A 57,671-nucleotide genomic window follows, 5' to 3' on the forward strand; every position below is an offset into this window, starting at 1 on the left:
GACCCCGGATTCCCCGTCACGGTCGGCGAGCGGGTCTCGGTCGGGCACAACGCCGCCCTTCCGCTCCTCACACGACCGGACGGGACCACCTGTGTACGGGGCATGTACGGATCAACGTGCCTCTCGAACATCGTCGCGGTTCCGGATAGCCTCCAGCCATGTCCCATGGTCAGTGGTACCCGCCGGAATGGCCCGACCGGATCCGGGCACTCGCCGCAGGCGAGCTGACGGCCGCGACCCCGAAGAGGGCCGCCACCGTGATGCTGCTCCGGGACCCTGCCGAGGGCACCGGAGCCGGCCCTGCCGTCCACATGCTGCGTCGCCGCGCCTCCATGGCTTTTGCCGGCGGGGCGTACGCCTATCCGGGTGGCGGAGTCGACCCGCGCGACGACGACCGGCTCGTCGGCTGGTCCGGGCCCGCGCTGGAGAGCTGGGCCGAGCGGCTCGGAGTCGATACGCCGGCCGAGGCGCAGGCCATCGTCTGCGCGGCGGTCCGTGAGACGTACGAGGAGGCTGGTGTCCTCCTGGCCGGGCCGACCGCCGACACGGTCGTCAGCGACACCACGGGCGCCGACTGGGAGGCCGAGCGCGAGGCGCTCGTCGCCAGGGAGCTGTCCTTCGCGGAGTTCCTGGACCGGCGCGGCCTGGTGCTGCGTTCCGATCTGCTGGGCGCCTGGGCGCGCTGGATCACCCCCGAGTTCGAACCGCGCCGCTACGACACCTGGTTCTTCGTCGCCGCGCTCCCCGAGGGACAGCGCACCCGCAACGCCTCCACGGAGGCCGACCGCACGGTGTGGATCGGGCCCGCAGAGGCCGTCGAGGGGTACGACAGAGGCGAGCTGCTCATGATGCCGCCGACCGTGTCGACGCTGCGGAGCCTGAACCCGTACGGCACCGCGGCCGAGGTCCTGAAGGCGGCGGACTCCCAGGACCTCACCCCGGTACTTGCACAGGCGCGGCTGGAGGGCGACGCGTTGGTGCTGAGCTGGCCGGGACACGACGAGTTCACCCAGCACATCCCGAACGGGCCGGCCGGCACCGGCGATGCGGGAGACGGTGCCCCATGAGCGAGGCGACCGCACTGCCAGGGCAGCCCCGCGGCGGAGTGCTGTCCGGTCCGGCCACCGCCCGGACCGTCAACGTCCTCGCGCCCAACGCCTCGCCGATGACGCTGGACGGCACCAACACCTGGATCGTCGCCGAGCCCGACTCCGATCTCGCGGTGGTCATCGATCCCGGCCCGCTGGACGACACGCATCTGCGGGCCGTCATCGACACCGCCGAGCGGGCGGGCCGCCGGATCGCGCTCACCCTGCTCACCCACGGGCACCCGGACCACGCGGAGGGCGCGGCGCGCTTCGCCGAGCTGACCCGTACGAAGGTGCGCGCCCTGGACCCGGCGCTGCGCCTCGGTGACGAGGGGCTGACCACGGGCGACGTGATCACCACGGGAGGCCTGGAGCTGCACGTCGTGCCGACTCCCGGGCACACCGCGGACTCGCTCTCCTTCCATCTGCCTGCCGACCATGCGGTGCTGACGGGGGACACGGTCCTGGGGCGCGGCACGACGGTCGTTGCGCACCCGGACGGGCGGCTCGGCGACTATCTCGATTCGCTGCGCAGGCTGCGTTCGCTGACCGTCGACGACGGCGTGCACACGGTGCTGCCGGGTCACGGTCCGGTGCTGGACGACGCGCAGGGCGCGGTCGAGTTCTACCTCGCGCACCGTGCGCACCGGCTGGCACAGGTGGAGACGGCGGTCGAGGCGGGGTACCGGACGGCGGCCGAGGTGGTGGCTCAGGTGTACGCGGATGTGGACCGGTCCCTGTGGCCGGCGGCGGAACTCTCGGTGCTGGCGCAACTGGAGTACCTGAGCGAGCACGGACTGATCCAGGAGGGTCCGGGACGGAATTCCTGAGGGTCGCTTGCGAGCCAGGAGGGTCAGGGAGCGGCCGTGCAGTCGTCGCGAGCCCGGCAGGATCCACAGGAGGCTCCTGGGGCGGGCCGGTGCCGGAGAGCCAGGTCCAGGAGGAGTGGTTCCGGGCGGGCACGCGTGAGGCCCTGCTGCGCAGCAGGGCCTCGGATGCGTATGGAGACGGTGTCCGATCGGGGCGGACCGGCGTCAGCGGGACCGCTTCGCCAGGCGCTCCACGTCCAGCAGGATCACGGCGCGCGCCTCCAGGCGCAGCCAGCCGCGTCCGGCGAAGTCGGCGAGTGCCTTGTTGACCGTCTCGCGGGAGGCGCCGACCAGCTGGGCCAGCTCTTCCTGGGTCAGGTCGTGGACGACGTGGATGCCTTCCTCGGACTGGACGCCGAAACGACGCGACAGGTCGAGGAGGGCGCGGGCGACGCGGCCCGGTACGTCCGAGAAGACCAGGTCGGACATCTGGTCGTTGGTCTTGCGCAGTCGGCGGGCGACGGCGCGCAGCAGGGCCGTGGCCACCTCGGGGCGGGCGTTCAGCCAGGGCTGGAGGTCGCTGTGGCCGAGGCCGAGGAGCTTGACCTCGGTCAACGCGGTCGCGGTGGCGGTGCGCGGTCCCGGGTCGAAGAGCGACAGCTCACCGATCAGCTCGCCGGGGCCGAGGACGGCCAGCATGTTCTCGCGGCCGTCGGGGGAGGTGCGGTGGAGCTTCACCTTGCCCTCGGTGACCACGTAGAGGCGGTCGCCCGGTTCGCCCTCGTGGAAGAGCGCGTCGCCGCGCGCGAGGGTCACCTCACTCATCGAGGCGCGGAGCTCCGCGGCCTGCTCGTCATCGAGCGCCGCGAAAAGCGGGGCGCGCCGCAGAACGTCGTCCACGAAATCTCTCCTTGTCGGCCTGTTCAGGGAACCGTGGTCCCCATCATGCCGGACGGTAAAACAGTGCGATCAATCACAAACCAGTTTGACGCACGGACGTGCCGAACCGTGAGGCAGGGGGGCCGATCGGGGGTGCGGGCGCGGTGACTGGGGCGAATGTCAGTGCGTGGCCCTAGGCTGGGCGGGTGTCCAATTCGCCGGTGAGAGCGCAGGCCAGAGGGGCTGATGGGGTGTCGGAAGGCCGTGATTCCGCTGTGGGCGAACAAGGTGCGCGTCGCCCGAAAAAGGCGACAAATCGACCCACTGGTGAGAAGCTTCCGGGGACCGGAGAGGCGGGAGAGAAGAGCTCGACGGGGCCGGCGGCCAAGCCTGCTGTGAAGCCCGCGGCCAAGCCTGCTGGGCGGTCCGCGGCCAAGCCTCCCAAGCGGTCTGCGGCCAAGCCTGCCGCGAAGCCCGCCGCACGGACCGCGTCGAAGTCCGCCGCACGGACGGAGTCGAAGTCCACCGCCGCATCGGGCGGGAAGGCCGGCACCCCACGGGAATCCCGCCTGGCGATGGTCCGCCGGGCCCGCAGGATCAATCGCGAGCTGGCCGAGCTCTATCCGTACGCCCACCCCGAGCTGGACTTCAGGAACCCCTTCGAACTGCTCGTCGCCACGGTTCTCTCCGCCCAGACCACCGATCTGAGGGTCAACCAGACCACTCCCGCGCTCTTCGCCGCCTATCCCACCCCCGAGGACATGGCCGCGGCTGTTCCGGAGGAACTGGAAGAGCTGATTCGGCCCACCGGCTTCTTCCGTGCCAAGGCCAGGTCGCTGATAGGCCTCTCCGTGGCTCTGCGGGACAGGTTCGGCGGAGAGGTGCCGGGCCGGCTCGCCGATCTCGTCACGCTCCCGGGAGTCGGTCGCAAGACCGCCAATGTCGTGCTCGGGAACGCCTTCGGCGTGCCGGGGATCACGGTGGACACCCATTTCGCACGTCTGGTCCGCCGCTGGAAGTGGACGGATCAGGAGGACCCCGAGAAGATCGAGGCCGAGATCGCCGCGATCTTCCCGAAGAGCGAGTGGACGATGCTCTCGCACCGTGTCATCTTCCACGGCCGTCGCATCTGCCACGCCCGCAGACCCGCCTGCGGCGCCTGTCCCATCGCCCCGCTCTGCCCGTCGTACGGAGAGGGCGAGACGGACCCGGACAAGGCCAGGAAGCTGCTGAAGTACGAGATGGGTGGTCAGCCCGGTCAGCGGCTGAACCCTCCGCCGGACTACCCGGGCAGACCCGCACCAGCCCGGGGAGCCGGCTGACATACGACGCCCGCGCCGGAACGAAATGCGTGGCGACAGGCGTTGTGAGACGAGGGGTGCCGATGAAGACACACGATCAGAGCACGCACGAACAGGCCGCTCGCGCGGCCACCGCAGGCCACGAGGCCGCCGTCACCGTCACGACCCAGGGGCTGCCCGACTGGCTCGACCCCGTCGCCCGCGCCGCGCGGACGATCCGGCCGAGGCAGCTCAGTGCCTTCCTGCCGCCCGAGAGCGGCACAGGGCGGCAGTCCGCCGTGCTCGTCCTCTTCGGAGAGGGCGAGCGCGGTCCTGAGCTGCTCCTCATGGAGCGGTCCGGAAGCCTGCGTTCCCATGCCGGGCAGCCGTCCTTTCCCGGCGGCGCCCTGGACCCGGGGGACGGCGACCAGGCCACCACGGGGCCGCTCAGGGCCGCTCTGCGGGAGGCCCAGGAGGAGACCGGCCTCGATCCCAGCGGTGTCCAGCTTTTCGGGGTGCTACCCCGGCTCTACATCCCGGTGAGCGGTTTCGTCGTGACTCCGGTACTCGGCTGGTGGCGGTCGCCCAGCCCGGTGGGCGTCGTCGATCCGGGTGAGACGGCCCGGGTCTTCACCGTTCCCGTGGCGGATCTCACGGATCCGGCCAACCGTGCGACCGCGGTCCACCCGAGGGGGCACCGAGGTCCGGCATTTCTGGTCGAATCCGCCCTGGTCTGGGGTTTCACGGCCGGCGTGATCGACCGGATCCTGCACTTCGCGGGCTGGGAGCTTCCGTGGGACACCTCCAGGCAGGTGCCGCTCGACTGGCGCGCATGACAGGCTGACTCCCGTGCTGCGCTGTCCGGTCCTGCCCGGACCCAGTCGAAAAACGGGCCCGGTGACGAATCTGCGAGGCTATTGACGGTGAACGTGCTGGACATCCTGCTGCTGGCCGGCGCCGTGTGGTTCGCGGTCATCGGCTATCGCCAGGGGTTCGTCGTCGGCATCCTGTCGGTGATCGGGTTCCTGGGCGGTGGCCTCGTCGCCATCTATCTGCTGCCGGTCCTGTGGGACCAGATGACGAACGGCTCCGAGGTCTCCTCGACAGCGGCCATCGTCGCCGTCGTCATCGTGATCGTCTGCGCCTCGGTGGGGCAGGCCTTCACCACCCACCTCGGGAACAAGCTCCGCCGGTACATCACGTGGTCGCCCGCGCGTGCCCTCGACGCCACCGGTGGTGCCCTGGTCAATGTGGTCGCGATGCTGCTGGTCTCCTGGCTGATCGGCTCCGCGCTGGCCGGTACCTCACTGCCCACCCTGGGCAAGGAGGTGCGCAATTCCTCCGTTCTGCTCGGCATCTCCCGGGTGATGCCCGCTCAGGCATCCACCTGGTTCACGGACTTCTCCTCGGTCCTCGCCCAGAACGGCTTCCCGCAGGTGTTCAGCCCCTTCGCCAACGAGCCGATCACCGAGGTCCAGGCCCCGGACCCGGCGCTGGCCGGCAGTCCCGTGGCGGCGAGTGCCAAGAACTCCATCGTCAAGGTCGTCGGTACGGCGCCGAGTTGCGGCAAGGTCCTCGAAGGCACCGGCTTCGTCTTCGCGGACCGCCGTGTGATGACCAATGCCCATGTCGTCGGCGGTGTCGACGAGCCGACCATCCAGATCGGCGGCCAGGGGCGGCTGTACGACGCGAAGGTCGTCCTCTACGACTGGCAGCGGGACATCGCCGTACTCGACGTACCGGAACTCGACGCGAAGCCGTTGCAGTTCACCGACACCGATCACGACGCCGTCACGGGGAACAGCGCCATCGTCGCGGGCTTCCCGGAGAACGGCTCGTACGACGTACGGGCCGCACGCGTCCGGGGGCGCATCGACGCCAGCGGTCCGGACATCTACCACCGGGGCACCGTCCGCCGCGATGTGTACTCGCTCTTCGCGACCGTCCGTCAGGGCAACTCCGGTGGACCGTTGCTGACCCCTGACGGCAAGGTGTACGGAGTCGTCTTCGCGAAGTCGCTCGACGACGCCCATACCGGCTACGCGCTGACCGCCGACGAGATCCGCCAGGACATCGCCCATGGCCGATCCGCCACCCAGGAGGTCGACAGCCAGGGGTGCGCGCTCTGAGCCCCACCCCGGCAGGCACGGGAATCCGTCCGGCGCCACTCCGCCGGACGAGGGCCCGGACAGCACGGCACTGCCGCGTGGCAGTCCGGGAAGGAACGGAAGCCCCGCCCGGCCGGTGAACGCTCATCGACCGGGCGGGAGCGGACATCAACCGCGTGGATGGCGCAGCCGTGCCGAGACCCAGCGGGCCCTTCGGCGCAGAATGCACGGAATGCCCAGCTGGGGATCATGCAGGACATGCGTGGCGTGTACCTGGCCCTGGGGAGTGCCCCCCTCATGAGTGCTCGGACTCGCCGAAGCGGTCGAGCGACGGTTGCGTGTTGCGTCACCGAAGTCGTACGTCCAGCCCATACCTCGACGTCTGCCCGTGCCCCATGGTCGGTAACCGCCCGTCCGTCAGCCAATTGGCCTATGCGCCGGGCAAGTGGCTGTTCGGTGGACAACCGGGTCCGCACAGCTACCGATCGGGCTCGGAATCCTTGAGCCAGTTGATGAGTTCGGTCGAGAACGCGTCCGGATCCTCCTCATGGGGGAAGTGCCCCAGACCGTCGAAAAGTCGCCAACGGTACGGCGCTTCGACATACTCGCCGGACCCCGCCGCGCTCCGTGTGCGGACCGCCGGATCGAGTGAACCGTGCAGATGCAGTGTCGGTACCCGCACCGGTCGCTTCATGCGCCGGTTGAACTGGATTCCGTCCGGGCGGGCCAGCGAGCGCACCATCCAGCGGTACGGCTCGATCGAGCAGTGGGCCGTCGACGGGATGCACATCGCGCGCCGGTAGATGCTGACCGTCGCGTCGTCGGGGAACTCAGGGGTCCGGGGGCCCGCCCAGTCGCGGATCAGCCGACCCACCAATGCTCCGTCGTCCGCGACGAGCTGACGCTCCGGCACCCACGGGCGCTGGAAGCCCCAGATGTACGAGCCTGCGCGGGACTGGGCGAAGTCGGAGAGCATCGAGGAGCGCCAGCGACGCGGATGAGGCATCGACGAGACCACGAGGCGGCGTACCAGCTTCGGTCGCATCACCGCGGCGGTCCAGGCAAGGTAGCCACCCATGTCATGACCCACCAGGGCGGCGTCCGGTTCACCGAGCGAGCGGATCACACCGGTGATGTCGAGTGCCAGGTTGGCGGGGTCGTAGCCACGGGGCGTGCGGTCACTGCCGCCGACCCCGCGCAGATCCATGGCCACGGCACGGAAGCCGGCCTCGGCCAGCGCGGTGAGCTGATGACGCCAGGTCCACCAGAACTGCGGGAAGCCGTGCAGCAGCAGCACCAGAGGGCCTTCGCCGAGTTCGGCGATGTGGAACCGGGCGCCGTTGGCCGCCACGTCCCGATGGGTCCACGGCCCGTCGATCCGCACCGGCTCGCCGGAACCGGCCGGCCCGGGGGAATCCGGCAAGCCGGAAGGGGGCGTGGGAGCCGCCGGGTCCGGGCGGCCAGTGCGGTCCGAGCCGTCCGGGTCGGCCCGGTCGGCCGGGCAGGTCAGGCTCTCCTTGCCCGCTCGGTCTTCCGGGTGTGCCCGGTCTTCTGCCCGGTGTTCCGGTTGCGCCCGGTCCTCCGGGCCTGTCCGGCCTTCCGGGCCTACCGGGTCGGATGCGCTGGAATCGGGGACCGTCATGCGGACGAGCGTGCCACAGCGGACGCCTTGTCCTTGACCGGTGCCTGCTCCAGAGCCTTGCCCGTCCGGGTGCCGCCCGTGACAGCCGGATGGCTCTCCCCGGCCGCCACAGCGGGCCTCGGGTGCGGCTTGACGCCCTGCAGCACGGACGCCGTCTGCTTGGCCGAAGCGATGGACTTGGCCGGCGGTTTCACCTTCTTGAACTTGGCGAGGGCGAACAGGCCGAGCAACGCCCCCAGCACGATGAACGCGACGCCCACGATCAGGAACGACCAGGCCAGGCCGAGCCCCAGGTTGTGGATTCCGTACGCCGCCGCGAAGCTCAGCACCGGGATCGAGAACAGAAGCAGGACGCCCGCGATGATGGACACCACGCTCCCGGTGACGCCGCGCTTGACGTCCAGCCGCACTTCGGCCTTGGCCAGGGCGATCTCGTCGTGCACCAGTGCGGACATCTCAGCCGTCGCCGCGGCGACCAACTGCCCGAGACTGCGGTCGGTGCTGCCCGCGTTGTTGCCGGGGTCACTCATCCCTGACTCCCTCTCCTGTTTCTGCGCTCCTGCGCTACACATCTGGTGTCAGATCATGCCGGACTGTCCGGCTTGCTGCGCGCTGCCCCCGCCAGTCGGGCAAGGCGGCGGTGCTCGGCAGCCTTCTTCTCGTAGATCGCGGCCATCCGCAGGTGGTACTCCGGGTCGTCCTGCTCGTAGACGTCGGGTACGCCGTCCTGGTCCTCGTCGAGCTCCTCCGCCTCGTGCAGTGCCTGGTACTTGCGTACCCGGATCTTGAGCAGCACACCGGAGAAGAGGGCGGCGATCAGGGAGCCGAGCAGCACGGAGGCCTTGGCCGCGTCGATCATGGCTTCGTCACCGGCGAAGGCCAGCTCCCCGATGAGCAGCGAGACGGTGAAGCCGATCCCGGCAAGGGCGGCCACCGCGAAGACGTCGGCCCAGGCCAGGTCCTTGCTCAGCTCCGCCTTCGTGAACCGGGTGACCAGCCACGTACCGCCGAAGACGCCTATGGTCTTGCCGACGACGAGGCCGAGGACGATACCGAGCGTCTCGGGCCGGGTGAAGACGCCCGCCAGTGCGTGGCCGGAGAGGGAGACACCGGCTGAGAAGAGAGCGAACAGCGGCACGGCGACACCGGCCGACAGCGGGCGGATCAGGTGCTCGATGCGCTCGCCGGGGGAACGGGTCTCGTCGTCCCGTGGGGTGCACCGGAGCATCAGCCCCATGGCGACACCGGCGATGGTGGCGTGGACGCCGCTGTTGTACATCAGGCCCCAGATGACCAGTGCCAGCGGTACGTAGACGTACCAGCCGCGCACATTCCAGCGCAGCAGGAGGTAGAAGACGGCGAGGCCGACGAAAGCGCCGATCAGCGCCATGAAGTTGATCTGCTCGGTGAAGAAGACCGCGATGATCAGGATCGCGCAGAGGTCGTCGACGACCGCAAGGGTCAGCAGGAAGGCGCGCAGCGCGTTGGGCAGCGAGGTGCCGATGACGGCGAGTACGGCGAGGGCGAAGGCGATGTCGGTGGCGGTGGGCACGGCCCAGCCGCTCGTGGAACCCCCGCCGGTCAGCGTCACGAGTGTGTAGACGACAGCCGGGACCGCCATACCGCACAGTGCGGCGGCGATCGGGAGGACGGCAGCCTTGGGGTCGCGCAGTTCGCCCGCGACCAGTTCCCGTTTGAGTTCGACGCCCGTGACGAAGAAGAACACCGCGAGCAGTCCGTCCGCGGCCCAGTGCTCCACGGAGAGGTTGAGGCCGAGCTGCCCGGGCCCGAAGTGGAACTCGCTGACGGCCGAGTAACTGGATCCGAACGCATTCGCCCACAGCAGGGCCGCTATCGCGGCGACCAGCAGGATGACGCCGCCGACGGTCTCGGTGCGCAGGGCGTCCGCGAGAAAGTTCCGCTCAGGGAGGGGCAGGCGCCCGAGAAAGGTGCGGCGGGAGGGAGACGGGGTGGGGGCGGGCGCGGCCACGAGTGAGGACCTCCGGGTCGGTACGGCAGCGATGGCATGGCTGATGCACTTGCCGACCAGACTTCCCGGCACACCCTGTGAAGATCTCTTATTGCCTTGTTGATACGACTGCCACTGTACCGGTGGTGCGCGGGGAACCGTCCGTTGATCTTCGCCCTGGATGCCCGGGGGCACCCGGCTCGTTGCCGGATGCCCCCGGTGGACGTACTCGCTGCGGTGGGACCGTTGGGTTCCGTCCGCTGTGGCGGGCCCGTTGGGTTCCGTCCGCTGTGGCGGGTCCTGCTGCGGTCAGTCCTCGGAGGAGGACGACGGCAGCTGGGTCTGGATGAGGTCCATCACCGAGGAGTCGGTGAGCGTCGTGACGTCACCCAGCTCACGGTTCTCGGCGACGTCACGCAACAGTCGCCGCATGATCTTGCCCGAGCGGGTCTTCGGCAGTTCGGCGACAGGGAGGATCCGCTTCGGCTTGGCGATCGGGCCGAGCGTGGCGCCCACGTGGTTGCGCAGCTCCGCGACGAGCTCGTCGGAGGCGGAAGCGCTGCCGCGCAGTATCACGAAGGCGACGATGGCCTGGCCGGTCGTCTCATCCGCGGCGCCGACCACGGCGGCCTCGGCGACCGAGGGGTGGGACACGAGCGCGGACTCGACCTCGGTGGTCGAGATGTTGTGCCCGGACACGAGCATCACGTCGTCGACCCGGCCCAGCAGCCAGATGTCGCCGTCCTCGTCCTTCTTGGCGCCGTCGCCCGCGAAGTACTTGCCCTCGAAGCGCGACCAGTAGGTGTCGATGAAGCGCTGGTCGTCGCCCCAGATGGTGCGGAGCATCGACGGCCACGGCTCGGTGAGGACGAGGTAGCCGCCCCCGCCGTTCGGAACCTCGTTGGCCTCGTCGTCGACGACCGTGGCGGAGATACCGGGCAGGGCGCGCTGGGCGCTTCCCGGCTTGGTCTCCGCGACGCCCGGCAGCGGCGCGATCATCATCGCGCCGGTCTCGGTCTGCCACCAGGTGTCCACGATCGGGCACTTGTCGGCGCCGATGTGCTTGCGGTACCACATCCAGGCCTCGGGGTTGATCGGCTCACCGACCGAGCCCAGGACCCGGAGGCTGCTCAGGTCGAACTTGGCGGGGATGTCGTCACCCCACTTCATGAACGTACGGATCGCGGTCGGCGCGGTGTAGAGAATCGTGACGCCGTACTTCTGCACGATCTCCCAGAAGCGTCCCTGGTGGGGGGAGTCGGGCGTGCCCTCGTACATGACCTGCGTCGCGCCGTTGGCCAGCGGGCCGTAGACGATGTACGAGTGACCGGTCACCCAGCCGATGTCGGCGGTGCACCAGAAGACATCGGTCTCCGGCTTCAGGTCGAAGACCGCGTGGTGCGTGTACGCAGCCTGCGTGAGGTAGCCACCGGAGGTGTGCAGGATGCCCTTCGGCTTACCCGTGGTGCCGGAGGTGTAGAGGATGAAGAGCGGCTGCTCCGCGTCGAAAGCCTCGGGGGTGTGCTCGGCGGACTGCCGACCGGTGATCTCGTGCCACCAGACGTCGCGGCCCTCGGTCCAGGCGGTGTCCTGGCCGGTGCGCCGCACCACGAGGACATGCTCGACGTTGTCGATACGGGAGACGGCATCGTCCACCGCGGGCTTGAGCGCGGACGGCTTGCCGCGGCGGTAGCCACCGTCGGCGGTGATGACGACCTTCGCGTCGGCGTCCTGGATGCGAGCGGCGATGGCGTCGGCGGAGAAGCCTCCGAAGACCACCGAGTGCGCGGCGCCGATGCGGGCGCAGGCCAGCATCGCGATGGCGGCCTCGGGGATCATCGGGAGATAGACGGCGACCCGGTCGCCCTTGCGGACACCGAGCTCGGTGAGGGCGTTCGCGGCGCGGGAGACCTCGTCCTTCAGATCGGCGTAGGTGATGGCGCGGCTGTCGCCGGGCTCGCCCTCGAAGTGGATGGCGACCCGGTCGCCATGGCCGGCCTCGACATGGCGGTCCACGCAGTTGTACGCGACGTTGAGCTGGCCGTCCGCGAACCATTTCGCGAAGGGCGGGTTGCTCCAGTCGAGCGTCTCGGTCGGCTCCGTGGCCCAGGTCAGGCGACGGGCCTGCTCGGCCCAGAAGCCCAGCCGGTCCGCCTCGGCCTGCTCGTATGCCTCCGCTTTGACGTTGGCATGGGCGGCCAGATCGGCAGGCGGTGCGAACCGCCGCTCCTCCTTGAGCAGATTGGCCAGGCTTTCGTTGCTCACGACATCTCCCATTCCCAGGGTGTCCGTTGTGTCCCGAGGCATAGCTCATCAGGCCGTGGGCCGGGTGACAAGTGTCTGCTCGAAATTGGTTTAGACCTGTGTTTCGTGTATAGGGGCACGATTCCGCCTCCACGGGGGAACCGGCTCGGCTCGGCGCAGTGCGCTGCGCCGAAGGGCGAAGCGGCGCGAGACGAGGCGGTGCGGAGAGAGGTGTGGAGGCGGGACCACAAGGTCTCACGGCCCGGGGACGATTCCGGTTCAGACGCGAGTACGTTCCCACTGCCGTGCCGGATGGAACACCCGGCACGGCAGTGGGCCTGCGCGTGCGTGTACGTGCATCGGTCGGGGGCAGGGTCGGTCAGGGTGCGGTGGTCGTCGGTGTGGTGCCGGTCAGGGCGTGGGGATCGGTTACGGCGTTGGAATCACCAGGGTCCACGCGGTCGAACACCTCGCCGGGTGCGGGCCCGGCGCCGGCTCCCTCGGCCAGCAGATAAGCCTGCGCCTCGCCGACATGGAAGTACATTCCGTGCAACTGGAGCGTGCCCTCGCCGAGCCTCCGCGCCACCGATTCGTAAGCCCGCAGATGGTCCAACTGCTGGACCACATTGGTGAGGCAGAGCTGTTCCAGTGTGTCTGCCGACGGCCGGTCGGAGATCCGGACCGAGGCGCGATGCCGGGAGGACACACGCTCCACGCTCGGCAGTCCATGTCTCAGCCAGCGCCACAAGGATGTCGGGGGAGTGTCCGGGGAGGGCCTGGTGTCGAGCAGCGCCTGCATTGCTCCGCAACCGGAGTGTCCGCAGACGGTGATGGACTCCACCTTCAGCACTTCCACCGCGTACTCGATCGCGGCGCCCACCGAGTAGTCACTCGAATCGTCGTGCGGCAGAGGAATCAGGTTGCCGACGTTCCGCACGGTGAAGAGGTCTCCCGGACCGCTCGCCGTGATCATGCTGGTGACCAGACGGGAGTCGGCGCAGGTGATGAAGAGCTGAGAGGGGCGTTGGCCCTCGCGGGCCAGCCGGGCCAGCTCCTGCCGTACCAGCGGAGCGGTGTTCCGCTGGAAGGAACTCAGGCCGCTGAAAAGGCGAGTACCGGCCGGTCGGGGCGGGGTGGCAGTGGGCGAGCTGCTCGGTTCGGCAGCGGCGCGGGATCCGGGAGTGGGGGCTTCGCGCGAGCGGTTCTCGGCGCGGCCGTGGCCGGAGCTGTGGTCGAGGGCCGGGCTCTCGCCGGTGTCCGAGGCCGGTTTCCTGTTGAGGTCCGCGGTTGCGTCTGTGCTGAGGTTGATGGCGGGGGCCTTGGCGAGACGCGTGACGAGGTGGGTGCCGTGGGCTTCAAGCGCCTGTTCGGGCTGGTCGTGACAGTGGTGGTTGCGCCATGGCGTCCAGGGACGGCAGCAGGAATGCGTCGCCGACGCCGGCTCGGCGATCCGCCCTCCGAACCGGCCGGTGAAGACGACCTGACCGCCGTGGGCCCTCTGGGCGGTGCTCCAGCCCTGGATCGCCTCGTATGCGGCATGGTCCATGAAGAAGCCGTCGAGTTCGACGACGGTATCCCCGTCCTGAGGCAACTGGCCGAGTGCCCGACTGAGCCGGGGCACGGCGAGGAAAGTCAACTGTCCCCGTACGACCACCAGATACTGACCATTCTGATCGGTCACGGTGATCCTTGTCCGGGTCAGCCGGTGAAGAGCAACGGCCACCGCGACCGCGATGCCGATCACCACACCCTTGAGTACACCGAAGAGGACAACGCCGCTGATCGTCGCCCCGTAGACCGGGAACTCCCGGTGCTTGTGAACATTGCGGATGTGGGCGAAGCTCACCATCTGGATGCCGACCATCATGACCAGTGCAGCGAGTGCGGCCAGTGGGATCCACTCCAGAACGGCAACCAGCAGCACGGAGGCAAGTACCACCCATACGCCGTGCATCACGGTGGAGGCGCGGCTTGTCGCACCGGCCCGCACATTCGCCGAACTGCGCACCGCACCGCCGGACACCGCCAGCCCGCCCACCAATCCGGACAGCGTGTTGGCGATGCCCTGGGCGCGCAGCTCACGGTCGAGATCGGCACGTCTGACCGGTGGGTCCGATGGGGGCGGTGAGCCCGACCTGAAGGCGGCCGCAGGCGCAGAGGCGGCGGGTGCAGAGGCGGAGGGAGACGCAGGGCCTGAAGCCGATACCGAACTCGAACCCGAACTCGAACCCGAACTCGAACCCGAACTCGAACCCGAACTCGAACTCGAACTCGAACCGGAGGCGGCAGGCGCCCCGTTCTCTCGGGTGACCGGTGAGTCCACGGAGGAGCCCGATACGTGTGTCGACGCCGATCCGGCCCTCGACCGGGCGGCGTTGAGCTCGCCGGCGCGGTCGGCCGACAGCTTGTCCACCGCGACCGCAGAGAGCAGCGACTCCAGACTGGCCACCAGCATCACCGTGAGCACAGCAGTGATCATGGCGAGTGCAGGGCCGTGTGGGGTATCCGGCAGGACGTGTGTGCGCCAGGACGGCAGGTCGACCCGGGCGATCCCAGGAGCCGTGATCGCAGCCGCTGTTGTCGCGGTCACCACCGCGGCGAGGGCAGCCGGAATTCGCCGCAGTGCTTGACCGGCCCGCCCTGGAACCCGTGGCCACAGGAGCAGGACGGCAATGGTCAGCGCGCCGATCAACAGGGAAGCCGGACTTACCTGGTCCAACTGGCTTGGTAGAGCGAGGACATTGGCGACGGCCGAGCTCCTGGGGGAGCCGCCGAGCACGATGTGCAGCTGGGCGAGTGCGATGGCCACGCCGATGCCGGCGAGGGTGCCGTGCACGATGGCCGGGCTGACAGCGAGGGCGGTGCGCGCCGCCCGCAGCGAGCCAAGCAGGATCTGTAGAAGGCCGGCGCCGATGGTGATTGCACAGGTGGTACGCCAGCCGTAGATCTGGATCAACTCGGCTGTGACCACGGTCAGTCCGGCGGACGGGCCGCTGACCTGGAGAGGTGTGCCGCCGAGCAGACCGGCGACAATGCCGCCGATCGCGGCGGAGATGAGACCGGCCGTCAACGGAGCACCCATGGCCACGGCGAGGCCGAGAGACATCGGAACGGCAAGCAGAAAGACGGTGATCGATGCGGACAGGTCCGAGCCCGCGATGCGGAACCTTCCGCCACGTGGCGATGTCGGCGGGCCGTGTGGACGCTTGATTCCCGAGGCACCGGGTGGGTGCGCACCGGGAGGTGTGTGGTCATGACGAGTGGGGGCGCAGGTGGACATGTTCCCGTCTCCTCCGGGGCAGCGCGGTCGCGGAACGTGGGGACGCGGCCGTGGGTCACGGCGTGCAGCGGCGGGATATCTCAACTCTCAGTAAATAGATCGTAATGGAGAGTAAAGAGGGGTGTCTATGTTTGAGGCTGAATGGGCAGCTCAATCACCCATTCAAGCGATTGAGGTTCTTTTCCTACGAAATACTGTCGTGATTTTGATGCTGCTGTGTGTGATCTCGCGGGGGCTGAATCGGTACGTCCGTGCATATGTCCGCATGGGAGGGCTTGAGTTGATGCCTCTCCGGTACGGATTCCCGAACGCGGCCCACTGGGCCTCTGCCGCGTAGTCAGGCGTCGGAGAAGGGGAGGGGGCGCGTGTAGGGGATCCCGGTCACCACGCATTCGGGTGTGTCGCCGCCACGGGTGCGAGGGGGGTCATGGAAACGCGCGATGGCCTGACCCAGGCCTTTGTTCGCGCCGCTCCGTCCGGCAACTGGCCGACTGGCCGGATGCGCAGGGCCCGGAGGTGCCGGTGAGGCTCGGCGCGCTCGCCGCCACCCAGGATCCGGCCGAGCGGGCGATTTCCTCGACGGAGTCTGGACCCCGGAGGTGGGACGCACATGTGCCGAGCGCCGGGCGGGGCAGGGCTCATGCCGTATCCGGCGCGGATCGGGCCGGCCGCCGACCTGATGGCGGAGTGTCGTCCCGGAGCGCGCGGCAACATTCGGCGATCGCGTTCGGTGGCCATGCGCGGCCACCGAACCGCATGCCCTTGCACTTACCGCATGGCCGGCGAGGCAGGCGCCCCGGAAGGTGTCGCAGCGCCCGGAAACCGCAGCGCCCGGAAGGGAAGCGCCGTTGCCGCGGGGGCGGCAACGGCGCTTCCTGCCGGAGCGATGCCGTCTCCCGACCGGTGGTCGACGCGTCAGGCCGGCTGGGGGGCGCCGACCTGCACGTACCGCTCATCGAGCACGAAGGCGGGGTCGACCTGGGCGGCCAGGTCTGCACCCGTCTTCGCATTGCCCCAGCTCTCCGCGTTCTTCAGGTGGAAGTGCACCATCTGTCGCGTGTAGCGCTCCCAGTCGCGCTGCCCGTACGAATCCTCCGCGGCATTCTGCAGCGTCTGGAGGGCCATTCGGTTGTCCGCCTCCAGCAGCTCGAAGCGGGAGGGGCGGCCCTTCTCCATCGCCCGCACCCAGTCGGAGTGCCCGACACTCACCAACAGGTCATCGCCCACCTCGGCACGCAGGAAGTCGAGATCGTCCGGGCCCTGGACCTTGTTGCCGACGACCCGCAATGCGACCCCGAAGTCCCTTGCGTACTCCTTGTACTGGCGGTAGACCGACACGCCTCTACGGGTCGGTTCGGCTACCAGGAACGTGATGTCGAAGCGGGTGAACATCCCGGAAGCGAAGGAGTCCGAACCTGCCGTCATGTCCACGACGACATAGTCGTCGGGGCCGTCGACAAGGTGGTTGAGGTACAGCTCGACCGCCCCGACCTTGGAGTGGTAGCAGGCCACGCCCAGATCCGACTCGGTGAACGTTCCGGTGGTCATCAGCCGGATCTCCCCGTCGTCGAGCCGGATTCTTTGGGCGCAGGTGTCGTAGATCGGGTTGTCCTCGCGCACCCGCAGGAGCCGTGATCCCTCGCCGGGCGGAGTCGTCTTGATCATCGTCTCGGCGGAAGTGATCCGGGGATTGCTGCCCCGCAGGTACTTCTTGATCAGGGGCAGCTGGGCGCTCATGTCGGGCAGTGCCGCAGCCTCGTGGTCGTCCAGGCCGAGAGCGGTTCCGAGGTGCTGGTTGATGTCGGCGTCCACTGCGACGACATGGGCTTCATTGGCGGCGAGATGGCGGATGAAGAGCGAGGACAGCGTCGTCTTGCCGCTGCCGCCCTTCCCTACGAAAGCGATCTTCATGTTCACCTAGGGTAGTGGCATGATTGCGTTGCGCTGTCGGACTTCGTGAAGAAGGCCACTCCCGGTGAGTATCGGCACAGGGGGCGCGTAGCCTCGCTACTTATGAGTACGACTGCCTCTGATCCGCTCGCCGCCCTGGGTGCCCTGCCGGGTGTCGCCGATGCGGTGGATTCCGTACGCAAGGCCGTCGACCGGGTCTACGGTCACCGTGTCATGCGGCGCCGCAGCAATGAGGTCACTGCCGAAGCGGCGCTGCGCGGCGCCCGTGGTTCGGCAGCGCTGTCGGGCGCGGACTGGAATCTGGAGGAAGTGCGCCGACGTAGTGACTTCAGCGGTGATGCTGAGGCGCAGGTGATCGGTGCAGCTCTGCGGCTCACTGCCGAAGCGGGTCAACTGCTCTCCATCTGGCGGCAGTCACCCCTGCGTGTCCTGGCCCGGCTGCACCTGGTTGCGGCCGGCGGTGCGACCCCCGATGACGCTGTCGGTCGGCCTCGGCTGGCGGGTGAATCCGTGGACGAGCCGCTGGTCGAAGCGCCGCTGCCGGATGCCGAGGAGATGGCCGGGCGGCTGGAAGGGCTTTCCGGATTGATCCTTTCGGGCACCTCGGCACCCGCCCTGGTGACTGCCGCGGTTGTGCACGGTGAACTGCTGGCCCTGCGTCCCTTCGGCTCCTTCAACGGTCTCGTCGCGCGTACCGCCGAGCGGATTGTGCTGATCGGGAGCGGACTCGACCCCAAGTCGATCTGTCCTGCCGAGGTGGGGCATGCCGAGCAGGGGAGGGTGGCGTACGTCGCTGCGTTCGAGGGGTACCTGTCAGGGACGGCGGAGGGAATGGCGGCCTGGATCGCGCATTGCGGGCGCGCCGTGGAGCTGGGTGTCAGGGAATCGACGGCGGTTTGCGAGGCGTTGCAGCGCGGCGCCGCGTAAGGGGTGGCGGGGCTGCGGGATCGGTGTGAGTGCCCGAGATGCGGCGGATGGGCCACTCCGCTGTGGTGAGTGGTGCGACGATTCCGGTGGGGCACGACGCCGTAACTTCGCTGCCTTGTAAAAGGGTTGCGGCGGTACCGTCTTCGGTACCGCCGCTGGCATGTCTACCCAGTTACCATGCGTCCTCGATCGTGCCCATCAGGTCGGGGACTTTGCCCGCTCCCTGGTGCGGCTGGCCCGTAATCGACGGGTCGACGTCGCGTGGGTGCTCGGTTTTCATGCTCGGTCCGTGGGGCCTTCTCTGAGCTACAGGTCATCCTCTCGGATGTCCTTGGTCTCGCGGGCCGTTGAGTCCTTTGTACTCCAGCGCTGGGGTCAGTGGTAGTGCAGAGCACACTTCTTTACTTTTAGGTTCAATTACGGGCGAGTCGGGGCATGTGGGTCAGGGGAGGGGGCAGAGGGCTGATCGCCCTTGCTCGATCCCGTCCTCCGGGCCGCCCGGTGGAGTTCGGTAGGCGTGCCGGACTTGCCCGGACGGCGCATCATCGGTTTGTGCATGCCCCGGCAGTGCGTCAGGCGGAGGTTCCCGTGCGGCGCCGGGAGGTGTACCAGACCAGTCCTGCGGTGGCAGCGGCTGCGCCCAGCGCCGCAGCGGCTACCAGCGCCGGACGCGGTGGGAGCGAGAGTGCGGGCAGCCGCTGCTTGAGTCGGACAGGTCGGTTGAAGACGAGAATCGGCCACTCGCGGAGGGTCGCTTCGCGCCTCAGGGTGCGGTCCGGATTCACCGCATGCGGGTGGCCGACCGACTCCAGCATCGGTACATCGGTCGCTGAATCGCTGTAGGCGAAGCAGCGGGCGAGGTCGTACCCCTCCGATACCGCGAGTGCCTTGATCGCCTCGGCCTTCGTCGGCCCGTATGCGTAGTACTCCACTTCGCCGGTGAAGCAGCCGTCGTCCCCGACCACCATTCGAGTGGCGACTACGCGGTCGGCGCCGAGCAGTTCGCCGATCGGCTCGACGACCTCGGCGCCAGAGGTCGAGACGATCACCACATCACGCCCGGCGGTGTGATGCTCTTCGATGAGCGTCGCCGCTTCGTCGTAGATGAGCGGATCGATCAGATCGTGCAGAGTCTCGGCGACGATTTCCCTCACTTGCCGGACGTTCCAGCCCTTGCAGAGCGAGGAGAGATATTCCCGCATCCGTTCCATCTGGTCGTGATCTGCGCCCCCGGCAAGGAACACGAACTGTGCGTACGCAGTGCGCAGTACGGCGCGGCGGTTGATCAGTCCGCCTCGGTAGAAGGACTTGCTGAAGGCCAGTGTCGAAGACTTCGCAATGACCGTCTTGTCCAGGTCGAAGAAGGCTGCCGTGCGCGGCAGGAAGCGGTTTTCCACAAGGCAGAGCATAGGGCCCACCATTCGGCGTAAACCCTGGCGCGTGGGTTTGCCTGAGAAGGCTGTCGGGTACACCATGGAAGTCACGGATCGTTCGCGACCGTGCTAACCCGGTCCGGCTCCTCCCCCCCCGAGTCGGCCGTGGGGACGACCCCCGCTCTCCCCCCCGGCGGGGGTCGTCGCATGTCCGGACGCGCTTCTGTCGCACGGAATCAAGCATTCTTCCTCCGATTCGTGCCGTGATGGCCGGCCTCTTGCGCCGTCCCACCATCTTGGGTCGTCACGTTCCGTAGCGGAAGGGCTGCTCCCGGGAGTCGCCGGTATGGGTGACGGAGATATTCACAACGGCGGAGTTGTCCACAGTTTTTTAGCAAGATCCACACGATTTTCCGCAGCGCCTCATGGTGATTCCAGCCGCGAAGTCCGCGGGTTGTGGAATCGCCGATCTCGGAACGTTTCGAGATCACCGTGAACCATGATGAAGGTGTAGCGAGAAGGGGGGCGGAGAACGTGGTCGATTCCATCGCGCGGGATCGTCTGCCGACTGTTGAAGTGCGGCGGGGTGGTCCGCTGATCGTGACCGAGGATCTGGAACTCCTCGACGATCTGCTCCGGCTGTGTGCGGCCGCCGGAGCGGAACCGGAAGTTCATCACTCATTGCCCGAACGCAGAGGCAGCTGGGATCGGGCCCCGATGGTTCTCGTGGGGGACGATGCCGCCCGGCGGTGCCGCGGAGCAGCTCGCAGGTGCGGTGTGATGCTCGTCGGGCGGGACCAGGAGGCCCCGGACATCTGGCGCCGTGCCGTGGAGATCGGGGCCGAATACGTGCTGAGGCTTCCCGATGCGGAGGGGTGGCTCGTCGACCAGATCGCCAATGCGGCGGAGGGGGTGGGCAGCCCGGCGCTCACCATCGGGGTGATCGGCGGAAGGGGCGGCTCCGGTGCGTCCACGTTGGCCTGTGCTCTCGCGGTGACTGCGGCCAGGGCCGGTCGGCGGGCCATGCTGATCGACGGCGACCCGCTCGGTGGGGGCATCGATGTGCTGCTCGGTGGCGAACGGGCCGCGGGGATGAGGTGGCCGGATTTCACTCATTCCAAGGGGCGGGTCGGCGGAGGCGCACTGGAGGAGTCCCTGCCCGCACTCCACGGTCTGCGGGTGCTCAGCTGGGGGCGCGACGACACGGTCGTCATTCCGGCACAGGCCATACAGGCCGTGCTCGCCGCGGCGCGCAGGCTCGGCGGGGTGGTAGTCGTCGATCTGCCGCGCAGCCTCGACGAATCGGCCGCCGAGGCGCTCGCACAGTTGGACCTCGGGCTGTTGCTGGTTCCCGGAGAACTTCGCGCAGTCGCCGCGGCGAAGCGGGTGGCAGCCATGGCCGGGATGGTCCTGGAGGACCTGCGGGTGGTCGTCCGGGGCCCGTATGCGGCAGGTCTCGACGAGCGGTGGGTGGCGCAGGCGCTGGGGCTGCCCTTGGTCGGTGAACTCCCTCTCGAAGCAGGATTGTTGGAAGCACAGGACAGCGGCGCACCGCCCGCGAGCAGTGCGCGTTCTCCTCTTGCCAGGTTCTGCACGGCGTTCTGGGAACGAGCGCTCGCCCCGGAGAGGGCCGGGGGACATATCGGTGGGGGTGCGTCGTGACCGAGACACTGCTCGATGCCGTACGGCAGCGGCTGGCGCAGAGCGGTGCGGCGCCGACCCCGGCCGGTGTCGCGGCCGCGCTCCGGGCGCAGGGGCGGCTGCTCGGGGACGCCGAAGTGCTCGATGCAGCAGATGAGTTGCGTGGCGAGCTGGTCGGGACCGGGTTGCTGGAGCCGCTGCTCGCCGACCCGGCCGTGACCGACGTCCTTGTGTCCGCGCCGGACCGGGTGTGGGTGGACCGGGGAGGCGGGCTCGAACTCACCGGGGTGACCTTCCAGGACGCTGCCGCGGTACGCAGGCTGGCACAACGTCTCGCGGCCGTGGCGGGACGGCGACTGGACGATGCCCGGCCCTGGGTGGACGCGCGGCTGCCCGACGGGACTCGTATGCACGCGGTGCTGCCACCGGTGTCCGTCGGTTCGACGTGCCTGTCCCTGCGGGTGGTGCGGCCCAAGGCGTTCTCGCTGGCGGAGCTGGTCACGGCGGGGACCGTGCCGCCGGGCGGTGACCGGATCCTGAGGGCGTTGGTGCAGGCCCGGGCCTCGTACTTGATCAGTGGGGGAACGGGGGCCGGGAAGACGACCCTTCTCTCAAGTCTGCTGGGCGCGGTCGGGAAGCGCGAGCGGATCGTGCTTGCCGAGGACTCGGCGGAGCTGCGGCCGGACCACCCGCATGTGGTGCGTCTGGAGTCCCGCCCCGCCAACCAGGAAGGGGCGGGGCGGGTGACCTTGAGGGACCTGGTGAGGCAGGCGCTGCGGATGAGGCCCGACCGACTGGTGGTCGGGGAAGTGCGGGGTGCTGAGGTCACCGAACTGCTGGCCGCGCTGAACACGGGGCATGAAGGCGGGTGCGGAACGGTCCATGCCAATGCTGCGGAGCACGTCCCGGCCCGCCTCGAGGCCCTGGGTACCGCGGCGGGCCTGGACCGGACGGCACTTCACAGTCAGTTGGCAGCTGCGCTGTCGGTAGTGGTCCATCTGGTGCGGGACCGGGCCGGGCAGCGGCGGATCGCCGAGATGCAGGTTCTGGCGCGGGACGCGGCCGGGCTGGTGGTGACCGTGCCGGCGCTGCGCTGGGGCGCCGACGGGTTCGTGCAGGAGCGGGGCTGGGTGCGGCTTCGGTCGCTGATCGGGAGTGCGCTGTGAGTGGCGGCGTGGCGATGGGGCTGTCGTCGAGCACGAACTGTGTGGCGGTCCTCTGTGTTGGGGTGGCGGCCTGGCTGGCAATGGTGCGGGACCAGGGACGGCGGCGAGCACGTGTGCTGTTCATCGGCGGAGCTCCTGCGCCGCGTGAGCGCTGGGAGCGGACTCGGGCGCGGTTCCAGGCGTGGTTGAGGGAGAGGCGGGAGTGGCTCTGCCTACCGGTGGCGCTGGCCATTGCGGTGCTGGGGGATTCGGCCCTGCCGGTGTTGGCGGGGGTCGTAGGGGTCCCGTTGGTGCGGCGCTGGCTGCGGGCACTGGAACTGAGGAGGGAGCGGGAACGCCGGGCCGATGGGGTGGCGGTGTTGTGCGGCGCTGTCGTGGGTGAGTTACGGGCCGGGCACGAGCCGGGGCGGGCCTTGCTCGTTGCTGTCCGGGGGACCGGGGTGATGGGAGCGTCGGAAGCCGCTGTGTCCGCCGCGGCGCGGTTCGGCGGCGATGTGCCGAGGGCGCTCGGGCAGGCGGCGGGGGAGCCGGGGCTGGACGGCCTTGCCGGGGTGGCCGCCTGTTGGCGGGTGGCGGTGGATGGCGGAGCCGGCCTGGTGGCGGGCCTGGACCGCTTGGAGGGAGCGTTGCGAGCCGAGCGGCGCAGACGGGAGGAGCTGCGGGCTCAACTGGCAGGGGCCTGGTCGACGGTGGCTGTCCTGGCTCTGCTGCCGGTTCTGGGCCTGGGGCTGGGAGCGGCGCTCGGAGCCGATCCGCTGAGGGTGCTGCTGCACACGCCGGCGGGGCTGGTCTGTCTGGTCCTCGGCGGTCTGCTGGAGGCGGCCGGACTCTTCTGGGCCTGCCGGATTGTACGGGCGGGGGAGGCGGCGTGAACGGGGGCATCGGTGAAGTCGCGCATCGGACGGCAGGTGTATGGGCGGTTCTCGGGGCGGTCGTGTATCTGGCCCATGTCCTGGCCGGACGGCGGCGGGTGCGGACACGCCGTCGAGGTGCCGCGCTGCTGTCCGTCGGCACGGAGAGGAGCCGGTGGGGCCGGAGGATGCCGGGCATCCGATTGAAGGAATGGGTCGTGCCGCTGGGCGTTGTGGCGACGGGAGTGGTCCTGATCGGGGGCGTACCAGGGTTCGCCGCCGGGTTGGCGGGGGCGTACGGCATCTGGAGGCGACAGTGGCCCTGGCCCTGGCGCGGTCGCGAACCGCGGGACGAGGCTGCGAAGACTGCGGAGGTCGTACGTCAACTCCCTCTGGCAGCAGACCTCCTGGCGGCCTGCATCGCCGCCGGAGCCGGGCCCCGGGAGGCGGCGGAGGCGGTGGGGGAGTCGCTGGGCGGACCGGTCGGAACGTGTCTGGCGCGGACGGCGGTGGAGATCCGGCTCGGGGGTGACCCAGTGGTGGCCTGGGGGCGGCTCGGGGAGATACCGGGCGCGGGCGCCTTGTCCCGCTGCCTGGAACGGGCGGGATCGACAGGGGCTCCGGCGGCGGAACCGGTGGCGCGGCTGGCCGAGGCGATAAGGGCCGAGCGGGTGAGCACGGCTGTCGCCCGGGCCCAGCGGGCGGGCGTGCTGATCACCGCACCGGTTGGGCTCTGTTTTCTGCCCGCCTTTCTGGCGGTCGGAGTGGCACCGGTGGTGATCGGTCTGGCGAGCGGTCTCCTTCAGGCCAAATGAATGAAAAGCGAAATCAAGTCCCATCCGATTGAATTATTTACTTCACGGGGGTTGAAATGGTGCAGCGCATCAAGGATTGGGTTCGGGCCATGGTGCGGCGAACCCGGACGGACAAAGGAATGACCACATCTGAATATGCCGTGGGGACGATCGCAGCATGTGCGTTTGCCGCGGTGCTCTACAAAGTGGTCACAAGCCAGCCGGTCATGTCCGCGTTGCAGTCACTGTTGAAGGACGCACTCGATGCGAAGTTCTAGGCACGGTTACGGGGCGTGGGCCCGGGGGCGCTTCGGGACCGCACCCCGGACCGGCGACCGGGGTGCGGTGACGGCGGAAGCGGCCATGGTGATTCCGGTGCTGGCGGTGTTCGCCCTGACGCTGGTCTGGGCGCTGATGGCCGCTTCCGCCCAGATCCGGTGCGTGGACGCGGCCAGGGCCGGGGCGAGGGCGGCCGCCCGCTCCGAACCGGAGGGGCAGGTGGTGGAGGTCACCCGTTCGGCGGCACCCGGCGGGGCCGGAGTCGCGGTGAGGCGGACCGGGGAGTTGTGGCGGGTCCGGGTAGCGGCGCCGATGCCCGGACTCGGGCCGTTGGCCCTGACGCTCCACGCGGAGGCGGTGGCGCTGGCCGAGGACACGGTGGGGGCGGCACCTTGACCGGCCTGCGGCACAGCGCCAGGAGGGACGCGCTGGCTCGGCCATGCGGCAATGGGGAGCGCGGTCGGAGGAGAAGCCCGTCCCTGGACCGGGACAAGGGTCTGGCGACGGTGTGGGTGGCGATGACCACGGGCTCGTTGTGTGCGGTGTTCGCGGTCGTGCTGGCGCTCGGGCAGGTGGTGATCGTGCGGCACCGGGCCGGCGGTGCGGCGGACCTGGCGGCCCTGGCCGCGGCCGACCGGGCTCTGCTCGGGCCGGGGAAGGCGTGCGAAGCGGCCGAGAAAGTGGCCGGCGCCCAGGGGGCGGTAGTGGTGCGGTGCACCGTGCGCGGAGAGATCGCCGATGTGACGGCCAGGGTCAGCCTCGGCCCGTACGGGCCGGCAGTCAGGTCCCGGGCCGGCCCCCCGACGACCGCTCCTGGTTCTCCGGATCCTGGTTCTCCGGAACCGTCTCGTTCGACGGTTCCGGAGAACCGGGCTCCGCGTGGTCCGGCGGCGCGGACCGGAGGAGTTCTCTGAGGAGGCGTACGGCGCCCCGTTTGTGCAGCGGGTCGTTGCCGTTGCCGCATTTGGGCGACTGGATGCAGGACGGGCAGCCCGCCTCGCATTCGCAGGACGCGATGGCCTGGAGGGTCGAGGTCAGCCAGGTACGGGCCGTGTGGAAGGCCCGCTCGGCGAATCCGGCTCCGCCCGGATGGCCGTCGTACACGAAGACCGTGGGCAGTGCGGTGTCCGGGTGCAACGGCACGGAGACGCCGCCGATGTCCCATCGGTCGCAGGTGGCGAAGAGCGGCAGCATCCCGATCGACGCGTGCTCCGCGGCATGCAGCGCCCCGCCCAGGATCTCCGGGTTGATCCGGGCGGCGTCGAGCTGGTCCTGCGTGACCGTCCACCACACGGCACGGGTCCGCAGGGTGCGCGGTGGCAGATCCAGTTTGGTCTCGCCGAGGACCTCGCCGGTGATCAGTTTGCGACGCAGGAAGGAGACGACCTGATGGGTGACCTCCACGGAGCCGTAGCAGAGCCGCCCGTCACCCCACGGGACCTCGGTGTCGGTCTCCAGGACGGAGATGGCGGTGGTGTCGCGTGCGGTGGTCGAGTACGGCGGGTCGGCCTGCTCGACCAGGGCCACCGAGTCGTCCAGATCCAGCTTGCGGACCAGATAGGTGCGGCCCTGGTGAAGGTGGACGGCGCCTTCGTGGACGGCGGTGTGCGCGGCCGATTCGTCGACGGTGCCGAGCAGTCGGCCGGTGCCCTCCTCGACGATCTGGACGGGACGGCCGCCTTCACCGCGGATGTCGGTGAGGTCGGCGGCACGCTCGCGACGGGTCCAGTGCCAGCCCGTCGTCCGTCTGCGCAGCAGTTTCGCCGCCTCCAGCTGCGGCAGGAGTTCGACCACGCCCGGTCCGAAGAGCTCCAGATCGGGCTCGGTGAGCGGGATCTCCGCAGCGGCGGCACACAGGTGCGGGGCCAGGACGTACGGGTTGTCCGGATCGAGGACGGTCGACTCCACGGGCTGCTGGAACAAGGCTTCGGGATGGTGGACGAGGAAAGTGTCCAGGGGGTCGTCCCGGGCCACCAGCACGGCCAGGGCGCCCTGGCCGGAGCGCCCCGCGCGGCCCGCCTGCTGCCACAGTGACGCCCGGGTGCCGGGGTAGCCCGCGATGACGACCGCGTCCAGCCCCGAGACGTCGACGCCGAGCTCAAGGGCAGTGGTGGCTGCCAGACCGAGCAGCCGGCCGGAGTGCAGGGCGCGTTCCAGGGCGCGGCGTTCCTCGGGGAGGTAACCCCCGCGGTAGGCGGCGACCCGGGCGGGCAGGGAGCGGTCCACCTCGGCAAGACGTTCCTTGGCGATGACGGAGATCAGTTCGGCCCCGCGTCGGGATCGTACGAACGCGACCGATCGGATGCCCTGAACGGTCAGGTCGGTGAGGAGGTCGGCTGTCTCCGCTGTGGCGGTGCGGCGCACCGGCGCACCCTTCTCGCCGTGCAGCTCGGTCAGCGGCGGTTCCCACAGGGCGAAGACCATCTCACCGCGGGGCGAGGCGTCGTCGTCGACCTCCTTGACCGGGAGACCTGTGAGGCGGCCCGCGGCGACCCCGGGCTCCGCCGCGGTGGCCGACGCCAGGAGAAAGACCGGATCGGCTCCGTAGCGGGCGCACAGGCGGCGTAGCCGGCGCACCACCTGGGCGACGTGGGAGCCGAAGACGCCGCGGTAGGTGTGGCACTCGTCGATCACGACGAAACGCAGCGCGCGCAGGAAGGAGGACCACCGGGGGTGGGAGGGAAGTATCCCGCGGTGCAGCATGTCGGGGTTGGTCAGGACGTAGTTGGCGTACTGGCGTACCCACTCGCGTTCCTCGACGGGGGTGTCGCCGTCGTAGACCGCGGGCCTGACGGCAGTGCCGAGCGGTGCCGCCAGCTCCTTCACCGCACGTCTCTGGTCGGCGGCCAGAGCCTTGGTGGGGGCGAGATACAGAGCCGTCGTACCGCGGCCGTTCGGGGCCTCGGAGCCGTCGAGCAGGGCGCTGAGCACCGGGGCGAGATAGGCGAGCGACTTGCCGGACGCCGTGCCGGTGGCGATCACCACGGATTCGCCGTCCAGAGCGTGCTCGATGGCAGCCGCCTGGTGTGCCCACGGGTGGTCGATCCCGGCGTTCCGGATCGCTGCGATCACTTCTGGCCGGATGCGGTCGGGCCAGATGGCATGGGTTCCCGCACGCGGGGGCAAGTGCTCCGTATGAGTGATGCGCGTGGACCGGCCCGGCGCTGCGGCGAGCCGGTCGAGGACCATGGCGGGAGAGGGGCGGGAGTCCCTGTTCTCGGCTGGTCCACTGGGGCGGTGATTCTTGGCCATCGGCACCGAGTGTGTCACTGGCGAGACGGACAATGGTCCCAAGGCGTCGTGCATGGCAGCCGGTAAGTGATTGAATGCCATCGCGGCTGGCGATCCGTCCCCTGGCTCCGCTGGGGAGACCGAGGGGCGACCGCTCGATAGCAAGGTGCTGGAGGATCCGTGGACCTGTCCTTGTCGACTCGCAATGTGTCCGGCCCTGGTGGCGACCGCACGGTCGTCGAGGTCGGTGGCGAGATTGATGTGTATACCGCGCCCAAGCTGCGCGAGCAGTTGGTCGAGTTGGTGAATGACGGCAGCTACCACCTGGTTGTCGACATGGAAGGCGTCGACTTCCTCGACTCCACCGGCCTCGGCGTGCTCGTGGGCGGCCTGAAGCGTGTGCGGGCCCATGAGGGCTCACTGCGCCTGGTCTGCAACCAGGAGCGCATTCTCAAGATCTTCCGGATCACTGGTCTGACCAAGGTGTTCCCGATTCACACCACGGTCGACGAAGCGGTCGCGGCCACCGACTGACCGTCGGTCCGTGGCCGGCCCGGCGTGGCCGGTGCACCGGTGGCTGTGAACGGCGGCGGGTGCGACGCAGGCGGCCTCACCTCGGGCTGCTGCCCGGTTGGGCCGCGGCCGGGGCTGCCTCATCAGTGCCCGCCCGTGGGTCAACCGGTCGGTGCCCGGTCGATCACTGACTGCATGGTCGGCCGATCGGCTGCTGCCCGGTCGACCGGCCGGTGCTCGGACCACTGGGGAGTGAGCCGTCTGCCCGCGCAGACGCCCGCCAGTCGGTCGGCCGAGTCGTCAGCGGCCACGCGGGCGGAGACCAGAACGACCGAGCGACGGCCTGGTCGCTGTCCGCCCGGGAGACAGCCGGACGGAGACCGGAACGAGACGGGATGAAGACTCGAACATCAGGGCCGGATGAGGACCGGAAGAAGAACAGGGTGCCGGGCGGCTCGCCCGGACCCCTGGGATGCACACCCGTACGCCTGAAGGGGATCGCATGACCACCGTTGAACTCCGCTTCAGTGCTCAGCCCGAACACGTCAGGACGGCGCGCCTCGTGGCGGCCGCCGTGGCGCGCCGGGCAGGGGTCGATGAAGCCGTGCTCGACGAGGTCAGACTCGCCGTCGGTGAAGCGTGCAGCCGCGCGGTCGGGCTGCACCGCAGCCATGGCATCACCGCGCCTGTTTCCGTCGTTCTGATCGAGGAGGAGAAGTCCTTCTCCATCGAGGTCGGGGACGAGGTGCCCGGACCGGGGGCCGAGCAGGCTCCCGCGACACGCGGCGCCACGCCCGGTGTGGGGTTCGATGGGCCGGAAGCCGAGAGTGGGGCCGACAGCGAGGACGAGATGGGACTCGCGGTCATCAGCGGCCTTGTCGATGATGTGGAAGTCAGATCGGGAGCCAACGGCGGGGTGATCCGCATGAGCTGGCCGAAGACGCCCGCGACGTCGCTTCCCTGAGGCGCCCCCACCCCTCCGCGTCCGTCTTCCGGACCGTTTCTTGATCCGTCTTATGAGGCCCTGCCGAGCAGGGCCTTTTTCATTTCTGTGTGATCATTGATCTGCGGAAAATGTTTCTGCCCCATTACTGCATTCGAGTCGATCTGTGGCAGCGATCATTTTCTGATACGCCATGGAGGTCAATCAAATTTACCGTGCACTGTTTTGATCGGCTCCCGCTCCCTACAATCCGTCCACGTCTTGAGCGCTGAGCGTCAAGGAGGACGTATGGCGGAGTTCTTCAACACCCCACTGGCAGGACCGACACAAGATTCCGCACTTTCTGCATCTGCCGGTCGGCCCGCATCCCTCGCGGCTGCGGTCCTCACCGATGGCAACCGTCTCATCGTCGCGGTCGTCGCGGTCGTCGCCATCGCCGCGCTGGTCGTCGCCCGTCTGCTGGTACGCCAGGTGCTGGCGGCAGGTGAGGGCACCAGCCGTATGAAGGAGATCGCGGCAGCGGTACAGGAAGGCGCGAATGCCTATCTGGCCCGACAGCTGCGCACCGTCGGGATCTTTGCTGTCGTGGTCTTCTTCCTGCTTCTGCTGCTCCCGGCCGACAACTGGTCGCAGCGCGCAGGCCGTTCACTGTTTTTCCTGGTGGGTGCACTTTTCTCGGCAGTCACCGGGTACATCGGGATGCGACTCGCCGTGCGCAGTAATGTCCGTGTGGCTGCTGCTGCGCGTGAGGCGACTCCCGCGGAAGGCGAGCCGGAAAAGGACCTCACCGCCGTTTCGCACAAAGCGATGAAGATCGCGTTTCGTACCGGCGGTGTGGTCGGCATGATCACTGTGGGTCTCGGTCTGCTCGGCGCGTCCTGCGTCGTGCTCGTGTATGCCGCCGACGCGCCCAAGGTGCTGGAGGGCTTCGGTCTCGGTGCCGCGCTGATCGCCATGTTCATGAGGGTGGGCGGCGGCATCTTCACCAAGGCGGCCGACGTCGGCGCCGACCTGGTCGGCAAGGTGGAGCAGGGCATCCCGGAAGACGATCCGCGCAACGCCGCCACCATCGCCGACAACGTGGGCGACAACGTCGGTGACTGCGCGGGCATGGCGGCGGACCTCTTCGAGTCGTATGCCGTGACGCTCGTCGCCGCTCTCATCCTCGGCAAGGCCGCATTCGGCAACTCGGGACTGGCCTTCCCGCTGATCGTCCCGGCGATCGGTGTGATCACCGCGATGATCGGGATCTTCGCGGTCGCCCCGCGGCGTGCCGACCGCAGTGGGATGACTGCCATCAACCGCGGATTCTTCATCTCCGCGGTGATCTCGCTCGCCCTGGTGGCCGTGGCGGTCTTCGTCTACCTGCCGTCCTCCTACGCGGATCTGGACGGTGTCGCCGACGTCGCCATCACCTCGCACGGCGGTGACCCGAGGGTCTTCGCCCTGGCGGCCGTCGCCGTCGGCATCCTGCTGGCCGCCCTGATCCAGCAGCTGACCGGATACTTCACCGAGACCGGCCGGCGTCCTGTCAAGGACATCGGCAAGTCCTCGCTGACCGGACCGGCCACTGTGGTGCTCGCAGGTATCGCCATCGGTCTGGAGTCCGCCGTCTACGCGGCGCTGCTGATCGGCCTGGCCGTCTACGGGGCGTTCCTGCTCGGCGGTACGTCGATCATGCTGGCGCTCTTCGCGGTGGCCCTGGCCGGAACCGGGCTGCTCACCACCGTCGGTGTCATCGTTGCCATGGACACCTTCGGTCCGGTCTCCGACAACGCTCAGGGCATCGCCGAGATGTCCGGTGACGTCACGGGCGCCGGTGCGCAGGTCCTCACCGACCTGGACGCCGTCGGCAACACCACCAAGGCCATCACCAAGGGCATCGCCATCGCCACCGCCGTCCTCGCGGCGTCCGCGCTCTTCGGCTCGTACCGCGACGCGATCGCCACGGCGGTGGGCGACGTGGGGGCCAAGGCGGGGGAGATGACACTCAGCCTGGACATCTCGCAGCCCAACAACCTGGTGGGCCTGATCCTCGGTGCCGCAGTCGTCTTCCTCTTCTCGGGGCTGGCGATCAATGCGGTGTCCCGGTCCGCCGGATCCGTGGTCTACGAGGTGCGGCGGCAGTTCCGCGAGCATCCCGGGATCATGAACCACAGCGAGAAGCCGGAGTACGGGCGCGTGGTGGACATCTGTACGAAGGACGCCCTGCGCGAGCTCGCCACGCCCGGTCTGCTTGCCGTGCTGGCGCCGATCGCCGTCGGGTTCACGCTCGGTGTCGGAGCGCTCGGTTCGTATCTGGCGGGCGCCATCGGGACCGGCACGCTGATGGCGGTCTTCCTCGCCAACTCCGGTGGTGCGTGGGACAACGCCAAGAAACTCGTCGAGGACGGCCATCACGGCGGCAAGGGCAGCGAGGCCCATGCCGCGACCGTCATCGGGGACACGGTCGGCGACCCGTTCAAGGACACGGCGGGGCCGGCGATCAACCCCTTGCTCAAGGTGATGAACCTGGTCGCGCTGATCATCGCCCCGGCGGTGGTGCAGTTCAGCTACGGACAGGACGCGAGCGCCGGTGTGCGGGCACTGGTGGCGGTGCTCGCCGTCGCCGTCATCGTCGGCGCGGTCTGCGTCTCCAAGCGGCGTGGGATCGCCGTGGGGGACGAGCAGGGTCCGGCGGACGGAGACGGGGGACCGGCCAAGTCGCCCGACCAGGCGGCTGTTTCGTGAAGCGGCGACGGGAGGAGGGCGGCGGCGCGTAGTCGGTGCCCGTGGTTCGACGACCGGGCGGGCGACGCATCAGGGTGCGTCGCCCGCCCGGCCGTGTGCGTGGCGGTGGGTGAAGTCGTCCGACGCCCTGCACACCTGTCCGGACAGGCTGTCAGCGCGCATGTTCGAGCGGGCGACGTGTCCTGAGGGCCGTCCGGGTGAGTTGCATATCCCTCATTCCGGTTGGTGCAAATGGCTGCAAAAGGTCACTTGTCTGATGCTCGTCCCCTGGATGGGGGGCACTCGACGTGTAAGTTCCGGGGCCGAGAGTCTTGGAAGGGACCGATCCGGTGAACACGAAGCTTGCAGCCGCACTGTCCGGCGGTGCGGTACTGGTGCTGACGCTGTCCGGCTGCGGCGGCGACGACAACAGCGAAAAGGTGAACGACTGGGCCAAGAAGGTCTGCGACCAGGTCCAGCCCCAACTGCAGAAGATCGCGAACGCCAACGCCGCCATCCAGCAGCAGACCGCCGACAACAGCAAGCCCGCCGACGTCCAGAAGACCGACTCGGCCGCCTTCCAGCAGATCTCCCAGGCGTACAAGGCGCTGGGCACGGCTGTCGACTCTGCGGGTCCGCCGCCGGTCGAGGGCGGCGAGACCACGCACAAGGAGGCGGTGAAGGAGCTCAACGCCTCCTCCGTGGCGTACGCGAACCTGCACAAGGAGGTCGACGCCCTTGACACCAAGGACCAGGCGAAGTTCGCCGACGGCCTCAAGGGGATCGCGGACGAGCTGAACAAGATCAGCAGCAGCGGCGACGAGGCGCTGCAGAAGCTTCAGTCCGGCGAGGTCGGCTCCGCGATGGCCAAGCAGAAGGGCTGTCAGAAGCCGACGGCCTCGGTGCCGCCGAACGCCGCTTCCTCGGCGTCGGCCTCCCCGTCCGCCTCGGCCGGCGGGAAGTCGTAACCGGGCGAACGCGCAGGAACGGGTGGCGCGGCGGAAGCCGCAGTCGTACGGACGGCCCGGCGGCCCCGGTGGGCGCCGGGCCGCTGCCGTTGTCCGTGGGAGCCGCCACAATGGACGGGTGAGTAAGACCAGCCTCCCCGTGCCCGACCGCTCGCCCCGGCTCCGCGAAGCCATGCTCGCCGCCGCCTTCACCGCCGACGGGCTTCTCGACCTCCTCGGTGCGCCCGCCTATGCCGCACTCGCCCGCAGCGAGACGGTTCCGGCGCTCCGCGCCACCCGGGGGGAGGCCCGGCTCGACATACTGGTGCGCCTCTTCCTGCTCCAGTGCCCCGTTCCGTACGAGCGAGCCCGTGCCGCGCTCCCGTTGGCCGAGTGCATGGAGGACGGCTGGCTCATCCGCACGGGCGACGAGGTGCGGGCCACGGTCGACGTCCGCCCGTACAGCGGGCCCGAGGGGCAGGACTGGTACATCGTCTCCGACCTCGGCTGTGCGGTCGGCGGCGCGGGCGGTATCGGTTCGCGTGAGGAGGGCGTGGTCCTCGGCGTCGGCGGAGCGTCCACCACGCTGGCCGGGATCACCGTCCGCACGCCTGTCGCCTCCGCGCTCGACATCGGTACGGGCTCCGGCATCCAGGCGCTGCACGCGGCGCGGCACGCCACCCGGGTCACGGCCACCGATCTCAATCCGCGTGCGCTGGAGTTCACCCGGCTGACGCTCGCCCTGTCCGGCGCCCCCGCCGCCGAGCTGCGTCAGGGCTCCCTGTACGAGCCGGTCGGTACCGAGACGTTCGACCTGATCGTCTCGAACCCGCCGTTCGTCATCTCGCCCGGCGCCCGTCTCACCTACCGCGACGGCGGCATGGGGGGCGACGACCTGTGCCGGACCCTGGTGCAGCAGGCCGGCGAACGGCTGAACGACGGCGGATACGCCCACTTCCTCGCCAACTGGCAGCACGTCGAGGGCGAGGAATGGCAGAACCGGCTGAGTTCCTGGGTGCCCTACGGCTGCGACGCCTGGATCGTGCAGCGCGAGGTCCAGGACATCACGCAGTACACGGAGCTGTGGCTGCGTGACAGCGGTGACCACCGTTCGGACCCGGCCGAGTACGCCGCGCGGTACGACGCCTGGCTGGACGAGTTCGAGGCCCGCAAGACCAAGGCGGTCGGCTTCGGCTGGATCACCCTGCGGAAGTCCGCCGCGGCTGCCGCCGGGAATCCGTCCGTCGTGATCGAGGAGTGGCCGCATGCGGTGGAGCAACCGCTCGGACCCGCCGTCCAGGCTCATTTCGCCCGCCAGGACTACCTCCGCGAGCAGGACGACACGACGCTCCTGGCGGGACATTTCAGCCTCGCCGCCGAGGTCGTGCAGGAGCAGGTCGGGCTGCCGGGCGCGGAGGACCCCGAACATGTGGTGCTCCGTCAGAACCGCGGTATGCGACGTGCGACGAAGGTCGACGCGGTCGGCGCCGGCTTCGCGGGTGTGTGCGACGGGTCGCTTCCGGCGGGCCGGATCCTGGACGCGATCGCCCAGTTGATGAACGAGGACCCGGCGCAGCTGCGCGACCGTACCCCGCAGGCGATCCGGTTGCTGGTGGAGGAGGGCTTCCTGGAACCGGTGCCGCCGACGCGCTGATGGCGTCGCCCCGGTCCGGGGCCGCTCCTGGCACGGGGACCGGTACAGGGCCCCGGTCGGCTGCGGCCTCGGTCCCGCGGCCCTGGTCGGCTGCGGCCTCGGTCCCGCGCCTGCCGCCCATGTGAATCCGGCCATTCACTCGGGGTTCGTGTCCACGTATCCCTGGGGCGGCACCCTCTCCTCACCCGGCGGGCACAGGACCCGGCCGGGCAGGGACAGGGAGGTGCTCGGGCAGCATGGAGAACGGACCCGCGATCTTCGCCGGAACGGTGTTCGCGCTGTTCGGCGCCGCGCTTCTGCTGTGGACGACGGCGCGCGTGCTGCACCGCGCGCCGGTGATGCACGGTGTGAGCCCCATCGCCTCCGCCGCCCTCACCACTCTGTTCGGCGTACTTTTTCTCGTCCTCGGTGTGTGGTGCTTCACCCGCATCTGATCCACTCGTTGCCGGACCGGCCCGGGAGACGCAGGGTGGGAGGGGCAGTGGCGGGGAACACGTCCGGAGCGCCCGCATCCTGCCCTTGCGCCTCCGGGCCGCCGCGTGATCGGAAACTCGCAGGCAGCGGCTGTGCGGACGGCGGACCGAGCGGTCCGGGCGGCAGGAATGGCGGAAGTCGGGTTACCGTTCGAGTGGCCGTTGCGGGCTTTTGCCGTTTGACACGGGGGCGGGTTGTACCGTCACACTCCGCAGCGACAGCACCATCGGCAGCGTCATGGCGTTGCCCGGATGCCCATCGAGAGCCGACCGGAGAGAAGAGCGAAGTTGTCCCCGACCAGCGAGACCGCACAGGGCGGCCGCCGACTCGTCATCGTCGAGTCGCCTGCCAAGGCGAAGACGATCAAGGGGTACCTCGGCCCCGGATACGTCGTCGAGGCGAGCGTCGGGCACATCCGCGACCTGCCGAACGGCGCCGCAGAGGTACCGGACGAGTACACCGGCGAGGTCCGTCGGCTCGGTGTCGACGTCGAGCATGACTTCCAGCCCGTCTACGTCGTCAACGCGGACAAGAAGGCACAGGTCAGGAAGCTCAAGCAGCTTCTCGCCGAGTCCGACGAGCTCTTCCTCGCCACCGATGAGGACCGCGAGGGCGAAGCCATCGCGTGGCACCTGCAGGAAGTCCTGAAGCCCAAGGTCCCGGTCCACCGGATGGTCTTCCACGAGATCACCAAGGACGCGATCCGGGCCGCTGTCGCCAACCCGCGCGAGCTCAACCAGCGCATGGTCGACGCCCAGGAAACCCGCCGCATCCTCGACCGTCTCTACGGCTACGAGGTCTCGCCGGTCCTGTGGAAGAAGGTCATGCCGCGCCTGTCGGCCGGCCGCGTCCAGTCCGTGGCGACCCGCCTCGTCGTCGAGCGGGAGCGCGAGCGCATCGCCTTCCGTTCCGCCGAGTACTGGGACCTGACCGGTACCTTCGCCACCGGCCGTACCGGTGATGCTTCCGACCCGTCGAGCTTCGCCGCCCGGCTCAGTGCGGTCGACGGCCGCCGCGTCGCCCAGGGGCGTGACTTCGGTCCGGACGGGCAGCTGAAGTCCGGCGCCGCCCAGGTGCTGCACCTGGACGAGACGAACGCCCGTGCGCTGGCCGCGGCGCTCGCCGAGACCCCGTTCACCGTGCGGTCCGTCGAGTCGAAGCCGTACCGCCGCTCCCCCTACGCCCCGTTCCGCACGACGACCCTCCAGCAGGAGGCGAGCCGGAAGCTGGGCTTCGGGGCCAAGGCCACCATGCAGGTCGCGCAGAAGCTGTACGAGAACGGCTTCATCACCTATATGCGTACCGACTCCACGACCCTCTCGGACACCGCGGTCTCCGCGGCCCGGGCACAGGTCACGCAGCTGTACGGCGCCGACTACCTGCCGGACAAGCCGCGTACCTACGCCGGGAAGGTCAAGAACGCGCAGGAGGCGCACGAGGCGATCCGCCCCTCCGGCGACCGCTTCCGGACGCCTGCCGAGACCGGCCTCACCGGCGACCAGTTCCGGCTCTACGAACTGATCTGGAAGCGGACCGTCGCCTCCCAGATGAAGGACGCGGTCGGTAACTCCGTCACCGTCAAGATCGGCGGCCGGGCGAGCGACGGCCGCGACGCCGAGTTCTCCGCATCCGGCAAGACGATCACCTTCCACGGCTTCATGAAGGCGTACGTCGAGGGCGCCGACGATCCGAACGCCGAGCTCGACGACCGTGAGCGGCGCCTCCCGCAGGTGGCCGAGGGCGACGCACTGTCCGCCGAGGAGATCACCGCCGACGGCCACGCCACCAAGCCGCCGGCCCGCTACACCGAGGCGTCGCTGGTCAAGGAGCTCGAAGAGCGCGAGATCGGCCGTCCGTCGACGTATGCCTCGATCATCGGCACGATCCTGGACCGCGGATACGTCTTCAAGAAGGGCACGGCGCTCGTCCCGTCCTTCCTCTCCTTTGCCGTGGTCAACCTGCTGGAGAAGCACTTCGGCCGGCTCGTCGACTACGACTTCACCGCGAAGATGGAGGACGACCTCGACCGCATCGCGCGCGGCGAGGCCCAGTCCGTGCCGTGGCTGAAGCGCTTCTACTTCGGCGCGGGCGAGGGCGACACGGCCGGAGCGGGGGCGGCCTCCGACGCGGGCAACGGCGACGGCGACCACCTCGGCGGTCTGAAGGAGCTCGTCACCGATCTCGGTGCGATCGACGCGCGTGAGATCTCGTCCTTCCCGGTCGGCAACGACATCAAGCTCCGGGTCGGCCGGTACGGCCCGTACATCGAGCGCGGCGAGAAGGACTCCGAGGGCCACCAGCGCGCGGACGTGCCGGAGGACCTGGCACCCGACGAGCTGTCGGTCGAGTACGCGGAGGAGCTGCTGGCCAAGCCGAGCGGTGACTTCGAGCTCGGTACGGACCCGGTCACCGGGCACCAGATCATCGCCAAGGACGGGCGTTACGGCCCGTACGTCACCGAGGTGCTGCCCGAGGGCACCCCGAAGACCGGCAAGAGCGCGGTGAAGCCGCGGACCGCCTCGCTCTTCAAGTCGATGTCGCTGGACACCGTGACGCTGGCCGACGCGCTCAGGCTGATGTCGCTGCCGCGTGTCGTCGGCGAGGACGCCGAGGGTGTCGAGATCACCGCACAGAACGGTCGTTACGGTCCGTATCTGAAGAAGGGCACGGACTCGCGTTCGCTGACCTCCGAGGAGCAGCTCTTCGACATCACGCTCGAAGAGGCCCTCGCGATCTATGCCCAGCCCAAGCAGCGAGGCCGCGCCGCCGCCAAGCCGCCGCTGAAGGAGCTGGGCACCGACCCGGTGAGCGGGGCTCCGGTCGTGGTCAAGGACGGGCGCTTCGGCCCGTACGTCACCGACGGCGAGACCAACGCGACGCTCCGGACCGGCGACAGCGTGGAGACCATCACGCCGGAGCGCGGCTACGAGCTGCTCGCCGAGAAGCGTGCCAAGGGACCCGCCAAGAAGAAGACGGCGAAGAAGGCCCCGGCCAAGAAGGCAGCCGCGAAGAAGACGGCCGCCAAGAAGACCACGGCGGCCAAGAAGACCGCGGCGAAGAAGACCACCACGAAGAAGACGGCGGCCAAGAAGACGACCGCGGCGGCCAAGAAGACCGCGGCGTCCGTGGAGGAGTGACCGAACGGACGGTCCGATCGTCCGATCGCCGGAGGGGCTGGGTCGTCCAGCCCCTCCGGCGTTCGCGCACCGGGGCGGGCGAACACGGGACGCGGCGGGGGCGGGCTGCCTGCGGCGGGCCGCCTCACCGCCACCCCGGAACCGGGACTCCGCTTCGGACCGGTCACCGACGCCCGGGGCACGGGGAAACAGCTGGTGGCCAAGGGGCTGGGGATTCTCCGGGCGTCCATATGTTCGGGTGGGGCCTCCGTGGACCGCGCCGGTCCGGATAGGCTGGGCGGATGACGCGAGCCGAGCAGCCAACGGTCGTGAGCCCCACCTCCGACACACTTGCCGCAGACTCACGCGAGCGTGCCGTACGAGCTCTGTTGCGTGTTCCCCCGCTGAAGCGGTTGTGGAGCGCCCAGCTCGTCGGCAGCGTCGGCGATGCACTCGCCCTTCTCGTGCTGGTGCTGATGTCGCTGCAAGCGGCGGTCCTGGAGGGCTCATTCGGAGCCGGGTACCGAGGGGCGGCATGTGCCGTCGCCGCGGTGTTCGGTGCCCGGATCCTTGCCACCGTGCTCTTCGGAGCCGTGCTCCTGGGGCCGCTGACGGCGCTCACCGGGCCGGGCGGGCCGCTGGACCGCCGGTGGCTGATGATCGGGACGGACGGACTGCGGCTCGCGCTGCTGGTCGTCGCGCCGCTGTGGATCGACTGGATGCCCGACAAGGCGCTCATGATGATCCTCATCACCGTCTTCGTCATCGGCGCTGCCGAACGCCTGTGGACGGTGTCCAAGGACGGCGCCGCCCCGGCGCTGCTGCCCGCGCCGCCCCCGGAGGGGGCCGCGGTGCGCCCGCTGCCCGACCACCTCGACGCCCTGCGCCGGCTCTCCCTGCGCACCGACTTCGTCGCCATTCCGGTCGCCGCCGCCGTCCTGCTGATCGCCACGCTCGTCGGCAACCTGCTGGGCTCGGGCCTGGAGTGGTTCTCGCTCCACCAGGCGGCCCTCGGCTCGTATGTCGCGGCCGGGCTCTTCTCGGCCTCGATCTCCACCCTGTACTTCCTGGAACTGCCCGGTTCGCAGACGCCCCGCCCGCGCTCGCCGCTGGAGGGCCTGCGCCGGCCGTCGACCGGGAGCGGACCCGACAAGGGCCGCACCGGATCCGTACCGCTGATCGTCGGCGCCTGCGCCCTGGTCGCCGGGGCCGTGGCCTCCTCCGCCGCCGTCGCCGTGCTGCACGCCGCCGACCTGGGAGGCGGGCCCGCCACCTTCGCCCTGCTGATCCTCGGCCTGACCGGAGCCACCGGCGTCGGTATCCGTACCGGCGGGAAGGTGCTGCCCACACTGTCGCGGCGCCGGCTGTTCGCGCTGGCCATCGCCGTCACGGGCCTTGCACTCCTCGCCATGGGGCTCGTGCCCGACACGGCGACCGTGGTGCTGATCGCGGTGCTCGCCGGGTACGCGGCCGGGGTCGCCGCCCATACCGGTCATGTCCTGGTCGACCAGGAGACCGAGGAGCCCCGGCGCTCCAGGTCCACCGAACACCTCCAGGCCGTCGTACGTGTCCTCATCGCGCTCGGCGCACTCGCGGGGCCGCTGCTCGCCGCGGCGATCGGCAGGCACCGGCTGGGCTCCGGCGACTTCGTCTTCGCCCATGGTGGAGCGGCCTTCGCGCTGATGCTGGTCGGTGCGCTGCTGCTGCCCGTCGCCGTGGTCGTCCTCGCGAAGACGGACGACCGTTCCGGAGTGCCGCTGCGCCGTGATCTGCGTGAGGCCCTGCGCGGCGGCGACCCGGCCGTCGCTCCCGCCGCGACCGGGTTCTTCCTCGCCCTGGAGGGCGGTGACGGTGCCGGCAAGTCCACCCAGGTCGAGGCGCTCGCCGAGTGGATCCGCGCCAAGGGCCACGAAGTGGTCGTCACCCGCGAACCGGGCGCGACCCCGGTCGGCAAGCGGCTGCGTTCGATCCTGCTCGATGTGTCGTCTGCCGGGCTCTCCCACCGGGCCGAGGCGCTGCTGTACGCCGCCGACCGCGCCGAGCACGTCGACTCGGTCGTCCGGCCGGCGCTGGAGCGCGGTGCGATCGTCATCTCCGACCGCTACATCGACTCGTCCGTCGCCTACCAGGGCGCGGGCCGTGATCTGTCCCCGACCGAGATCGCCCGGATCTCGCGCTGGGCGACGAGTGGACTCGTCCCGCATCTGACGGTGCTGCTGGACGTCGACCCGAGGACCGCACGGGAGCGCTTCACCGAGGCACCCGACCGGCTGGAGTCCGAGCCCGCGGAGTTCCACGCCCGGGTGCGGTCCGGTTTCCTGACGCTGGCCGCTGCCGATCCGACCCGCTACCTGGTGGTGGACGCGGACCAGGATCCGGAAGCGATCACCACGGTCGTACGCCACCGGCTCGACCAGCTCCTTCCGCTCTCCGAGGCCGAGATCGAGGCCCAGGAGGAGGCGCGCAGGGCCGCCGAGGAGGAGGCCAGGCGCAAGGCCGAGGAAGAGGCCGCCCGCAAGGCGGAGGAGGAGCGGCTGGAGCGCGAGCGCGAGGCGCAGCTCGCCAAGCTCCGGGCCGAGGAGGAGGAGCGCAAGCGCCGGGAGCTGGAGGAGGCACGCCGACGCGAGGCCGAACGCGAGGCCGAGCAGGCCCGGCAGCGCGCCGAGGAGGCCCGGCGTCTGGCCGAGGAGGAGCGGGCCAGGCTGGAGGCCGAGGAAGCGGCCCGGGAGGCCGAGCAGGCCCGGCTGCGCAGGCAGGCCGAGGAAGAGGCCCGGCTGCGCAAGGAGGCCGAGGCGCGGCGTCTGGAGAAGCAGCGCAAGGCCGAGGAGGCGCTGCTGAGGGCCGAGGAGGCCCGCCGCCGGGCCGAGGCCGAGGCGGCTGCCGCAGCGGAGGCTGCGCGGGCGGAGGCGGCTGCGGCGGCCTCCGTGCCGGACAACGAGGTCACGGTGCCGACACCGATCATCAATCCGAACGACGTGACCCAGCCGGTGCCCTCGCCGGCCCGCCCGGCCCCGACCTCCGACGAGGCCGAGACGGCGATGATCCCGAAGGTCCACGAACGGCCCGACGACCGGTCCGGGCGTCCCGGCCCGGCGGGGGCCGCCGACGAGACGACGGTGCTTCCTCCGGTACGGGACGAGAATCCGACGGACCGGGTCCCGAGGGGCATCTTCCGTGACGAGCGTCCGGCGGGCTCCGGCCGGGAGAGCGAGAACGAGCGCACGCGCGAGCTGCCGCAGATCACCGACCCGCACGGCGCGGCCCCGGCGCAGAGCGGCCAGGGGCGTACGGAACAGCAGGGGCGCCGGGGGCGCCGCCCTCGGCCCGACTGGGCCGAGGAGACCCCGCTGGACGACCTGCCGACCCTGGCGGACGAACTGCTGGGCGAGCACCGCGACGACGATGAGGATCCGGGCTCCTCGGGTCGCCGACGCCGCCCGCGCCGCTGATCCGCGACGGCTGCCGGGCGGATCGCCCGGCAGCCGTGCGGCCGGTTCTCATACAGCTGGTTCTCGTCCGGCCGGTTCTCGTGCGGCCGTCTCCCGCGCTGCCGGACCGCTGGCCGCCGTCCTGCCTGGATTGTCGGACCCGTCCTCCACAATGGAGTCGGACCGGGCACGGGAGCCGGACCGGGAAGCCGGATCGTCAACCAGCGCCATCACAGCCGTGTGGCCGAACGGCACAAGAGCCGCGCGGCGCACACCACCGGAAAGGGCGGTGACCCATGACCGTATGGGACGACCTGGTCGGTCAGGACCGGGTGCAGGAGCAGCTTGCCGCCGCCGCCCGGGACGCCGATGTGCTCGTCACCGCCCACACGGCGGGGGAACCGGTGCCTCCGGGGTCGAAGATGACCCACGCCTGGCTGTTCACCGGTCCGCCGGGCTCCGGCCGCTCCACCGCCGCCCGCGCCTTTGCCGCTGCCCTCCAGTGCACCAGCCCCGATCGGGCCCTGGGCGGCGCACCGGGATGCGGCTTCTGCGACGGCTGCCACACCAGCCTCATCGGCACCCACGCCGATGTCGAGGTGGTCCGTACGGATCTGCTGTCCATCGGTGTGAAGGAGACCCGCGAGCTGGTCCGCCGCGCCCAGCTCTCCCCGGCCGTGGGCCGCTGGCAGGTCATCGTCCTGGAGGACGCCGACCGGCTGACCGAAGGCGCGGGAAACGTCCTGCTGAAGGCCGTGGAGGAGCCCGCACCGCGCACGGTCTGGCTGCTGTGCGCCCCTTCCCTCGAAGACGTCCTGCCCACCATCCGTTCCCGCTGCCGTCATCTCACGCTGCGCACGCCCCCGGTCGACGCGGTCACCGATGTCCTGATCCGCCGCGACGGCATCGACCCGGAGCGGGCCGCGTCCGCCGCCCGTGCGACCCAGGGCCACATCGACCGCGCCCGCCGCCTCGCCACCGACGAGAGGGCCCGCTCGCGCCGCGCCGCCGTGCTCAAGCTCCCCCTGCGGGTCGAGGACATCGGAGGCTGCCTCAAGGCCGCCCAGGAGCTGATCGACACCGCCACCGAAGACGCCAAGCAGGTCTCGGAGGAGGTCGACGCCAAGGAGACGGAGGAGATGAAGGCCGCCCTCGGCGCCGCCGCAGGGGGACGGATGCCGCGCGGCACGGCAGGGGTGATCAAGGAGCTCGAGGACAGACAGAAGCGCCGCAGGACCCGTACCCAGCGCGACAGCCTCGATCTGGCGCTCACCGACCTGACCGGCTTCTACCGCGACGTCCTGGCCATCCAGCTGGGCTCGAGCATCGCCCTCGCTCACACGGACGTGCAGGACACCCTCGACCGCGTCGCCCGCTCCTCCACGCCCGAGCGCACCCTGCGCCGGATAGAGGCGGTGATCGCCTGCCGCCGGGCCCTGGACCGCAACGTGGCGCCGCTGCTCGCGGTGGAGGCGATGACGATGGCGCTGCGCGCGGGCTGAGGCCGGCTGCACGCGGGCTGAGGTCGTCCATCGCCGCCGTCCCGTCCGTTCGCCCGGTTCGGCACCTCGTCACCGCGTCACTGCCGTTCCCTCGTACTGATTGCCGCATTTCACCCCTATGGGTGGAGAAGCGGGCGAGTCGTCGCGTGGCGGCTACGCTCCGGGGATGGACACCAGGCGCCCGCTCCGCATCCTCGCCACCGCACTCGGCACTGCCGGCCTTCTCCTGTCCGGTTGCAGCAGTGGCGGTGGCGGTTCGACGAACGCCTCCCCGTCGGCCCCGTCCGCACCCGCCGCGCTCACGCAGTACTACGCGCAGGAACTGACCTGGCGGGACTGCGGCGTCGAAGGGTTCCAGTGCGCGACGATGAAGGCACCCCTGGACTACACGGAGCCGGACGGCGGTGACATCAAGCTGGCGGTGGTCCGTGCGAAGGCCACCGGGCCGGGCAAGCGGATCGGCTCCCTCCTGGTGAATCCGGGCGGCCCCGGCGGTTCGGCCGTCGGCTATCTCCAGAGTTACGCCGGCATCGGCTACCCCGCCCAGGTCCGGGCCCGTTACGACATGGTCGCCATCGATCCGCGCGGAGTGGCCCGCAGCGAACCCGTGAAATGCCTCACGGGCCCGCAGATGGACGCCTTCACCCAGGTCGACCAGACCCCCGACGACCAGGCGGAGATCGACCGGCTGAACAAGGCCTACCAGGACTTCGCGAGCGGCTGCGAGCGGCGCTCGGGCGAGATCCTTCCGCATGTCTCCACCGCCGAGACGGCCCGCGACATGGACATGCTGCGCGCCCTGCTCGGTGACGAGAAGCTGCACTATGTCGGGGCGTCGTACGGCACCTACCTCGGCGCGACGTACGCCGAGCTGTTCCCCGCCCGGGTCGGCCGCCTGGTCCTGGACGGGGCGATGGACCCGTCGCTGTCCGCCGTCGACGCGAACCGCGACCAGAACGCGGGCTTCGAGACGGCGTTCCAGTCCTTCGCCGCCGACTGCGTGAAGAAGACGGACTGCCCGCTCGGCACCACCTCCACCGCCGACGCGGCCACCCTCCTGAAGAAGCTCTTCGCCGACCTCGACGCCAAGCCGATCCCCACCGGTTCCTCCCGCGAACTCACCGAGTCCCTCGCGACCACGGGAGTGATCGCCGCCATGTACGACGAGTCGGCCTGGCCCCAGCTCCGCGACGCTCTCACGGCCGCCAAGAAGGGCGATGGCTCCGGCCTGCTCTCCCTGTCGGACAGCTACTACGAACGCGAGCCGAACGGCACGTACGCGAACCTGATGTTCGCCAACGCCGCCGTGAACTGTCTCGATTCCCCGCCCGCCTTCGCGGACACCGATGCGGCAGTCCAGGCGATCCCCGGCTTCGAGAAGGCGTCCCCGGTCTTCGGCAGGACCTTCGTCTGGTCCGCCCTGAGCTGTGCCCACTGGCCGGTCGGCTCCACCGGCACCCCGCACCGGATCGAGGCCAAGGGAGCCGCCCCGATCCTCGTGGTCGGCACCACCCGCGACCCGGCCACCCCGTACAAGTGGGCCGAGTCCCTGTCCGGCCAGCTCTCCTCCGGCACCCTCCTCACCTACCGCGGTGACGGCCACACCGCGTACGGCCGGGGCAGCGACTGCATCGACACGGCGATCAACACCTATCTCCTGGACGGCAAGCCTCCGGCCGACGGCACGATGTGCTCCTGATCCCCTCAAAGCCGCTCTTGACCTGCGAAAACGGACCGGAGTCGGGCCGGTGCGGAGCACCCCCGGAAACTGTGTAGACTTGGCGACGCTGCTGATCGCACCATGGTGCGACAGAGTGTGCCGCCTTAGCTCAGTTGGCCAGAGCAACGCACTCGTAATGCGTAGGTCTCGGGTTCGAATCCCGAAGGCGGCTCAACTGGAACCCCAGTTCGGAAGAACTCCGACCTGGGGTTCTGTCGTTCAGCGGATGCGACGCGAGTGGGCCGCGCGGGTGCGGGGACAACTGGCTCGGGTGCTGCGGCCCGACCGGTGCGCACGGCCCGATTCCGGCCTGTGCCTGCGGTTCGTGCCTGGCCACAGGGGCTGCCGACTGGCATCGGACCAGTCCTGACCATCCCGAATCCGCCGCTCAACAGACACTGGCGATCGGGGAAGGCAGTGAAGTGCCCAATCGCCCGGAGCCAGTACGCTGATTCCGGCGGGATCCGGCCCGTAGGACAGTGTCTGGGAGGTGTGTCATGACTGCCGAGATGGTGGCTCCCTCGTGGATGCATGAACAGATCACGGCGCAGGAGTACGACTCCTGGTCCGAGGAGCAGTGCGCCGGGATCGAAATCGTGGACGGGATGGTCGTCTTGAGCCCGAGCGCGTCCAAGCGGCACAACCGGCTGGCCAGGATTCTGGCGAACGGTCTGGATGCCGCCGCGGGTCCGGACTGGAACGCCGACACCGACTTCGACGTCCGTCTTCAGGACGTCCCGCTCACCAATCGCCGTCCGGACGTTGTCGTGTATCGCGCGGACACGATCGACGTCACCCCCACCCGCCCCGAGCATGTGCTGCTGGTGGTGGAGGTGGTCTCTCCGGGTTCGGAGACCACTGACCGGATCGTCAAGGTCGACCAGTACGCCAAGGCCGGCATCGGCTTCTACTGGCGGATCGAGCAGGCAGCGACAGGCGTTCCTCTCGTGTACACGTACGTCCTCGATCCTGCGACGAAGATCTACCGGGAGGGCGACATGTTCACCGGCGTGGTCAAGGCCGCGGCTCCCTTTCCGGTGGAGATCGACCTCGGCCAGATCTGATCAGGGCGACCGCGGCTGACGGTGCCGGGTCGCGGTACGGACCCGTCGGCGTCGCGTCAGTGGCGGATCACGCCCGTGCTGTCGCCGCGCAGCACCGTCTCGCCGTCCTGGTTGACGATCTCGATGTCGAACTCCACGCCCGTGCCCGAGCGGACCTCGCTGAGCGCTCGCACGGTCACTTCGGCGGTGATGGTGTCGCCCGACCAGACCGGCCGCAGGAACTCGAAGCCCATCCGCCGCGCGATGAAGTGGAGCTGCCCGCCGATCTTCGTGGCGAGGGACGCGGTGAACAGCCCGTGCGCCATCGCCCGGCCCTGCTCGGGCAGATGGTGTCGACCCCGGTCGCCGACGAGGTCGGCGAAGGCCGCGATGTCCTCGTCGGTGATGGCCCGGTGCTCGCGCAGCACTTCGCCGACCTTCAGGTCGGGGACGCCGTTCACCGGGCGGCCTCCGCGGCCTCGGTCCGCGGGTCGGCGGTGTCCTTGTCGCGGATCAGGCAGCTGCTCTTGCCCGCGGCGCAGAGCCGGCCCTTCGCGTCCACCACCCGGCAGGACGCCATGCCTCTGTTGCGGCCGAGGTGCACCACCTCGGTGTCCACCGTGACCAGGCCGGAGGCCTCGTGCACCGGGCGCAGGAAGTCCACGTTCAGGTCGAGGGTGACGATGTCCTTGTCCTCGGGGATCGCGGAGAGGATCGACCATCCCAGAGCGGAGTCCATGACCGTCGACAGAATGCCACCGGCGAGCAGGCCGAAGTGGTTCGTGAGGAAGGTCTTCACCGGCATCGTGAACCGCACCGTGCCCGGGTCGGCTTTGACGACCTCGATACCGAGGACTTGCGCGACCGGCGGCGCGACGACATCGCCCGAGACCATGCCGCGCAGAGAGGAAAGACCCGTTGTGTCGGCCTGGGTGGCGAAAAGCGGCCCCTGGTCCCGCCATGCGATCGTGGCGGTGTGCGTGCTGGGAGCATGCACCTCTGACACTTCGCTCCTCCGGATGGTGATCGGACATGTGGATGTCAGCATGGCAGTACCCCTGTGGGGCGGCAACGTGGCCTCTATAGAAGCAAGTTGACGCTCCGTCTGCGCAAAGGGTCGAACATTCGGCGCCTGCTCGGCGGCCGCATTGCCGATGCCCTGATGAACTCGGGAAGCGCCTCGGTGCCCTTGTCACCGGCGATCGGACCGCTCCGGAGCGGACTCGTGAAACATTCGTGAATACCCCGTGGACGCAATGTCGTTGGGGCCGCCTATGCTGCACCGGACGATCACGCGGGACCAGGGGAGGGCGCGGCATGTTCGGCAGGCTGTTCGGCGGGCGTGAGGAGAGACCGGAGGCGGATCCGCACGCCCTTCCCGTTCCGCGCAGGCAGAAGAACGGGATGTACACGCTGCGTGCGCTCGGGGACGAGCGGGTGCTGGCGCTGGTGGAGGCGGCCGGCGCGGGGGACTGGGAGGCGGTCAAGGCGGCGCTGGGCCCCTTCGACCTCGGTCACGACCATCACGTGCTGGGTGAGCTGGCCGATGTGGAGGGATTGCAGGACTGGATCGGCCGGGCCGTCGAGGAGGACAAGGAGCACCGGGCGACGGCTCTGCTGATATCCGGAACGCGCTATATCAAGTGGGGTTGGGAGGCGCGCACCGCCGAGCGTGCCGTGAACGTCACGCGGGAGCAGTGGCGGGTCTTCCACGAGCGGCTCCGCGTGGCCGAGGAGCAGCTGTTCGAGGCCGCCGAGTTGCGGCCGGAGTGGGCCACTCCGTGGCGCCAACTGCTCACCTCCGGCCGTGGCATGTCACTGGGCCCCACCATCACCGAGACCCGGCGCGATGCCGCCCTGCGCCGTGACCCGCTGAGTCTGGAGGTCCACATCGAATGGCTGTCCCAGTTGCAGCCCCGTTGGGGCGGCGAGCCGGGGCAGGCCCTGGCGTTCGCCCGTGAGGCGTTCGCCCGCACCCCGCAGGGGCACCGGCTCGGCTGCCTGATCGCCATGGCACACATCGAGGAGTGGGTCGAGTCGGACAGGAAGGACTGCCTCACATCTCCCGATATCCAGGCGGAGTTGCGGGATGCGGCGGACCACAGCATCCTTCACCCCGCTTATCTGCGACGCCCGGGATGGCAGGCCGACTTCAACCTGTTCGCCATGGCCCTGTCCCTGGCCGGTGAGCGCCACACGGGCCGGCGGGTCTTCCGGGCGCTGGACGGCGCCTACACCCGCTGGCCCTGGGCCTATTTCGCGGAACCCGAGAAGCAGTTCGCCCGCAGTCTCCGCCGCGCTTGAGCGCACGCCTGCAACGGCCCCTCCCGTCACCTGCCGCCCTCCTACTCCGGACTGCCCGATGAATCTGCCCGACACCGCCGCGACCCCGGCCGGCGCCGATCGCACCTTCCAGGTGGATCTGCGCGGCCTCGTCGACCTCCTCTCCCACCACCTCTACTCCAGCCCTCGCGTCTACCTGCGTGAACTCCTGCAGAACGCCGTGGACGCGCTGACCGCCCGGCACGGTCTCGAACCGGACGTCCCCGCCGGGGCCTTCGGTATCCGCCTGTACGCCGACGGCTCGGTGGTACGTGTCGAGGACGACGGCGTCGGTCTCACCGAGGCCGATGTGCACACCTTCCTCGCCACGATCGGCCGCAGCAGCAAGCGTGCCGAACAGATCGCCGAGCAACGCGGCGACTTCATCGGCCAGTTCGGCATCGGGCTGCTCTCCTGTTTCCTGGTCGCGGACGAGATCCACGTCCTGAGCCGCTCCGCCCGCACCCCCGACGCGCCTACCGTGGAGTGGCGGGGACGCGGTGACGGCAGCTACACCGTCCGCACCCTGCCCGCATCCGCCCGCCCCCGGCCCGGTACCACCGTCACCTTGACGCCGCGTGCCGACACGGGCGAGTGGACCCGGCCGGTGCAGGTGCTCGCGCTGGCCCGGCACTTCGGCTCCCTGCTGCGCCACCCGGTGACCTTCGACGACGGCACGGGCGGCCCGGGCGTGTCCATCAATCCCGAGCCCGCACCCTGGGCACGTACGTACCCCACCCCGGGTGCCCGTTCCCGCGCGCTGGCCGCGTACGGCGAGGAGGTCTTCGGGTTCACGCCGCTGGACGCCATCGAGCTGGACGTGCCGGTCGTGGGCCTGAAGGGCATTGCGTGCGTGCTGCCCGAGGCGGTGCCGGCCGGGCGGCGTCACGGCCATCGCGTGCACGTCAAGGGCATGCTGCTGTCCGAGCAGGCCGAGGAGCTCCTGCCCGCATGGGCCTTCTTCGTCCGCTGCGTCGTCGATGTCGAGAGCCTGCGACCGACGGCGTCCCGCGAATCCCTGTACGAGGACGACACGCTCGCCGCCGTTCGTGACGCCCTCGCCGAGCGGCTGCGCGCGTGGATTTCACGGGCCGCCGCCAGTGACCCGGACCTGCTCGCCCGTTTCCTCCAGGCCCATCACCTGGCCGTGAAGTCGCTCGCGGTGCACGACGACGAGATCCTGCGGATGCTGCTGCCCTGGCTGCCGTTCGAGACCACCGACGGGCACACCACCCTCGACGAGTTCGCGCGCACCCACCGCACGGTGCTGGTGACGTCGAGTGTGGAGGAGTTCCGGCAGGTCGCGGCGATCGCCTCCGCCGCCGGGCTCGGTGTCGTCAACGGTGGCTACACGTACGACCGTGAACTGGTGCACCGGCTGCCGGAGATCAGGCCCGAGGTCGGCGTCGCCGACCTCGACCCGGCGACCCTCACGGCCCACCTCGACCCCGTCGACCGTGAGACGGAACTGGCCGCGGTGGCCTATCTGGCCCTGGCCCGCGACGCCCTCGCCGTCTTCGACTGCGACGTCGCGCTGCGCACCTTCCAGCCCGCCTCCGCCCCCGCCCTCCTCGTCGACAGCCGCGAGGCCCGGCACGAGCGCACGCGCTCCCAGCTCGCCCGTGAGCAGGAGGGTGGCCTGTGGGGCGACATCCTCGGGGCTCTGCGCCAGGAGGCCCCGCGGGCCCAACTGATCCTCAACCAGCTCAACCCGCTGGTCCGTGCCGCCGTCGCCATCGGCGAGCCCGAGCTGGCCCGCACCAGCGCCGAAGCCCTCTACGGGCAGGCCGCGCTGCTGTCCCGGCGCCCGCTCAGGCCCGCCGAGTCGAGCCTCATCAACCGCTCCTTCCTCGACCTTCTCGCCCACGCCCTCCGCAAGGACAGCTGACGATGCCGACCGCACCCCAGACCACCGACGAGCTGTACCAGGCACTCCAGGAGAACGCCCGGCACCCCTACGGTCGTACCCGCACCGTCACGGCCGAGGAACTCGCGGAAGCCGCCGAGCAGTTCGCCGAGTCCGCTCCCCTCGTCGACGCGCTCCTGGAACTCCAGGAGGCGTACACCTACGGCTCCGAACCCCGGAAGTCTCCCGTTGTCTTCGCCCGCCTGCTCACCCTTTTCGACGAGCAGCCCGACGTCTTCGACGAGCGCCGGCGGCACCTGCTGTTCTGGCGGTTCAAGTGGGTGTCCAACGCGCTGCGCGCGCTGCCCGAGATACCGCTCGCCAGCCTGCGCCAGTGGCTGAAGGAGATGCGCGACCGGTACGAGAAGGCCGGTCTGGGCCTCCAGCCCTACTACGGGCAGGCGTACCAGCTCGCCGCGCACACCGGCGAGGGCGCCACCCTCGCCTACGAGCTGTGGGCAGGCCGCTCCCGGACCCCGTTGAGCGACTGCGAGGCCTGCGAGATCTGCGAACTCGCCCTGTACCGCCTCGCGGCGGGCGACGACGAGCGGGCGCTCGGTGCCTGGGAGCCCGTCCTGGCCGGCCAGGAGTCCTGCCAGGAGGAACCGGCCCGCTCCGTCTCCCATGCGCTGTTGCCCCTGCTGCGCACCGGTCGCGTCGAACAGGCCCGCGAACTTCACCTCGCCGGTTACCGGAGTTGCCGCCGCAACCCCTCGATGTCCTCAGAGGTCGGCCGGCATCTGGAGTTCTGCGCGCTGACCGGCAACGAGGCGCGAGGTCTGGAACTGCTCGCGGAGAACCGGAACCTGTTCGACGAGGTGGACTCGCCGCTGGACCTGTCCGACTTCCTCACCGGCGTCGAGGTCCTCCTCCAGCGTGTCGAGTCCCTCGGCCACGGTGAACTGCCCGCCGCCGGATTCGCGGGACGCACCTGGACGGTGGCCGGCCTGCGCACCGAGGTGCGGGGCCGCGCCGACGACCTCGTCGCCCGCTTCGACGCCCGCAACGGCACCACGGCCCACACCGACCGCCGCAGGGACCGCCTCGACCGTGCCCCGCTCCTGGACGGGCTGGAACTGAGCCTGCGCACCCGCACCCTCGACGACGTGGCCCCGGTCGTCCCGGTGACCGCCCCCGCCCCCGCTGTGCCCGCCGCCGTCCCGGATTCGCTGCCCGAACTCATCCTCCAGGCACGGGCGTGGGACGAGGTGGGGCACCCGGGCGCACAGGTCTGCTGGGCGCGGCTGCGCATGCTCGTCGCCGCCCGTGACTACACCCACCCCGACGACCCGGAACTGGGCCCGCTCGTCCAGCTGCGCGCGGACCTGCTGGACGAGGAGGCGAGCCGGGCGGGCGAGAAGGACGATTTCGCCGGCGCTGCCGCTCTTCACGAGGAGGCCGCAGGACTGTACGAAGACGCCGGGGTGCCCGGTGACGCGGCGGTCGCCCGCGCCTGCGCCCTGCTCGCCGCCGCCGAGCATCCCGCGGAGGGCGCCGACGAAGCCGAGGCGAAGGTCGCCGCGTTGACCGACGTCCACGCGTCCGTGGTCCGCCTGCACGAGGAGACGCCCGGCCTCGCCGCCCGCCATGAGGCCCGCCTGCTGCGGCTGCGGGCGACCGCGCTCGGCATGCGCCTGCAGAACTCGGGGAGCGAGGAGCACGTCGCGCCGGTCCTTGCCGAGGTGGACCTGCTGCACGCGTTCGCCACCCGACACGATGTCGTCGGGCAGATTTCCGGCGCCCTGCTGCTGCGGGCCACCACCTACGCCCTCTCCGGCGATCCGGCCGCCGCGGTCACCGAGATCGACGGCCTCCTCGACCGTCTGAAGACGCAGGGCCCCGCCTGGCACCTGCCCCGCACGCTCGGACTGCGTGGCCGGCTCCAGCTCGGCCTCCAGGACGCGCAGGCCGCACACGCGGACCTGACCGAGGGCCTGCGGCTGGCCGCCGAATGGCCGGGCGACGTGGTCGACACCGCCCGCCTGCACGGTGATCTGGCCGAGGCCTGTATGCACCTGGGCCGCCCTGACGAGGCTCTGCGGCACCTGACGCGCGCGGCGGAGCTCAACCAGCGCCGCGGCAGCCGGACGGACGCGTTCTGCGCCTACAGCAACGCGGCTCAGCTCTGCCTCGACCTGGGCCGGGTCGAGGACTGCATCGCACTGCTCGACTCCCTCCTGGCCGAACCGGACGTCGCCGCCGGAGAGCTGGACGACCGGCTCGTCGCCCAGCTGCGCCTGACCCGCGCCCGCGCGCTGCACGCGGGGGAGGACACCAAGGCCGCCGCGGCGGAGTTCGCCGCCCTCGCGGCCGAGTCGGCCGGCTGGGACGACGACCCGGGGAGCCACGCCATGATCGCGGCGGAAACTGCCGTACTCCTCGGCGAATCAGGCGAGTTCGACCGGGCCCGCGAGGCCGTGGACCAGGCGCTCGCCGCCCATGCCCGGGCCCCGCGCTATGAGCAGCTCAGCAACGGGCTGCGCGAACTCGCCCGCCTTCAGGCCCAGCAGCAGGGCCCCGACGGTCTGGCCGACGCCCTCGCCCACCTCGCCACCGCCGGGCGGATCGCCGACGAGGCCCGCGCCGCCGAGTACCAGGCCCACGGCCGCTCCCTGGACAGCGCCCTGGCCTATGAATACGGGCGGGTCAACGCCTACGCCGGTGAGTACGAGGACGCCCTGGTCGCCCTGGAGAAGGCCCTCGCCCTGCTCGGTGAGCCCGGACCGGAGGATGACCGCATCGGCGAATGGGCCGAGTGCGTCCGTCTCGCGGGTGCCGTGGAGGGCATGTATCTGGAACGCCCCGTCCCCGCCCTCGCCCGCCTCGACGCGGCGGTCTCCCGCCTGACGGCCCTGGGCCACACCGAGGAGACCGAGCCGCTGACCTCCTTGGCGGCCCGGCTGCGCGACCAGGAGTGACGCGCGGCGGTGAGCGGCGCCGCAGTCCGCGGCCCTCAGCGCGTCAACTCGACGATCAGCGCCGTCGCTTCGGCGATGAGCTCCACCTCGTGCGGGCTCATCGTCGGGTTGGCCGCGCGGTGCGAGGCGGCTTCGGCGAGGTGGTGCGCGGGGATGCCGCCGGCGGCGGCGAAATGCGGCAGCAGTGCCTCCAGAAGGGCGCGGGCCTCCGCAGTCAGTGGGGAGCGGGCATCGACGGCGATCTGGGCGAGGATCAGGGACGACATGGCCCGGTCCATGGCCGGGGCGCCCTCCCTGGTGTTGCTCCAGTCGATCACCACCGGACCCCGGTCCGTCAGCATCACGTTGTCCGGGTGCAGGTCGAGGTGGAGGACGCGGTCCTCGGGGTCCGGGGAGAGCCGGGCGGGCACGGTGTGCAGCTCGGCGAGGAGTCCGGCCAGCATGGCGCTTCCCTCGGCCGCGGAGAGGTCGCCGGACAGCATGGACTGCAGCATCGTCGGGCCGGTCAGACGTTGCAGCACCAGTTCGGCGGGGGCGGTGTCGGCGGTGCGGGGGCCGAGCCGGGGGACCGGATAGCCGTGGGCGCTGAGATAGGACATGACCGCCCACTCATGGGTGGCGTCCATGCCGTCGCGGTAGCGGCGCAACACCCATGTCTCGTCGAGTACGTAGACGTCGGCCGATCGTCCGGAACCCAGTAGCTCACGTTTTCGCATGGGGCGAACCTATGGGGTATGAACGGTTGTTCGGGAAGTCGCCTGCGCATAGGGACGTCCTCGGCCCAGCCGAGCAGCCGGTCCACCAGGATCTCGCGCCCTTCGTCGTCCCGGATGCGACCGGTGCAGTGGCCGAAGCACTGGTCGGTGCGGTTGGTGATCAGACCGGCGTCGGTGCGGGTGGAACGGTTGTGGAAGGGGATGAAGGTGATCTCGCGTTCGTGCGTGCCTATGAGGGGAGCCCAAGCCTTTCGCGCGGGTCACGCCGGGGCGCGCGAGCCCGGCCTGATCCACACGAGAGGCCGAGGGGCCGAGAGGCCCGGGCACGGTCGGCAGCCCGGGCGGGTGCCGGGCCGCGGAGTAGCCTGGATATGAACGGCTTGCGGTGAGCCGCCGCCGTCGGCCTGCGCGTCGAAGGAGGCCGTCTCCTATGGAAGCACTGGTCAACGTCGTGATCATCATCGTGATGATCGCGCTTGCGGCGTTCGTCATCCACCGGCTCAACACCCGGCACCGGCATCAGCATCTGCGGCCGGCGCACTACGACCACGGGCTGGTCGGGTTCGGCGAGGGACCGGACGTACGAGCCGCTCCAGGACCCGGTCCGGAGCCTGTCACGGGTGAGCGGCGGGGGAGCGGAGAGCCCGGTGGGTCCGGAGGGCCGGAGACCTCGCGTTCCGCCGAGTGATGTGCGGGCCGTACATTTCGCGTTCCGCCGAGTGATGCGCCGTTGGCGGACTACTTCGCGTCCGAGTAGCGCTTCACCACCGCCGTCGTGAACGGGAAGCGCACCGGCGTCTCGCCGAAGGCGGTCCGCCCGGCCAGGTCACCGGCTGCCCGGATCGCCGCCACGACCGTCTCGGCCTCCTCGCGCGGACAGTGCACGATGACCTCGTCGTGCTGGAAGAAGACCAGTTCGGCCCGGAGCCCGGCGGAGCCGAGCGACTGGCGCAGAGCGGCCAGGAACAGCAGCGCCCAGTCCGCGGCGCTGCCCTGCACCACGAAGTTGCGCGTGAAACGGCCGCGTGCGCGGGCGTTCGACGAGGCATAGCCGGGCGTCGACTCGCTTTCCTCGGAGGGGTGTTCGGCGTCCTCCTGCGGAATACCGGCCTCTTCGTCCGGCCCGCTCCCGGCCGCGGGGGGACTGGTCCGGCCCAGCCAGGTCCGGACGAGACGCCCTTCCTCCCCCGCCTTCGCGGCGCCGTCGACATAGGCCACGGCCTGTGGAAATCTCCGGCGCAGAGCGGCCAGGTTCTTCAGGCCGTCGCCCGAGGTCTGACCGTAGACCGCGCTCAGCAGGGCGAGCTTGGCGTGGTCCCGGTCGCCGCGGAAGGCCCGATGCGAGAGCGCGGTGTAGAGATCGCCGTCGTCGCTTGCCACCTCCATCAGTCCGCGATCGCGCGAGATTGCGGCCAGCACGCGGGGCTCCATCTGGTCGGCGTCCGCGACGACCAGGCTCCAGCCCTCGTCGGCGACGACCGCCTGCCGTATCACCTTGGGGATCTGCAGCGCTCCGCCGCCGTTGGTCGTCCAGCGTCCGCTGACCGTGCCGCCCGGCTGGTACTCGGGGCGGAAGCGGCCGTCGCGCACCCAGTCCTGGAGCCAGCTCCAGCCGTGCGCCGTCCAGATGCGGTACAGCTTCTTGTACTGGAGGAGGGGTTCCACCGCCGGATGGTCCAGCGACGCCAGCTCCCAGCGCCGGGTGGACCTCACCTTGATGCCGGACCGGGCGAAGGCCTTCACCACGTCGGCGGGGAGGTCGGGGCGGACCCGTCTGCCGAAGGCGGCAGACACCTCCTCGGCCAGTTCGGCCAGTCTGCGGGGCTCGCCGCCGCCCGCGTAGCGTTCGCCGAGCAGGGTGCGGAGCACGTCCCGGTGCACGTCGGCGCGCCAGGGCAGGCCGGAGAAGTGCATCTCCGCGGCGACCAGCATGCCCGCCGACTCGGCGGCCGTCAGCAGACGCATCCGGTCCGGGCGGGCGGTGGCATCGTGGCGGCGGAGCTGGTCGGCGTAGACCCGGAGCAGACCGTCGAAGGGGAGGTCCGCGCCGGACCGCGGTTCGAAGAGGGAGGACTGCGCGCCGGACTCGGCCGAGCGGGGCGGCGGGTCGGGGGGTACGGGGGCGTTGCGCAGGCGGGCGTGGGCGGCGGCTGCGGAGCGGGGTTCGCCGAACCGGCCCTCGTGGCCGAGGAGGAGGGACTCGGCGACCTCGATGTCGTAACAGCGGGTGACCCGGACCCCGGCGGCGAGCAGCCGCGGATAGACCTGGGCGGTGGACCGCCAGACCCAGCGTGTGACGTCCGGGCGGGAGCGGACGGCCTCCACGAGGTCGGGTTCGGTCAGCACCGGGGCGGTGGGCAGGCCGGTGGAGTCCAGCGGGGCGAGGAGTGCGCCGCCGGTCTCCGTGGGAGCCAGAGCCCAGCGTCCGGTCATGTGATCGAGTCTGGCACCCGGTACTGACAGGGCGAGGGAGGCGCGGGGCGCGGCTGCCGCCCGTACCTGACCGGAACCGGGGATCCGGCTTCCCGGACCCCCGGTTCCCGCAGGCCGGACGGGGCGAAGCTACTCGCTGTCCGTCGTCCAGGTGCCCAGGGAGATCTCCGCGGTGATGCCGGGGCCGAAACCGGCCATCAGGCCGCGGTGGCCGTCGAGCGCCGACCCCTCATCGAACATGCGGCCGAGGGCGTCGAGCACCACCGCGCTGGCGATGTTGCCGTACTCGGTGAGCGTGGCGCGGCTGAAGCGGAACGCTTCCGGCGGCACGTCGAGGAAGAGACTCAGGTCGTCCAGGATGCGTGGGCCGCCCGCGTGGATGATGTAGAAGTCCATCTTGCCGGCGTTCCACTGGTGCTCCTCCGCGACCGCGTTCAGCGCCGGGGCGAGCGGTTCCATGGTCCCCGGCACACGCTTGTCCAGCTGGAAGTGGAATCCGGTGGACCGGACCGCGTAGGAGATCCAGTCCTCGGTCGCCGGAATGACGTACGAACCGTTGCGTTCCAGACGGACTCCGGTTCCCCCGGTGCCCCGGACCACCGCGGCGGCTATGCCGTCGCCGAACAGGCCGTTGGACAGCAGGGATCCGACACCCACATCGGTGGGCTGGTAGCACAGCGAGCAGAACTCGCAGGCGACGATCAGCGCGTTCAATTCGGGGTACGCCCTGCAGAAGTCGTGGGCCCGGTTGACGGCCGCACCGCCCGCGGCACAGCCGAGTTGGGCGATCGGCAGCTGTCGTGTCTCCGGCCTGAAGCCCATCTCGTCGATGAGCCACGAGGTCGGCGGCGGCATCATGAAGCCGGTGCAGGAGACATAGACGATCAAGTCGATCTGCTGCGGCTCCAGTTCGGCCTGGTCGAGTGCCCGGCGTATCACGGCCGGAACGCGGGCCTTGGTGTGCTGTTCGTAGGTGACGCTGCGGGCGTCCAGGCCCGGGTGCTGCAGCACCTTCTCGATCGGCTGGATCAGGTGCCGTTTCTGCACCCCGGTATGTTCGATCAGACGAAGGACCAGGTCGATCTGCGGGTGGTCGCCGTGCAACCGTTGTGCCAGTTCGAGGGTTTCCTCGTTGGTGATGACGTACTCGGGGACCTCGATCGCCGGCTTGCAGAGAACCGCCATGGAACTCCTCCTAGCGGATTTTGGTCCACACGGCCGTGCCCGGGACATCACGGGGTGTCTGCCGGCGCGGGAGCGGCCACCACGGCTCGGCACGCGGGATGCCGCGCGCACCTGTGCGGTGATGGGTTCCGGTGCCGGATTGGATGCCCCTGGGGCGCGGACGGGCCGACCGTCGAAGACTGAGTCCTGTGCCGTGCGTGGGCGGGATCCTGATCCGCCACGGCTCGGGTGGCCGTCGTGAACACGCTACGGGAGGCCGGCCGGGGCCGCATCTCGAACCACGCGCCCTGCGCCCCGGCCCGCCCCGTACCGGGCACGGCACCCGCGCCCCGCCGCTGTCGGGCCGGTGCCGGCACACCGGAGCGCCCGGCACCGGGTCGGTTCCGGTTGCCGGGCGCCCTGCGGTGACGCACCATCGTTGGCAGTCACGGCCCGCGTCCCACGCACCCGGCCTCCGCGAGGTCCGCGCGGTCCGGGCGCGGAGGTCCGGCGGCGAACCGGGCGTCCATGGTCACCAGGTGACGGGCAGTTCGAGGGGATAGCGCCAGATCGAGGTCTTGTTCCAGCGCACCTCCTCGGCCGGCGTCGCCAGCTTCAGCGCCGGGAAGCGTTCCAGCAGGGTTCCGATGGCGACCTGGAGTTCCGTGGTCGCGAGCGGGAAGCCGAGGCA

44 protein-coding genes, 1 tRNA gene and 2 pseudogenes (1 of these 47 running past the window's edge) are annotated in these 57,671 nt (G+C 70.1%); 29 read left to right on the forward strand and 18 right to left on the reverse strand.

The window, feature by feature from the left end; genetic code table 11:
• Positions 1-158 precede the first annotated feature (158 nt).
• Positions 159-1,067, forward strand: a complete 909-nt coding sequence (locus AB0L71_RS25115; protein WP_365246998.1) for an NUDIX hydrolase — start codon at positions 159-161, stop codon at positions 1,065-1,067.
• A complete protein-coding gene (locus AB0L71_RS25120) occupies positions 1,064-1,918 on the forward strand; it encodes an MBL fold metallo-hydrolase (protein ID WP_365247000.1) in 855 nt (284 codons plus the stop codon). Before AB0L71_RS25115 ends, AB0L71_RS25120 begins: the two co-directional genes overlap by 4 nt.
• Positions 1,919-2,122: 204 nt before the next feature.
• On the opposite strand, the gene AB0L71_RS25125 is transcribed toward AB0L71_RS25120, so the two are convergent.
• The gene (locus tag AB0L71_RS25125) at positions 2,123-2,797 is read right to left on the reverse strand and encodes a Crp/Fnr family transcriptional regulator (protein ID WP_365247002.1); all 675 of its coding nucleotides are present in this window, start codon (positions 2,795-2,797) and stop codon (positions 2,123-2,125) included.
• A gap of 374 nt (positions 2,798-3,171) precedes the next feature.
• Here AB0L71_RS25125 and nth point away from each other — a divergent pair, with 374 nt between their 5' ends.
• The 3 genes from nth to AB0L71_RS25140 all read left to right on the forward strand — a co-directional run bounded on the left by nth (position 3,172) and on the right by AB0L71_RS25140 (position 6,185).
• Positions 3,172-4,098 (forward strand): endonuclease III, encoded by a 927-nt coding sequence (nth, locus tag AB0L71_RS25130; RefSeq protein ID WP_365247004.1) that lies wholly within the window; start codon positions 3,172-3,174, stop codon positions 4,096-4,098.
• A 62-nt stretch (positions 4,099-4,160) separates the two neighbouring features.
• Positions 4,161-4,892, forward strand: a complete 732-nt coding sequence (locus tag AB0L71_RS25135) for a CoA pyrophosphatase (RefSeq protein WP_365247006.1) — start codon at positions 4,161-4,163, stop codon at positions 4,890-4,892.
• Positions 4,893-4,979: 87 nt separating this feature from the next.
• Positions 4,980-6,185, forward strand: a complete 1,206-nt coding sequence (locus AB0L71_RS25140) for a MarP family serine protease (RefSeq protein ID WP_365247008.1) — start codon at positions 4,980-4,982, stop codon at positions 6,183-6,185.
• A gap of 147 nt (positions 6,186-6,332) precedes the next feature.
• Here the strand turns inward: AB0L71_RS25140 and AB0L71_RS25145 are convergent, their stop codons facing one another.
• From AB0L71_RS25145 to AB0L71_RS25175, 7 genes are all read right to left on the reverse strand, one after another.
• Positions 6,333-6,536 (reverse strand): hypothetical protein, encoded by a 204-nt coding sequence (locus tag AB0L71_RS25145; RefSeq protein ID WP_365247010.1) that lies wholly within the window; start codon positions 6,534-6,536, stop codon positions 6,333-6,335.
• A gap of 106 nt (positions 6,537-6,642) precedes the next feature.
• Positions 6,643-7,587, reverse strand: coding sequence for an alpha/beta hydrolase (locus tag AB0L71_RS25150; RefSeq protein ID WP_365247012.1), 945 nt, complete (start codon positions 7,585-7,587; stop codon positions 6,643-6,645).
• 215 nt (positions 7,588-7,802) lie between these two features.
• A complete protein-coding gene (locus AB0L71_RS25155) occupies positions 7,803-8,336 on the reverse strand; it encodes a phage holin family protein (RefSeq protein WP_365247014.1) in 534 nt (177 codons plus the stop codon).
• 53 nt (positions 8,337-8,389) lie between these two features.
• A complete protein-coding gene (gene nhaA, locus AB0L71_RS25160) occupies positions 8,390-9,796 on the reverse strand; it encodes a Na+/H+ antiporter NhaA (RefSeq protein WP_365247016.1) in 1,407 nt (468 codons plus the stop codon).
• A gap of 288 nt (positions 9,797-10,084) precedes the next feature.
• Positions 10,085-12,082 carry an acetate--CoA ligase gene (gene acs, locus AB0L71_RS25165; protein ID WP_365247018.1) on the reverse strand — a complete coding sequence of 666 codons (1,998 nt, stop codon included), beginning with the start codon at positions 12,080-12,082 and terminating at the stop codon, positions 10,085-10,087.
• Positions 12,083-12,398: 316 nt separating this feature from the next.
• Positions 12,399-15,299 (reverse strand): SulP family inorganic anion transporter, encoded by a 2,901-nt coding sequence (locus AB0L71_RS25170; RefSeq protein ID WP_365247020.1) that lies wholly within the window; start codon positions 15,297-15,299, stop codon positions 12,399-12,401.
• A gap of 915 nt (positions 15,300-16,214) precedes the next feature.
• Entirely contained in the window at positions 16,215-17,210 is a 996-nt protein-coding gene (locus AB0L71_RS25175; protein WP_365247022.1) for an ATP-binding protein, read from the reverse strand.
• A 102-nt stretch (positions 17,211-17,312) separates the two neighbouring features.
• Between AB0L71_RS25175 and AB0L71_RS25180 the strand changes: the two genes are divergently transcribed.
• Positions 17,313-18,137 carry an oxidoreductase gene (locus tag AB0L71_RS25180; protein WP_365247024.1) on the forward strand — a complete coding sequence of 275 codons (825 nt, stop codon included), beginning with the start codon at positions 17,313-17,315 and terminating at the stop codon, positions 18,135-18,137.
• A gap of 572 nt (positions 18,138-18,709) precedes the next feature.
• Here the strand turns inward: AB0L71_RS25180 and AB0L71_RS25185 are convergent.
• Positions 18,710-19,546, reverse strand: coding sequence for an HAD-IB family hydrolase (locus AB0L71_RS25185; RefSeq protein ID WP_365247026.1), 837 nt, complete (start codon positions 19,544-19,546; stop codon positions 18,710-18,712).
• A 387-nt stretch (positions 19,547-19,933) separates the two neighbouring features.
• Complete coding sequence (locus AB0L71_RS25190) at positions 19,934-20,185, reverse strand: hypothetical protein (protein ID WP_365247211.1); 252 nt, start codon at positions 20,183-20,185, stop codon at positions 19,934-19,936.
• Between AB0L71_RS25190 and ssd the strand changes: the two genes are divergently transcribed.
• From ssd to AB0L71_RS25225, 7 genes and pseudogenes are all read left to right on the forward strand, one after another.
• Complete coding sequence (gene ssd, locus AB0L71_RS25195; protein ID WP_365247028.1) at positions 20,111-21,172, forward strand: septum site-determining protein Ssd; 1,062 nt, start codon at positions 20,111-20,113, stop codon at positions 21,170-21,172. The genes AB0L71_RS25190 and ssd overlap by 75 nt on opposite strands.
• Positions 21,169-22,317, forward strand: a complete 1,149-nt coding sequence (locus AB0L71_RS25200) for a TadA family conjugal transfer-associated ATPase (RefSeq protein WP_365247030.1) — start codon at positions 21,169-21,171, stop codon at positions 22,315-22,317. The genes ssd and AB0L71_RS25200 overlap by 4 nt, the downstream gene beginning before the upstream one ends.
• A gap of 14 nt (positions 22,318-22,331) precedes the next feature.
• On the forward strand, positions 22,332-23,189 hold the full coding sequence (locus tag AB0L71_RS25205; protein ID WP_365247195.1) for a type II secretion system F family protein: 858 nt from the start codon (positions 22,332-22,334) through the stop codon (positions 23,187-23,189).
• A 62-nt stretch (positions 23,190-23,251) separates the two neighbouring features.
• Entirely contained in the window at positions 23,252-23,983 is a 732-nt protein-coding gene (locus AB0L71_RS25210) for a type II secretion system F family protein (protein ID WP_365247197.1), read from the forward strand.
• A gap of 56 nt (positions 23,984-24,039) precedes the next feature.
• Positions 24,040-24,240 carry a DUF4244 domain-containing protein gene (locus AB0L71_RS25215; protein WP_365247032.1) on the forward strand — a complete coding sequence of 67 codons (201 nt, stop codon included), beginning with the start codon at positions 24,040-24,042 and terminating at the stop codon, positions 24,238-24,240.
• On the forward strand, positions 24,227-24,637 hold the full coding sequence (locus tag AB0L71_RS25220) for a TadE family type IV pilus minor pilin (RefSeq protein ID WP_365247034.1): 411 nt from the start codon (positions 24,227-24,229) through the stop codon (positions 24,635-24,637). Before AB0L71_RS25215 ends, AB0L71_RS25220 begins: the two co-directional genes overlap by 14 nt.
• Positions 24,638-24,759: 122 nt before the next feature.
• Positions 24,760-24,978: pseudogene (locus AB0L71_RS25225) on the forward strand (Rv3654c family TadE-like protein); the annotation flags it as partial.
• A 43-nt stretch (positions 24,979-25,021) separates the two neighbouring features.
• Here the strand turns inward: AB0L71_RS25225 and AB0L71_RS25230 are convergent.
• Entirely contained in the window at positions 25,022-27,574 is a 2,553-nt protein-coding gene (locus tag AB0L71_RS25230) for a DEAD/DEAH box helicase (RefSeq protein WP_365247036.1), read from the reverse strand.
• Between the two features lie 78 nt (positions 27,575-27,652).
• Between AB0L71_RS25230 and AB0L71_RS25235 the strand changes: the two genes are divergently transcribed.
• From AB0L71_RS25235 to AB0L71_RS25290, 12 genes are all read left to right on the forward strand, one after another.
• On the forward strand, positions 27,653-28,006 hold the full coding sequence (locus AB0L71_RS25235; protein ID WP_003967428.1) for an STAS domain-containing protein: 354 nt from the start codon (positions 27,653-27,655) through the stop codon (positions 28,004-28,006).
• Between the two features lie 481 nt (positions 28,007-28,487).
• Positions 28,488-28,949, forward strand: coding sequence for an ATP-binding protein (locus tag AB0L71_RS25240; protein WP_365247199.1), 462 nt, complete (start codon positions 28,488-28,490; stop codon positions 28,947-28,949).
• A gap of 267 nt (positions 28,950-29,216) precedes the next feature.
• Positions 29,217-31,658, forward strand: a complete 2,442-nt coding sequence (locus AB0L71_RS25245) for a sodium-translocating pyrophosphatase (RefSeq protein ID WP_365247038.1) — start codon at positions 29,217-29,219, stop codon at positions 31,656-31,658.
• 329 nt (positions 31,659-31,987) lie between these two features.
• Positions 31,988-32,605, forward strand: a complete 618-nt coding sequence (locus AB0L71_RS25250; protein WP_365247040.1) for a small secreted protein — start codon at positions 31,988-31,990, stop codon at positions 32,603-32,605.
• Between the two features lie 118 nt (positions 32,606-32,723).
• The gene (locus tag AB0L71_RS25255; RefSeq protein WP_365247042.1) at positions 32,724-34,238 is read left to right on the forward strand and encodes a class I SAM-dependent methyltransferase; all 1,515 of its coding nucleotides are present in this window, start codon (positions 32,724-32,726) and stop codon (positions 34,236-34,238) included.
• A gap of 236 nt (positions 34,239-34,474) precedes the next feature.
• Positions 34,475-34,672, forward strand: coding sequence for a hypothetical protein (locus AB0L71_RS25260; RefSeq protein ID WP_365247044.1), 198 nt, complete (start codon positions 34,475-34,477; stop codon positions 34,670-34,672).
• Positions 34,673-34,999: 327 nt separating this feature from the next.
• Positions 35,000-37,849 carry a type I DNA topoisomerase gene (gene topA / locus AB0L71_RS25265; protein ID WP_365247046.1) on the forward strand — a complete coding sequence of 950 codons (2,850 nt, stop codon included), beginning with the start codon at positions 35,000-35,002 and terminating at the stop codon, positions 37,847-37,849.
• 281 nt (positions 37,850-38,130) lie between these two features.
• Positions 38,131-41,277 (forward strand): dTMP kinase, encoded by a 3,147-nt coding sequence (gene tmk / locus AB0L71_RS25270; RefSeq protein WP_365247048.1) that lies wholly within the window; start codon positions 38,131-38,133, stop codon positions 41,275-41,277.
• 275 nt (positions 41,278-41,552) lie between these two features.
• Positions 41,553-42,758, forward strand: coding sequence for a DNA polymerase III subunit delta' (locus AB0L71_RS25275; RefSeq protein ID WP_365247050.1), 1,206 nt, complete (start codon positions 41,553-41,555; stop codon positions 42,756-42,758).
• Positions 42,759-42,924: 166 nt separating this feature from the next.
• A complete protein-coding gene (locus AB0L71_RS25280; RefSeq protein WP_365247052.1) occupies positions 42,925-44,457 on the forward strand; it encodes an alpha/beta hydrolase in 1,533 nt (510 codons plus the stop codon).
• A gap of 119 nt (positions 44,458-44,576) precedes the next feature.
• Positions 44,577-44,650 (forward strand) — tRNA-Thr (locus tag AB0L71_RS25285).
• A gap of 325 nt (positions 44,651-44,975) precedes the next feature.
• On the forward strand, positions 44,976-45,542 hold the full coding sequence (locus tag AB0L71_RS25290; RefSeq protein ID WP_365247054.1) for a Uma2 family endonuclease: 567 nt from the start codon (positions 44,976-44,978) through the stop codon (positions 45,540-45,542).
• A 56-nt stretch (positions 45,543-45,598) separates the two neighbouring features.
• Here the strand turns inward: AB0L71_RS25290 and AB0L71_RS25295 are convergent, their stop codons facing one another.
• Together AB0L71_RS25295 and AB0L71_RS25300 are read right to left on the reverse strand one after the other, a co-directional pair.
• Positions 45,599-45,982 carry a hotdog domain-containing protein gene (locus AB0L71_RS25295; protein WP_365247056.1) on the reverse strand — a complete coding sequence of 128 codons (384 nt, stop codon included), beginning with the start codon at positions 45,980-45,982 and terminating at the stop codon, positions 45,599-45,601.
• A complete protein-coding gene (locus AB0L71_RS25300; protein WP_365247058.1) occupies positions 45,979-46,527 on the reverse strand; it encodes a PaaI family thioesterase in 549 nt (182 codons plus the stop codon). Before AB0L71_RS25300 ends, AB0L71_RS25295 begins: the two co-directional genes overlap by 4 nt.
• A gap of 311 nt (positions 46,528-46,838) precedes the next feature.
• Here AB0L71_RS25300 and AB0L71_RS25305 point away from each other — a divergent pair, with 311 nt between their 5' ends.
• From AB0L71_RS25305 to AB0L71_RS25315, 3 genes are read left to right on the forward strand one after another with little or no spacing between them, the layout of a single operon-like run.
• On the forward strand, positions 46,839-47,825 hold the full coding sequence (locus AB0L71_RS25305; protein WP_365247060.1) for a hypothetical protein: 987 nt from the start codon (positions 46,839-46,841) through the stop codon (positions 47,823-47,825).
• 58 nt (positions 47,826-47,883) lie between these two features.
• The gene (locus AB0L71_RS25310; RefSeq protein ID WP_365247062.1) at positions 47,884-49,731 is read left to right on the forward strand and encodes an HSP90 family protein; all 1,848 of its coding nucleotides are present in this window, start codon (positions 47,884-47,886) and stop codon (positions 49,729-49,731) included.
• Between the two features lie 2 nt (positions 49,732-49,733).
• Positions 49,734-52,667, forward strand: coding sequence for a tetratricopeptide repeat protein (locus tag AB0L71_RS25315; protein ID WP_365247064.1), 2,934 nt, complete (start codon positions 49,734-49,736; stop codon positions 52,665-52,667).
• Positions 52,668-52,702: 35 nt separating this feature from the next.
• Here AB0L71_RS25315 and AB0L71_RS25320 read toward each other — a convergent pair whose 3' ends face one another.
• Positions 52,703-53,383 (reverse strand): phosphotransferase, encoded by a 681-nt coding sequence (locus AB0L71_RS25320; RefSeq protein ID WP_365247066.1) that lies wholly within the window; start codon positions 53,381-53,383, stop codon positions 52,703-52,705.
• A gap of 59 nt (positions 53,384-53,442) precedes the next feature.
• Positions 53,443-53,616 (reverse strand): annotated as a pseudogene (locus AB0L71_RS25325) (DUF2804 family protein); the annotation flags it as partial.
• Positions 53,617-53,813: 197 nt separating this feature from the next.
• Between AB0L71_RS25325 and AB0L71_RS25330 the strand changes: the two are divergent.
• Positions 53,814-54,071 carry a hypothetical protein gene (locus AB0L71_RS25330; protein ID WP_365247068.1) on the forward strand — a complete coding sequence of 86 codons (258 nt, stop codon included), beginning with the start codon at positions 53,814-53,816 and terminating at the stop codon, positions 54,069-54,071.
• 50 nt (positions 54,072-54,121) lie between these two features.
• On the opposite strand, the gene AB0L71_RS25335 is transcribed toward AB0L71_RS25330, so the two are convergent.
• The 3 genes from AB0L71_RS25335 to AB0L71_RS25345 all read right to left on the reverse strand — a co-directional run.
• On the reverse strand, positions 54,122-55,816 hold the full coding sequence (locus AB0L71_RS25335) for a bifunctional 3'-5' exonuclease/DNA polymerase (RefSeq protein ID WP_365247070.1): 1,695 nt from the start codon (positions 55,814-55,816) through the stop codon (positions 54,122-54,124).
• Between the two features lie 129 nt (positions 55,817-55,945).
• Positions 55,946-57,001 carry a type III polyketide synthase gene (locus AB0L71_RS25340; RefSeq protein WP_365247072.1) on the reverse strand — a complete coding sequence of 352 codons (1,056 nt, stop codon included), beginning with the start codon at positions 56,999-57,001 and terminating at the stop codon, positions 55,946-55,948.
• A 511-nt stretch (positions 57,002-57,512) separates the two neighbouring features.
• A protein-coding gene (locus AB0L71_RS25345; protein ID WP_365247074.1) for a cytochrome P450 crosses the window boundary here: on the reverse strand, positions 57,513-57,671 show its end. The gene runs 1,047 nt beyond the window's last position; 159 of the gene's 1,206 nt are visible here — the last part of the coding sequence; its start codon lies beyond the right edge, outside the window; its stop codon occupies positions 57,513-57,515.

Origin of the sequence: Streptomyces sp. NPDC052052, from assembly GCF_040680455.1 — a bacterium.
Classification (GTDB): domain Bacteria; phylum Actinomycetota; class Actinomycetes; order Streptomycetales; family Streptomycetaceae; genus Streptomyces.

Coding starts and splice junctions, on each gene's coding strand:
- AB0L71_RS25170 (WP_365247020.1), bottom strand. CDS start 15,299: ATGTCCACCTGCGCCCCCACTCGTCATGACCACACACCTCCCGGTGCG.
- AB0L71_RS25315 (WP_365247064.1), top strand. CDS start 49,734: ATGCCGACCGCACCCCAGACCACCGACGAGCTGTACCAGGCACTCCAG.
- AB0L71_RS25245 (WP_365247038.1), top strand. CDS start 29,217: ATGGCGGAGTTCTTCAACACCCCACTGGCAGGACCGACACAAGATTCC.
- AB0L71_RS25120 (WP_365247000.1), top strand. CDS start 1,064: ATGAGCGAGGCGACCGCACTGCCAGGGCAGCCCCGCGGCGGAGTGCTG.
- AB0L71_RS25190 (WP_365247211.1), bottom strand. CDS start 20,185: ATGAACTTCCGGTTCCGCTCCGGCGGCCGCACACAGCCGGAGCAGATC.
- AB0L71_RS25115 (WP_365246998.1), top strand. CDS start 159: ATGTCCCATGGTCAGTGGTACCCGCCGGAATGGCCCGACCGGATCCGG.
- AB0L71_RS25220 (WP_365247034.1), top strand. CDS start 24,227: ATGCGAAGTTCTAGGCACGGTTACGGGGCGTGGGCCCGGGGGCGCTTC.
- AB0L71_RS25185 (WP_365247026.1), bottom strand. CDS start 19,546: ATGCTCTGCCTTGTGGAAAACCGCTTCCTGCCGCGCACGGCAGCCTTC.
- AB0L71_RS25135 (WP_365247006.1), top strand. CDS start 4,161: ATGAAGACACACGATCAGAGCACGCACGAACAGGCCGCTCGCGCGGCC.
- AB0L71_RS25310 (WP_365247062.1), top strand. CDS start 47,884: ATGAATCTGCCCGACACCGCCGCGACCCCGGCCGGCGCCGATCGCACC.
- AB0L71_RS25175 (WP_365247022.1), bottom strand. CDS start 17,210: ATGAAGATCGCTTTCGTAGGGAAGGGCGGCAGCGGCAAGACGACGCTG.
- AB0L71_RS25320 (WP_365247066.1), bottom strand. CDS start 53,383: ATGCGAAAACGTGAGCTACTGGGTTCCGGACGATCGGCCGACGTCTAC.
- AB0L71_RS25155 (WP_365247014.1), bottom strand. CDS start 8,336: ATGAGTGACCCCGGCAACAACGCGGGCAGCACCGACCGCAGTCTCGGG.
- AB0L71_RS25305 (WP_365247060.1), top strand. CDS start 46,839: ATGTTCGGCAGGCTGTTCGGCGGGCGTGAGGAGAGACCGGAGGCGGAT.
- AB0L71_RS25180 (WP_365247024.1), top strand. CDS start 17,313: ATGAGTACGACTGCCTCTGATCCGCTCGCCGCCCTGGGTGCCCTGCCG.
- AB0L71_RS25230 (WP_365247036.1), bottom strand. CDS start 27,574: ATGGCATTCAATCACTTACCGGCTGCCATGCACGACGCCTTGGGACCA.
- acs (WP_365247018.1), bottom strand. CDS start 12,082: ATGCCTCGGGACACAACGGACACCCTGGGAATGGGAGATGTCGTGAGC.
- AB0L71_RS25145 (WP_365247010.1), bottom strand. CDS start 6,536: ATGGGCTGGACGTACGACTTCGGTGACGCAACACGCAACCGTCGCTCG.
- AB0L71_RS25205 (WP_365247195.1), top strand. CDS start 22,332: ATGGGGCTGTCGTCGAGCACGAACTGTGTGGCGGTCCTCTGTGTTGGG.
- AB0L71_RS25340 (WP_365247072.1), bottom strand. CDS start 57,001: ATGGCGGTTCTCTGCAAGCCGGCGATCGAGGTCCCCGAGTACGTCATC.
- AB0L71_RS25335 (WP_365247070.1), bottom strand. CDS start 55,816: ATGACCGGACGCTGGGCTCTGGCTCCCACGGAGACCGGCGGCGCACTC.
- AB0L71_RS25260 (WP_365247044.1), top strand. CDS start 34,475: ATGGAGAACGGACCCGCGATCTTCGCCGGAACGGTGTTCGCGCTGTTC.
- tmk (WP_365247048.1), top strand. CDS start 38,131: ATGACGCGAGCCGAGCAGCCAACGGTCGTGAGCCCCACCTCCGACACA.
- AB0L71_RS25280 (WP_365247052.1), top strand. CDS start 42,925: ATGGACACCAGGCGCCCGCTCCGCATCCTCGCCACCGCACTCGGCACT.
- AB0L71_RS25290 (WP_365247054.1), top strand. CDS start 44,976: ATGACTGCCGAGATGGTGGCTCCCTCGTGGATGCATGAACAGATCACG.
- AB0L71_RS25215 (WP_365247032.1), top strand. CDS start 24,040: ATGGTGCAGCGCATCAAGGATTGGGTTCGGGCCATGGTGCGGCGAACC.
- AB0L71_RS25275 (WP_365247050.1), top strand. CDS start 41,553: ATGACCGTATGGGACGACCTGGTCGGTCAGGACCGGGTGCAGGAGCAG.
- AB0L71_RS25330 (WP_365247068.1), top strand. CDS start 53,814: ATGGAAGCACTGGTCAACGTCGTGATCATCATCGTGATGATCGCGCTT.
- AB0L71_RS25240 (WP_365247199.1), top strand. CDS start 28,488: ATGACCACCGTTGAACTCCGCTTCAGTGCTCAGCCCGAACACGTCAGG.